We start from the raw sequence: 57,671 nt of genomic DNA on the forward strand, positions 1-57,671 counted from the left end.
GTTTGAATTCGGCGGTGTAGGTGTTTCTGGTCGTCATGGGGTTGCCTCCTATGGTGAGGCTTAACTCCACCGACTCAAAACTGGCTCAATCCCACAGGATTTGATGGATCTTGATGTGTCGGGATTTCACGAGTCGGACCACCAGAGAATCAAACGCGTGACCGTTCAGGGCTGGGACGCAACCGAGTGGACCATCACCCTCGTAGGTTGAGGGGTTGCGCCACATTCCTTTGAACGTGAACTTCCGATCACACGAACGCCCACCATGGGTCTGGTGCAGGCGGGGGTGAGCTTGCCGGACGTACGATAAGGACTTGACCATGCACCATGCTTCCAGCCCCTTGCCGCCCCACGAACATCTCCGCCAGCTCCATCAGGTCTATGGCCCTCTGAGCCCCGCATTTGTCGCCGAAGAATTGCACTGCACGCTGGAAGAGGCCGAACATCACCTCTACGGACGGCATGCCGCCGGATACTGCTGGGTCAGCCTGGCGGATCTGGCCCACCTGGCGGCGGTCAGCCCCATTGGGTTGAAGCGCTGGGTGCGGCGACATCACCTCCAGAGCGCACCGCAGCGGGGCCAGGGACGCAGTACGCCGCTCTGCATCCACCTGGATGATGCCCGTCACTTGCTGTACCTGAAGCCAGGCACCCAGCAGGCGACGGCAGACGCGCTGCCCCGTGTGAAAGCAGAAGACTTGAGGGCTTCTCCCATCCCGAGACCGGTCACTCAAGCCGCTGTGGTGGATGTGGACTGGCAGCTGGCGCGGCAGGCCGCGTGGCCCATGACCGTGGACCGCCTGGCGGAAGCGGTCTACGGGTCCCGAGCCGCACAGGCTCGGCAACAGACCCAGAGAATGCTTCGGCGCTGGGAGGCTCAGGGACGCGTCGTCTGCTTCGCCCGGGGCCTGTATGACCTGGTGCGCCCAGTCGTCGTCCTGGACCCAGCACGCTACGGGCGCAGTGTGTTGGCAAGAGAGGAACTCCGGAAGCTGCGCGCCCATCACCCTGAGATCGCGCACTGGCCCAGCAGGTCCCTGGCGGCGGCCTGGCGAGCGTACAGCCGCTTCTATGCTGGGAGGCTGCTGCCCGTAGCGGACCGTGGGGAGCCGACGTTCCTGGAATACCTGCTGGTGGGTCAGTTGAATTCAGAGGGAGTGCCCGGCGAAGTGGACGCCCGGTACGAGGAACTGTGCCGGGAGGCGGCCTTTTACCGCCTGGTTCCTGCGCCGCCCCAGAACGTGGTTGAGACGGAGCAGCCTGCACTGACCGTGGAGAACATCGAGGCTGGCCTGATCGATTTTCAGGCAGCAGCCGAGGCAACGCGGTTGAAGATGCAGCGCCACTCCAACCGCAAACAAGTCCCGAGCAAGGACCGCAGAACAACGGGGTCCAGAGATTTGCAGGAGAGTGTGTAGCTCAGCCGTTCCCTGTGGCGGACACAGGCCGGGCGTGCGCAGCTGAGGGTGAAGAGGAGGAACGAGACAGATTTCAGGGAGGCCCGCCCCAGGAGCCCTGGCGGTCAGAGAAGTTCTCTGACCACGGTCTCGGCCAATCGTAGGGAGTCTGAAGCATCAACGGCATCCTCGCCCTCGCTGTCGCATCGATCGCTTTATGCTGGATCATGTCCCACAAACTCGTCTGGCTGGCTCCCTTCTTTCTGGCCTCATGTGGCCTGGTGCCTTTGCCCGAGCAAACCCAGCCCGACTTCTATTTCTGGACGACGTCCGAGGCTCAGCCGCTTGCACCGGGCACGGTTCTGTACTTGCCGGACAACCAGATCCAGGCCCTGGACCTTCCCAACCTGCCGTACCAACGGGTGAGTGTGGACGCTGAACTGACCGCCATGGGGTACAGCGCCGCCCAGGATCAGCGTTACCGCCTGGAAGTCTTCGTCGCGGACCATCGGCCTGATTGCCCAGTGATGACCAACGACACTGATCCGCCTGTGGACAGTCTGGTGTGTGACGGTCCAGCAGGTGGTCAGGCCCTGGGTGAGGTGGTCTTGCCACGGGATGTCGTGGTGCCTGTTCATCTGGAAGGGCCCATCCTGGACCGCGCGGTTCAGCAGCGCCAGCTGTATCTCGGCGTGCGCCTGCTGGGAGAACAGCTTCAGTTGGACGAGTACGTCAAGGTGTCGCGCATCCGGCTCAACGGACGGCTGTAGATGATGGCTAAGGCTGTGACCCTCGATGTCCGTGGCTCCCGAACAGATTCAATCCGCCAGGCCTGCGTCTCACTCAGAAAGCCCAGAGCAATGGCTGTCCATCCAAGGCTCGCCAGATCTGAGGTGTCTTCGGCAGCGCAGAGCTGCAATATCAGACAGTTCACGGTGGCCGGGTGAACCTGAAAAAGCCGCGCAGCCTGCGCCACGATGTCGCGCCTCTCGTGCACACTGCTTTCTGGTGAGCTTAGCGGTAGACGATCTGGCGCAATTCGAAGATACTCATGGGCTGAGCATCGGACGGGCAGGAAGTGGGATCCGCCGTCTGCGGACAACCTGACGCTGCAGTGTCTTGGCAACCAGGCTTGAATCTCTTCCGTAGTCATGGTGCCTTCAGCGTAAGCGTCTAGCATCGTCAGCATCTCCTTATCGAGGGACAGTCCTTCTGTCTCATCTCAGGGTGGTTCATGGCCCTCCCTTCATCGTTCGTAGCCGTAGGACCACTCCCATTGCCGCTGGTAGCCGCGGTCTTCGTCGTAGCTGCGCTCATGCTGTGGGACAGCTCAGCTCTTTTTGCTGATCACCACCAGTCCGTCGCTTGAGCTGTGGCCTGCTGATACAGATTCAATAGCTTAGTGACTGTTTGTTCATCCGACGAACTTTCAGTCGTGGCTCTAGCACACTGAAAGTGGCGCCTGCAGACTGAGTGCATGACCCCAACTCCAGCCGACGTTCAGCGCCTCACTGATGCGGACACTGCTCGCGCTCTGCGTCAGAATGTCCAGTTTCTCAGCCTTTTCCTAGAGCCCCATTCACCCAGCGAGATTGCAGCCTCGGCAGGCATGGCAGCCAATCTCGCCCACCATCACACCCGCAAATTGGCTGGGCTTGGCTTATTGCTGGAAGTGGGACGCGATGGAGGCAAGGTCTTTTATCAACTGGCGGCGCGAGAATTCCGAGTCCCCCTTGACCTCCTGCCGGAGGGCAAGGGCACGGTCGACATTCAAGGACTCAGCGAGGGCTTCTCACGCGCCTACGAGCGGTCCTGGACGCTCATGCATCAAGGCGAAGAAGATGTTTACGGGTTCGGCTCAGGCGGACACCCTGTGCCCCTGCCATCCCCACCCGAGAGCCCATGTCTGGAAGCCTACCCGGCCCATCTGGACTCGCTGACATTGCGCCTTTCGTCTGAGCGCTATCAGCGGTTGGTCCGTGCTCTGAGCGCTTTGCTGACTGAGGCCTATACCGAGGGCCAGACGCCAGAGGGAAAATACTGCACGCTGGCGGTCCTAGGCTTTCAGTCTGAGCAGGAAACGGGGCGCAATCATCTTTCCCGCAACCTCAACAGCTTTCTCGGCGCAGATTAACCTCTTCTCTTTCCAATGCCATTCATATTCAGTGGAAGGCCAGATCCTATAGACGTGACGCAGAATCTGGCTTTTGGCCGTGCCAGATAGGGTCTGAAATGCAGGGCGTCAAGAAGTGAATCAACAGGGGAGCTGCTGATTCTGGGGAGCAATCTTTCGCTTGCTTTCAAAGGCTTCGTCGTACCGCACTCCTGAAGTGACGACCGCAAACCCAAGGCTGAGCAACTTCCGTCCCAAGGCCACCGATGCGACTTTTGCTGGCTTTCCCCGAGCACGGCGCTGCCGATCGTACTGTCCTACAGGGCCTTTGCATGTTATGGCCCCGACGGCGGCAAGAGCGGCGGTCTGGGCCAGTGCAGCAGAGAGAGTCAGTAAGGTCAGGAGTGAAGTGGGACGGTTCATGGCACCTCCAGCGACAAGGAGAAGTGAGGGATCAAAGCGCAGTGGATTCGGGTGCATCATTTCAGATGACTGCTGAACCATTCGACACCACCACGCTGACCGGCACCTGGCCGTCTTGTGTGCTTGGCCGTGGCCTGGTCATGGGATGGCATTCCCGCTCTCAACGCTGATCTGTGCGCCGCCGAGGGCAGTGACGAGGCATGGTTCAGGCGATCTAGGTTGGCCTGGATCTCGTCTCTGCAGTGAATCAGTTGCCTCAATTGTTGCGCCTACACGGGTCCTGCATAGACTGAAGCCATGGCCCCTGTTCCTGCCCTGACGTGCTTGGAAGCCCTGGCGCAGCTGACCGCGCTCGTTCAGCATTTCTCGCCGCGCGCCGTCGCCACAACTCCAGACTGGGCCGGCTTCCTAGTGGGCCACCTCCCCACCTTCGAGCAGGACATGACCGCCTCAGTCCTCGCCGCCCAGCTTCAGGCCGCCTTTCAACAGTTTGATCCTCGCTTGCAGGTACTTGCAGAAATGGCTCCCGAGTCTCTTCCCCTGGTGCCCGCCCGAGAGGTGACGTTCGTCCTGCACATTCCTTACGGGGACGTGGAACGCGAGATGGTCCTGCGTCCCCCCCAGCTCGTCACCCTGCACCTGGAGGATCTGGCGGTTCAGGAGGTCACCGTCACGGACCTGCCCGTGGTGGGAACGGTGAGGGTTCCCTTCCCAGGGTTTCAGCCCCGCGTCTTTCCACTCCCTGGTGGCCTGAGCGCGGTCTTCCCCCTGACCGAACCGGGCCACCTGGAACGGGATCCAGAGCCGTTTTCCAGCATGACGTTGGATCCGCAGGACAAACGGACCCAGATGGCCTCGGTGATGCTCCTGTGGGGAAAGCTCAGGTTCCTGTACCCCTACTGGACGGAGCTGAGTGTCGACTGGGACGCGGCGCTGCGCAGGGCCCTGCAGGAGGTCACCGACACGTGTGACGACGAGGACTTCACCATCGTCCTTGAAGAGATGCTCGCCCTTCTGGAAGACGCCCACGTTTACGTGCGTCCGGCGCATCTGGGGTATGCGGTGCATGCCCTGCCGTTCTGTGTGGAGTGGATCGACGGGCAGCTGCTGGTAAGCAACACCGAACTGAACGCTGGTCCCGAGAGAGGGGCCGAAGTGCTGGAGTTGGACGGCGAAGACGCCCTGACCCTCTACCAGGGTTACGAGGCGCGGGCGAGCGGCATCCCGGAAGTGCGGCGCTACCGGGCCTGCACCCGGCTGGTGGGCCGCGATGAGGCGCAGTCCGTCCGGGTCACCTGGCAAACGCCGGCGGGGAAACGACAGTCCAGCGTGATTCAGACACGTCCAGGGCGTGAGCCGCGGCCCGAACAGCGGCCAGAACCGCTGACGACGTTGGAGATGGGAATCGGCTATCTGGACTGGACCCGGGCGGAACAGGACCGCGAAGCGGACCTGCTGGCACTGATCGGGGAAGTGAACGTGCTGATCGTGGACGGGCGTGGCTATCCCACGGAGTTGGCCATGACCTTGTTCAGGGCACTGGCACGGCAGGAGATGGGGCTGCCCGCCTTGCTGGTCCCCGTGGTCACGTCGCCTGATGCGCACGATCTGAGGTTCAAGGACATCGCCAAGCCCTGGTTTCAGCCGAATCCGGCGCGTCCGGACGTAACGCTGCTCTTCCTGACGAACGCGCACGGCACGCAGAGTTATGCCGAGAGTCTGTTGAGCATGGTGGAGGCGTACGGCCTGGGCCAGCGTTTCGGCAGTCGATCGGCGGGGTGCAATGGCATGATTGCGGTCCTCGAGCTGCCCAGTGGACACCGCGTGCGCTGGACGGGCGTCAGGACCCTGCGCAGTGGCGGGCGGCCCTTGTTCCGGGTGGGGATTCCAGCAGACCAAGACGTCAGGAGATCCAGAGCGGGAGTCGTGGCGGGAAGGGATGAGGTGCTGGAGGCCGCACTCGGCGAGGCCAGGAGGGTGACCTCTGCGGGGGTGTCTTCAGATCCACACGCCGAACCACGTTCAGGCTCAAAAGAGCGCTAGGCCGTACCCTCACGGCGCGCTGGGTCCAGCAGGTTAGGGACAATGGCTTCCATCGAGGCGGCGTCCACTCCCGCTCTGGTGGAGCCGGGCCGCAGCCTGTAGAAGATCGACACGATCCTGGGCCACGAGACCCCAGCACCACCTTACGGCGGGCCTGCGAGACAAGCCTAGGCGCTTGGAAAAGAGAGGCTTTCAGGAAAGGCCGGCAGCCCAGGGAAGTGTCCCTGAGAGATCATCTAAAACATATAAGGAGGTGGATGGGCGGGGAGGGCAGTACCGTAGAAGTGATGCCGCCTCTCCCCCATTCCAAAGCATGGTACGCCCACCTCGCTACTGAGCTCGGCGGGTACCACCATCCGTGGCGTCGTGTCCTGGATGGTCCTGATCCAGAACAGACCTTTGACCTTCTGCTGGAACAAGTGCTCCGTCCGGATGCGCGGGTTCTGGAAGCCGGCTGCGGTCACGGCCCGGATGCCGTCCGATTCGGTCAAACGGTTCAGCAGTGGATCGCCTACGATCAGGTCCCGGAACTGCTGGAGATGGCCAGGCGCAACGCCCCGCACGCCGTGTTTGAGGAGTGGAATGGGAAGGATGCATTGCCAGCCGCGTTGCAGGACCCATTTGACGTCATCGTCTCCCGCCGTGGGCCGACGAGCATCATCTTGCGTCTGCCTGAACTGGCTGCCCCGGATGCTCAGTTTGTTTACGTCGGACCCCGGCTGACCGTGCCTCAGGTGGCCGAACGGCTGACGGCTGTTCAGTGGCGCATCGTGGCAGAGTGGCGCATTTCTGTGCAGGCCTATGCACCGACCTGGGAGGACTGGCGGGTGCGCGGTGCGTGGATGGACGAGCCCGTCTCCAGAGCGGACTGGGAGGCAGGCGTCACCCCACAAGGCATGCCCTACCGGGAAGAACGGTACGTGGTCCTGGCGAGAGCGACATCGTCTGCCACAACCCTGCCAGAACTGTCATAGGTCAATTCATTTCTCGGAGCCAACAGTGACAAGAGTCAAATTTCGGATCACCAAGGTTAAACCTTAGAATTTCCGGAATTGAATATGTTCATTCAGCCTACCTGACAACGAAATCTACATCACTTAGAACTGCGGTAACTTTTCCGTTGGATAGAGAAGCACCACACCGAGCACCGATGAAATTTCGCGCATTGTTATAGTAGGCCGATAGCTGAGCTGTACTCACCCGCCCTGGGGGTTTTCCTCCAGAGCCTCGTGTTCCCACGTAGCTGAACTGAAATTGATTGATAGTGATCGATTGCGGGTCAGCATATAGCTCGTTTAATTTTGATTTGCAGGCCGCTTCAAAATCTTCACGTAGGGGCAAATTTCTGTCCTCCTGTACAAAAAATATTGTAAGGAGCACAGATGGTACAATAGATACCGAAACTAAAACATTGGCTTTTACAGCAGATTTATGTCTGTGCATATTTTTATGATGTCATCCTCTATTGTTTATAAGTATGTCTTAGCTGTACTTCGGGGAGTATTCATCAGGATTATCCCAAACAGATCTACGATGCTGACCGTATTTAGAAGCCCTGAAGAACCAGTAGACAACAGGCAAATCAGCCCCGAAAGAGTCGTTACCAGTTCGGCCCGGATCGTTCTGGCCAGATGACTGGAGAGGTACGCACCCGCCAGAACCAGACGCCCAGTCCCAGGGCACACCCCAGCGTAGACAGGGAGAGCAGCGTCCAGAGGGTGGAACTGACACCTTGGAATCCGGTTGGTACCTGCGGCATGCAGGGGGAGCCTTCAAATCCAGCGCGATCAGTCCAGGGCAGGCGCTGCCCAGTGGGCAGCGCTAATGAGGATCTCAACTGAGCCTCGGACGGGAAGACCAGCAATTGTCGCTTCGTGACCTGCACCTGGACGTAAGGTAAGTGGTCGTGCAGCCTCAGGAAGGGCTGGCGATTCCAGCAGCCGAAGGCCACGATCTTCGGTTGGGTGGCCGTATCATGGGCCGGGTCCAGGAAGGACGGAGCGTCTGATGAATCGAAGCTGGTAGCAAAGTATCCGCCGCCAAGCGGGGTCTTGAACGTGTCCATGCTGCCCCTATCCCAGTCCTGACCTCCAGTAAACATCCAGGGGGAGACGAAGAGAAAGCCAGTGACGAGAATGAGGACGGTGGGTAAAAGTGCGGCTGTGAAAGTCAGAGCAAGGCTGCCACGACGCCCACGTGTAGAACGCCAGCAAATCAGCCCGAGTAACGATCCAGCACAGAGGGCCACGACGAAAAGCAACAGCAAGTGCAGCAGCAGAAACACGAAGGTGAAGCCCATGCCGAAGTGTAGGAGCACCGCTTCAGGCGGACTGCCGTAAATGTGTCAGCAAGAAGGCCAGTAGGTGCCGGTTCAGAAACAACGTCCCCATCCCTTGCTGTCAATTCCACTTGAGTCTGTCATCAGCCCCTGCATCCAGCTCGACCACCATCAATACGGAGGCCGAGGAGATCTGCAAGGACGGAAAACTGGTGCCCAAAACCTGAAGCGCCGGTGCTGACCGACCTTCAAAACGAGGCGTGAGCTTTGTCAATGTCTGCCAGGATGCGCTGGGTTCAGTCCTCAGGCGCCTACTCCTCAATCAAATTGTTCAGTACCCGGTGCAGAGGCTGCACGACAGAGCGTATTCCGGCGCTGCCGTCCTCGGTCAGTCGCAGGAGCACCGCTGCGGTCATGCCCTGTTCTTCCTGTCCCGTCCGGTGCTGGAACGCCACCATGCTGGGGACGAGTTGCAAGTGATCCAACCCATACGGCAGATCGAAGCTCAGCTTCCCTTGAGCGTCTACTGGGGCGAGATCGAAATCGAAGACCAGGTGGCCCTGTTCTTTGTGGGTGGTGACCAGTGCATACACTTCTCCTGCCCGGCCCACACCATTTAGCCGGTAGTGGCTGCGGATGGCTGAAGGATACCAGCGCAGATTACCGGGATAGACGCGGTCCGGCTGATGTCCGAGCACCTCCGCGACGAAGGGACCGAAGAACCTGGCGTAGATGTTGTAGGCGTCCGTTGGCGCGGCTGCGGTGCCCAGCTGGAGGGCCACTGAACCGAGGTGGAGCACCGGATTGGTCCAGCCCTCCAACTGCACGGAGAGACCGGCATCGTGGGCCGCCTGGATCAGCAGGTTGGCGTCCAGGTAGGTCTTGTGGTTGGTGGTGTTCGGATACAGCGTGGGGAGGAGACCGGAGATTGGGAGGTTCGGGTAGATCGTGACCGGGCGTTTGCCTTTCGGAAAGGTCAAGGTCCAGTGATCGACCGGCCCTTGCACGCTGACCCCTTCCTTCTGGAGCTGGGCCTTGAGGCTGTTGACCTCGACGTACTGCAAGCTGAGCTCGGGGATGGACGGGACCGGACCCTCGACCTGTGCCTGACTGTGCGGGAGCGTGAGGATCAGGGTGACACCGAGCAGGCCGAGCATGCCCAGCGAGGTGAGCCAGGAGACGGCGTGCACCTGGAGCAGTCCCCGGTTGACCGCGGTAGGTGCGCCGAGTTCGGCAAGCACCCGGGCCTCTGCGGCCTCTTCGCTCAGCCCGAACGCCTGGTGCTGGCGCATGCGTTCGTGGAGGTGACTGGACAATTCGGCCTGGACGGCGTGGCGGGTGGAACCGGTCAGGCCGCGGGTGGCCTGCCGGAGATAGCGTTCAGTCGCGCGGCTCATGCCTGACCCCCAAACGGCTGCATCGCGGCGGAAAAGGCCTGCCAGGCCTGCTGGCGGCGGGCAAGGTCGGTGCGGCCGGCTGGCGTGAGGTGGTAGTACTTGCGGGGGGGACCACCGGTGGGGCTGGGCTGGAGGTCAGCCATCAGGAGGCCCTGTTTTTCGAGGCGATGCAGGGCAGGATAGAGGGTGCCTTCCTTGAAGTGGAAGTGACCGGCGGTGAGGGCATGGACATGTTGAATGAGTTGAACGCCGTAGAGGGGGGCGTCCTTGAGGCTGGCGAGGAGAATGAGGTCGAGGTGGCCGCGAAGGGTGTTCTGATCCATAGCACTCCTCTTGATACTTTGTATGTCTATACATAGCCACACAAGGTATGAAAAGTCAACCTCACCATGTCGTGGTGCCGGCTCAGGTCTCTCGGTCCGCCGGGCGTCAGTGACTCCCAAATCCTGTCCCGAGGCTGAAGCCCGTCGCCCAATGAACAGGTCAAGCTCTAGGGAAGGGCGTCTGGAAAACCCCTGTTCAGCCTCCCGCGAATGACCTGGACGCAGCGGAGGGCAGCAGGTGGTTGCGGATCAGCAGGATCTGCCCCCGATGACTGAGCTCGTCCTCAAAAATATGGAACCAGGCCCAACGGAAATTCACCAGCGTGCCGTCAATCAAGGTGAACTCACGGTCAAGCCACGCATCATCACAATGCGCAAGTCGCTGCAAGCTGTCCTGGCGGACCTGCGCGAGCAAGGCCTCGTACTGGTTCAGTGTCCAGCCGGTGTACTGTTCACGCGCGGCGGCCCCCAACTGAAGGGCAGGGCGCCACTGTGTCTTCTCCTGAGCGGTGGGCTCGCGCCGCTCGAACGTGGCCACACTGTAGGCCCACTCCACAGCCGCGATATGCGCCAGGAGCGCACCGATGCTGTTGCCCTGTGCACCAGGTGCCCAGTCCAGCTGCGCCGGCTCAAGTCCGCGTACAGCGGCCAGTGTGGTTCGGCGGGTGTCCTGCAGCATCCCCACCAGGGTACCTATTTCAGGTGGAAATCCCTTCACGGGAGTGAGGCGGTGATCGGACGGCATTGCTCAAGATATCGCCCTCATGCATGAATACACGCCGATTCTGCGTGATTTTTCCGGGGAACAAGTGCCCTTTTGGGTAACTCCATTTACCGGAAGTCAGGCTGGCCTGAAGTAAGACATGGAACCGAAACCTGCGCTAGCAACCGTGTTAAGCAGGTTTCGGGCGAAATCTCAGTTCACACTGGCTTCAAACATGTTCTTGCTCTGGCGTGATTGCTCTCGTAGCGCCACAAGCTCAGCCCCGCCGCGTCAGCGTCAACCGCGCGCCCACCAGCCTAAAGCCGGCCCGCTCCACATTGCGCTCGCTGCCGGTTCCAGGCGTGACGAAAACGCTGGCGAGGCTTGCACCGGCCGCTGCGGCGCCCTGCAAACGGTGGGCCAGCAGCGCGGTTTGCAGTCCGCGTCCCCGGAACTTAGGCAGCGTGGCGGTGCCGTGAAAGGCGGCGATGCCTTCGGTGACGCTCAGGGCAGCAGTGGCCGCAGGCGTACCGTTCACGTCTGCCACAAACAACTGAGTGCCTGGCGCGTGTCCCACCACCATCATGATCTTCTCCGTCCCTAGCCCGAAACCCTGTGCGGCTAGGGTTGCCCAAGCGTCGGCCTGTTCTTCTCGAATATCGGCAGGCTGCCAGGCAAAGTTGCCTGACAGATCATGAATGTAAACGTGCAGCACGTAATCTAGGGCGTAACTGCGTTCCCTCAGCATAGGCAGGACTGGCGACGCGAAGGCCGAAAGCAGATGCAGCGTGGTGGGCTGAGCGTGTCGGAGACTGAACGCCTCGAACTCCTCAAGTTCCGTTGGTGTGAACGGGCGGGTGCCGTTGTGCCAGCCGGTATCCACCGGCAAGTCTGGGCCAGCGTGAACAGCGGTTAGGGGGCCAAATCGCGCTGTCTCTCCTGTCTTCCCATAACGTGCATGGGCCGTTGTCTCGGCGTGGGCCAGCCGTTTCAGCAGCTCCGTATTCATCCCGTCAACCATATCTCTTGAGGTCGTAACCTGCTCTATCCCTCCTATCGAAAGGGCAGCGCCCGTAATCATGGCCTTGACTTTCACTTCTCGGCGTCTAGTTAGGGTATACCGCCCGAGGGAAGACGGTAAGGCAGGCAGGTCAAAAATCTGCTGACAGCTCAGTGTGATGCCTTTTCGGTAAGGCCGTTTACCAGAAGCCAGACCCCAGAGCTAACTTCGGTTGTCCCTGGGGCAGGCCATTCGGCAACCTCACTGACCAGCAGCCTTCAGCCGTTCAGGCAGATCGGCTCTGAAATTCAAATGAGGTTGCAGAGCGTCTCTGGTCAAAAGACAGGCACTGCCGGGTTCCGGACCAGCGCTCCGCACCAGGGAACCAGAAGAGGGTTGCAGTGTGCGTTCCTCCAAGATGGGCCTCGTTTCCCAAGATAAACTGCGCTCATCTTGCCGTCCTCCCAGAACTCCGCCTGCCGTGACCTCGCTCCGCCCGGCACTGATCTTCACGTGAGGCCCCTGGGCCGCCCGCGCACATGACGCAGACCCACGGGGAAGCCCTGGACCTCTTCGTGGCCTTCACCGAGGCCGCAGGCCAGATCACCGATCTCGACGACCTGGCCCATCTCGCGCTCGAGACCCTGCGGACGCTGATCCCCGGCGCGAACGTGGCCTTCACCGAGCGCACCCCCACCCACTGGCAGTTGCGGCAATGGACCGACAACCTCGCCCCGGATCTGCTGGCGATGGCCCAGCAGCGCGGCTTTCCCCTGGAGACCCCGGTCTTCGCGGAGCTGGTGGGCACGGGGCAACCGAGCTTCGTGGATGGCTGGCGGGCCGCTGAACAGGCGGTGGCCCACACGGAGCAGTTTCAGGCCGTGGCGCACTACCCCATCGTTCAGGGCAGTGAAGTGGTGGCCGCCATCGGTCTGGCGGTGACCGATCAGCACGTCTGGACCGACCGTCAGAAGGCCATCGTCCGCTCGGTGGGCCGCAGTTTCTCGCTGCTCTACGAGCGCGTCCGGGTGACGGACGAGCTGCGCGTCCAGCAAAAAGAGGCTGAGGCCCGCACCCAGGTGCTGGAGCTGCTGGCGAACCTGACGGCGAAGCTGACCACCGAGGCCGACGATGAGGTGCTGATCCAACGCGCCCAGACCCAGGTGCTGGCCCTGTTGCCGCCCAGTCACGCCGCCTACTGGGAACCAAAGGGGAAACTGTGGCGGCTGGGCGCACACGTCAACGACGTGGGCAACGCCGAACTGATGGCGATGATGCGCGCGGGCGTTCCAGTGGGGCAGATTCCGACGCTCGATACCCCCTGGGAGACAGGAGAGGCACTGTGGCAGGACGATTACGCGCGTGACACCGACGTGGACGCTGAGCTGACCCAGCACGTCTATGCCGTGGCGTCCCTGCCGATTGGTGTGGGGCCGGGGCAGCGGGGCGTGATCAACTTCTCGACGTTCGAGCCGCACCGCTGGAGCGCGCCCGAACGGGCGCTGCTGACCACCCTGGCGCGCGGCTTGTGGCTGGCCCTGGACCGCACGGCGGCCCTGCGGCGGCAGCGCGACGAGGCCCAGAAGCGCAGCCAGGCGCTGGAAGCCTTCGCGCTGCTCTCGCGCGACCTGGCGGCCGAGACGGACCGCTACGCCCTGATCCGGCGCGCACAGAAGATCATCCTCTCGCTGCTGCCCCCGGGTTCCAGCGTGTACTGGGAACTCGAGCACCACAGCTGGCGGCCCAAGACCCAGGTGGGCGAGTACGACCCGGTGATGCAGGCGTACCTGGAGGAGCATGGCCTGCCGGAAGACGCGCCCGGCTGCGCCGTGCCCTGGCGCAGCGGGGAGCCGCACTACCAGGACCAGTACGCGCTGGGCACGGACGTGTCCAGCGACATGCACGTTCCGGTGGACACCACAGCCATGCTGCCTGTGAGGGTGCAGGGCCAGCCCGTGGGCCTGCTGGGCATCGGCCTGTTCGGTGTGCAGCCGTGGACCTGGTTGGATCGGACGGTACTGGAAACAGCCGTTTCCAGCCTGAATCTGATGCTGGACCGCGCGCAGGGGGTGGCGGCGCTGGCCGAGCGTACCGCCGAACTGGAGCGGACGAATGCGGAACTCCAGACCTCCAACGAGGAACTCGAGGCATTCACCTACAGCGCGTCGCATGACCTGCGTACGCCCATCCGGCACATCAAGGGCTTCGGCGAACTGGCCCTCAAAGCGCTGCGGGACACGCCGAACCCCAGAGTCGAGCGGCACCTGGGGATCGTGCTGTCGGCGGCGGACCGCATGACGGCGCTGATTGACGCCATGCTGGTGCTGTCCCGGGCGGGGCAGGCCGAGCTGCATGTGCGTCCCCTGGCCCTGGACCTGCTGGTGGCCCAGGCACTGCGGGACGCGGAGATCGAGTTTCCGCACATGACGGTCGACTGGCAGATCGGCCCGCTGCCCACCGCACCCGCCGACCCAGTGACCATCCAGCAGGTGCTGACCAACCTGCTGAGCAACGCGGTGAAGTACGCCGCCTCCGAACGCCCCTTGCAGGTACATCTGTGGGCTGAGGAACGGCCCGGCGCGTGGGCCATCCAGGTGCGGGACAACGGCGTGGGCTTCGATCCGCTGTACGCGGGCAAGTTGTTCGGGGTCTTCCAGCGCCTGCATCTACAAGAACAGTTCGCGGGGACCGGAATCGGGCTGGCCACCGTGCGGCGCATCGTGACCCGGCACGGTGGGCAAGTCTGGGCCGAGGGCCGCCCCGGCGAGGGGGCCACCTTCGGCTTCACACGGCCCACCGGGCCAAGTCAGGTGAGATAAAGTTGACCCAAGCCGGGTCTGAGTGGATGCAAGGCGGAGATCAAGCTCTGTCAGACTAGGGTGCACCCCACCCAGCCTGACCGCTAGAAGTCGGAGGGCCATATATATGGCATGAAAAATGCCCCCTCCAGACAGAGGGAGCAAGTGGCAGGCGTCTTTAGTCCTGCGGCTTAGGATCGGTAGCGGGCGCCGTGTTAGCGGGGTTGTGTTGTGTCAGGTCCGGTTGGCTGTCCAGCGCGCCCTTGCCGTGCTCGTCGGGCCGGCTGTCCAGCGGGTTGATCTCCGGCGTTTCCTTGCTCACACTGTCCAGCAGAATGTCCAGCACGTCACCCTGGGTGGCCAGTTCCACGGCCTTGTGGGTCACGATCTCGCCCAGGTTGAGGATGATGGTGTCGTCCGGGGCCAGGATCACGCGGTTGACTGGACGGCCCAGGGCGTCCTTGATCTTCTGCTCGTGGGCCTTTTGCTGGCGCTCGTCCAGTGCGGTCTCGGCGTCCTCGCGACGCTCGCCCAGCCAGCCCTTGGCGCGGTCCAGCAGAGTGCTGGCCCCGCTGGACACATTGTCCAGACCATCCGCCAGGGCGGTGCGGGTGTCGGTGCCGCCAGACTGGGACTGGCGTACACCCGTGGCCGCCAGCAACCGGTCCTCGACACCCAGATGCTGGGCACGTTCCAGGATGGCTGCCGTGACGATCTGCCCCTGTGCGGCCACCAGGCTGCCGCCCGAACTGCGCACTTCCGTCCTGGCTCGACGGCCAATCGCTGCTTCGGGACTGCTGGGGTCCACGCCGCCCCCGCGTCCAGCCTGCACCCTGCCCGAGATTGCCGCAGCCGTCAGCGCGCCCAGCTTGCCGGTCTGCTCGGCATGATCCGCCTGATACGCGGTGATCACCCCACCCCCATAGACGATGGTCTCGCCGGCGTCCGTGGTGACGTCTTGGCTGGCGGTCTTGCCCACCACGTAGGCCTTCTGGCGCTCGGCGGTGGCGCCGCGCATCTCCTCGAAGCTGCCCTGCACCCGGTCACGGGCCTGACCCGCAGACGCAATGATCACGCCGCCGGTGGCGTTGGCGGCCAGCGCGCCCAATTTTCCAGCCTGCTCGGCGCGTTCGGCCTGCTCGGCAGTGATGATCTGGCCCTTGATGACGATGGTGGAGCCGTCGTCGGCCTGCAAGTCATTGCCCGCCGCCTTGCCAATCACGTAGTCCTTCTGGCGCGTCCTGGACGCGTCGGCGATGTTGCCGTAGGCGTCGGAGATCACTCCGCCCGTCGCGGCCGTGGCCAGAGCCGTCAACTTGCCGTGCTCCTCGGCTTTCTGTGCCTGTTCGGCAGTAATCGTCTCGCCCTTGGTGACGATCACCGTGCCGTCGTCCAGGGTGATGTCGCCGCCCGCCGTTTTGCCGATGGCGTATTCCTTCTGGCGTTCCTTGGTGGCGTCGGCGATGTTCTCGTACGCCCCCTTGATCGAGTCACCGGCGCTGCCCAAGGCACCCTTGAGGCCGCCCGGCTCCTGTTCCTGCATGGCATTCGCCACTGCGACCGGTACGATGGCGGTGTCTGCACCGATCTGCACATCATCGGGCGCAGGCACAAAGGTTCGTCCGTTACTCAGGTCCGAAAACAGGCCGCCAGTCGCCTCATAGCCTTCCACCTTGCCAGTCTGCTCGTCGAAGTACACGTCGGCGATCTTGCCCAGGTCCTGCCCGTCGGTGGTCAGCAGCGTCAGACCGATCAGGCTGATTTTGCTGTCCAGCACGTCGGCCAGACGGTCATCTTGTCGGGTGGTGGTGACGTGGTCCGCCGAGTCGATCATGATGGCGTCCTCTCCGATGGCGCGGATCATTTCGAAGGGCACCACCTTGGCCGCGCGGAACCAGCCGCCCTCATCGACCAGCAGGCCGAGAACCTCGTTAGCCTGGTGATCGAAGATCAGGTCATGCACGCTGTCGATGTGCTGGCCCGAGTCGAGGGCAACGATCTGCCGCCCCAGAATGTCTTTGGCTTTAATCATGGGTCACCCTCCAGAAGGTGAGGAGCGGAGGTGCCAGGAAAACGCAGGGGTTCAAATGAACCCCAGATTGAGGATGCCTTGCGGTTTCAGGTACAGGAAATACGCCAGCAGGAAGAGGACGATGAGGATCAGCAGGATCAGCAGCCAGGTGCCGCCACCGCCACCAGTGCCTTTGAGTCGGGTCATGTTGCCTCCGGCCCAGAGTGTAAAGAGGCAAGACAGGCCATGGAAAACCAGGGGCACCAACGGCGCTTTGCTGAATCTTGAGGCTGCCTTTATGCAAGTGACCGCGGAGAGGGGTTGACGGCGGGGCGATCAGCCGCTGACATCAAGAAATTTCAGATTGTGCGCGAGGACGTTCAGGGCCACCCTCATTCGCAGGCTCAGATACGTCCTGACTTGCCCTCAGCGCATTCTGGTCCCTGCCGGGACAGAGAATGCCGATTCTATGCCCTTCCTGGTCTCTAACAGGGTTGATCCCGCCGTCTCAGCACCGCAAAGGGGCAACGGCGAACCACCCAAAAGCCTGATCCTGACGTTCTGAGCTGAAGTTTTGTTTAAGACTGCGTGGCACTGGGCTCAATGCCAGCAGCACTGCATGGCCCTCCGCTCACCCATAGTGGGCTGGTACACCGCCGCCTCCCAGACGGGAGGCGGTCTTCAGGAGACCTATGACCCAGATGAATCTCGTCCGTATGTCCGAGCTGGACCGTGACCACCAGCTCGATCTCAACAGCACCGGCGTCTACAACCCCCGCGATAACGACGCCTACGGCGCGAATGGCGAGAAAATTGGCACTGTGCGTGACGCTCTGGTGCGGCCCACCACTGGTGAGATCCAGTACCTGATCGTCGATGTGGGCGGCTGGTTCTCCAGCAAGCAGGTCCTGATCCCGGTGGGCCAGGCCCGCTTCAGCGAGGACGGCGCGTATTTCGATGGGCTGACCAAGGAGCAGGCGAGTGACCTCAGCGAATATCAGGACGGCCAGGTGTATGAGGCCGAGTCCCAGCTGGCCGACGAGCGGGTATTGCGTGCCCCAGACAGTGACGAGGCCACCTACCGCCGCGAAGCTTTTACCACTCCGGACACCCTGAAGCTGCTCGAGGAGCGGCTGATGATCCATAAAGAACGCTTCGTTGCAGGCAGCGTAGACGTGGGCAAGCGGGTGGAGACCCGTCAGCAGCAGGTCAACGTGGAACTCGAACGTGAGGAAGTGGTCATCGAACGTCACGCGGTGACCGATGCCCGTCCTGTGGAAGGTGCGGTCCTCGGGGCCGACAGCCAGACCTTGCGCGTGGACCTGGAAGCCGAGCGGGCCAACGTCAGCAAGCAGACGTTCGTCACCGAGGAAGTCACGGTGGGCAAGCGAGAAGTGACTGACACCCAGACCGTCAGCGAAACCGTGGGCAAAGAAGTGCTGGAAGTGACCAAGAGCGGCGACGTACAACTGGATGGCGAGGGGCAACCCAGGACTGAAGAACGCAAGGCCTGAACTGGTGTTCGCTCAGGGGCCGGACCGTGATGTGCTCGGCCCCTCTGGTGCGCCGTCGTTTTCGTCTCTCACATGCCTGCCATGGATCTGAACAAGGAATGCTATGATCCTGAATGCTGACGCTCTTTCGCACCGCCTCTCCTGGCGCGGTGTGCTCGCTGGACTCCTGGTGGGTTTGGTGTCCACCCTGACCATCATCGCCTTGGGCACCGTAATCACCGCCTTGACCGGCCTGACCCTCTCGGGCGTCGGCATCGCCGCCGCCATCTGGACCGGGATTGCCGCCCTGGTGGGGGCGTACCTGGCGGGCCTGACCGCCGTGCGCTCTGCTGCGCCGGCCACCCGCAACGAGGACGGCATCGCCGCCATGACCCACGATGACGCCACGCTGACGGGCCTGGTCCTGGGCAGCCTGCTGATCTTGCTGACCACCGTGTTCGCCTTCAACAGCGCCTCACGTCTGGTGGGCACCGCCACGAACGTGCTGGGGACCGTGGCTGGAACGACGGCCACGGCTGCCGGTGCAGCTGGTACCGGCAGCGCGCAGGTCCCCGGCATTCAGAACTTCTTCAACAACATCACGCCGGTGGATGTCGAAGGGCTGATTGCCAACAACACCGATCTGGATCAGGAGCAGGTCTCGGCCACCGCGAACGTGGTGACGGGCATTGTCCGCCGCGCCAGCAACGATCTGGGCGACGTGGACCTGGCCAACATCGGTGATTTCGCGCAGGCCCGCGTGGACTCGATCAAGCAGGCCCTGAGCGGCCCGCAGTTCGTGACCCGGCTGGAGCGCCAGGGGCTGACCAATGCGCAGGCCACTGAGGTACAGACCGAGATCACGCAGTCGGTGGACCGCATTGAGAAGCAGGCCAGCCAAGCGGTGGACAACGCCGAGGCTGCCGCCCGGACTGCCGCGAGCACGGCTGGCTGGGGCTGGCTGCTGGCCGCCGGGCTGACCCTGCTGGCGAGCATCTTCGGCGCGCGTAGCGCGGCGACCCACCGCGCGATTGCCCGCACCCCTGGACGCTAGGAAGCGGGTCTAGCAGCAGAACAGCGTTGACGTCAGGCCGTCCATGGACGTCAGAACACAAGGCAAGAGCACGCTGTCGCCTGTCCCCTCCGAGGAGGGGACTTTTTGCATCCCCAACTTCCCTTGCTGACCTCAAACGCGAGCCATGGCCTATCAGGCTGGGGTATACCCAAAACTGGTAATGGGCCAGTGCTGAAAGGTAACCCCCAGTGCTTCAATGGTTATCCAGCATCGATGACCGCGCCGTCTACACTCTGCACGTATGGCCTCCCATGAATTTCTTAGGCGGTACAACGCGCTGTGTCAGCACTTGCACACCCCGTTGGCCCAAGAGTTGCATCCCGATTCCTCAACATTCAAGACGACATTACCTGGACACTCCAAATTGTTCGGCTGTAAGTGGGCGCGGGCGGGCTTGGGCCTGAATGAAACGTCGGTGCCAGGGGGACACCTGTGAGCGGCCCGCCCATCATCCCCTTCGACTGGCAGCGCATCTGGCTGGGTGACGCGCCGCCGCTGTTCCTGCTGGAAATCGTCTTCCGCACCGCCGTGATCTTCGTCTGGTTGCTGCTCCTGCTGCAGTTGACCGGCAAACGCGGGCTGGCCCAGCTCAGCGCGCTGGAACTGGTGATTGTCATCGCGCTGGGCTCGGCGGCGGGCGATCCGCTGTTCTATCCCGAAGTCCCGCTGCTGCACGCCATGCTGGCACTGGCGCTGGTGGTGGGCTTTCAACGGGTGCTGGCCGGGCTGGTGGTCCGCTCCGAGCGGGTGGAGACCTTTATGGAGGGCCAGCCGGTGGAGCTGGTGCGCGACGGCGTATTCAGCGTGGCCGCGCTGGAGAGAGCCAACCTGAGCCGGGAGGACCTGTTTGAGAAACTGCGTTTCGAGGGGGTCATGCAACTGGGCGAGGTCCGCCGTGCCTACTTCGAGCAGGACGGTGACCTATCCGTCTTCAGACACGACACGGACCCGCCGCCCGGTCTCCCCGTGGTGCCGCCGTGGGACCTGGAGCCGCCCACCGTGCTGAACCCGGACCTGCCTCAGCAGGGGTTTGTGGCCTGCCTGGACTGCGGGCGGGTCCAGCAGGTCAGTGGTCTGCTGGTCGGCTGTGTGTGCGGGGGCAAGGCGGGCTGGACGGTGGCGACGGCTGATCCACTCGCAACTGCAGAGGCGGAAAAGGACCGCCAAGCGGCCCTGTGGTCTGCTCCCTAAAAACTGGACGACATGACAGAGAAACTCCGGATTCAGGTCATCAGCGTCCAGGGTCTGTCCGCTTGATGGATCCTCAGTTCTGACGGTTCTGGTCACTTAACCTCGGTTGTGGCAAGTTGTTGGGGTAGGGTGACGCGGTGCTGAGTGGTCAGAAGCTTCCTGGGTACCGATTCCCTCTCGCCGTGATCGGCTACGCCGCCAATGCTCGATCATCGCTTCACCCTCAGCTATCGGGACGTCGAAGAACTGCTGCTGGAACGGGGGATCACCGTCACCCGCGAGTCCATTCGGACTTGGTACATCAAATTCAGCGCCCTCTTTGCACAGGGCCTGCGTCACCGGGAACCCCGTCGGGGTTCCCGGCGGCATGTCGACGTTACGGTGCGTGGACGTCGGTGGGGTCAAACACTGGCTGTGGGGGCCGTAGACGAACACGGTGCCGTGCTGGACGTCCTCCTTCAACAACACCGGGACACCGAAGCTGCCAAGTCGTTCTTTCATCGCCTGCGGGGGGAATACGACACGCCGGAGGTCATTCACACCGACAAGCTCTGGAGCTATGGCGCGGCCCTGCGCGAGCTTCCCGTGCTCCACCCCGTGGAGCACGTCCAGGTGATTGCGACGGCACGCTGCAACAACCTGATTGAACAGTCTCACCGACCCACCCGGAAGCAGGAACGTCAGCAGCGAGGCTTCAAATCACGACGAAGGGCACAAGGTTTTCTCAACCTACACGCTCGAATCACGAACCTTCACCACCCTGCTCGCTCCACCGTCCCTGCTCCCCAGCGCCGTTTTCACCAGGAAAAAGTCTTCAAGACCTGGCGGCAGGTCGTGGAACAGGCGGCCTGAAGTTCAGGCCGCTTCCGTGCCTGACTTTCCTGTGCTTTCTGAAAGCCAACAACTTGCCACAACCCCGCCAACGTGTTCTGTTCGCAAGCTGACACACTGCACGGAATCAGCGGAAGAACCAATAGCGGGGCAGCTCTAAACCGCCTGGATCCGCTCAAGCGTGCTCAATGCAACCCCTGTCGCTCATTTCTACTTTACGACTCGACGCCATACCAAAAGTACCACCTCTTATCCTAAAATGGTGGTATGACCTCGAGCAAGCTCAGTATCAGCCTGAATGCCCAACTGGTGGATTTTCTTGAGCACTACCAAGCGGCCCACCAGATCCGCTCCAGATCCGAGGTCATCAGTGAGGCGGTGGCTTTGCTCCAGGAACGCGAGCTCGAGCAACAGTACGCCGAGGCGCTGGAAGAGTGGGCACCGGAAGCGGACGCCTGGGAAGTGGTGACTGGCGACGGACTGACCGAGGAACGCGATGCAGCGCGGTGAGGTTTATTTTGCAGACCTCAATCCTGCCCGCGGCTCCGAGGCCAACAAGCGCCGGCCGGTGCTCATCGTCAGCAACGACGGCCTGAACCGCACCGTGGCCCGGCTCGGCCGCGGCGTGATCACCATCGTGCCGCTGACCAGCAACACGGAGCGCGTCTACAATTTTCAGGTCCTTCTGCCGGCTCTCACCAGCGGCCTGCCCCAGGACAGCAAAGCCCAGTGCGAGCAGGTGCGCAGCGTGGCCGCCGAACGCCTGACTGGTCCCGCCGTCTGCCGAATTCCCAGCGACCTGATGGTCCGCGTCGACGCCGCCCTCCGCCTGCACCTGGCCCTGTGAACTGAACGCTCTTCCCTGTTCACGACCCGGAGAGCAACAAGGCATGCCCCAGGAATCCCGGCAGAAAGTGCCCCACCCGTCGAGCGGGCGGGACATACCGGAGGGCTGGGAAAGCAACGGACGGAACTCAAGTGCCGCTCGTGGTCATCTCGAGTGGCGAATCCTCTCGCCTGACACCGGGTCTGCGAGACTGGCTCCTCCCGAGGACGCTTTCAGTTTGTAACCATCGAAAAGGCCACCGGACACGCGCCCCGACGCTTTCAAACCGTGCTCACCTTCCTCCAGCGGGTCCTGGAGAACGACGGTTCGCATGGTGGGCGTTGACGACCCCTTCGAAGGTCTGGCCCTCCGCAGTGCATTGCCCTCGGCTCACGTGCCCGTGGGACGCGGCCTTCATCACACGAAAATTCGAGGGCCAGAAATGAACCGGCTGCCGTGGCGCTCCTCCGACAGGCAGGGACACCGGTGGTCCCGGTATCAGCCAACCACGGGGCCCCGCTCCCGTCGGGCTGCCAGGCCCTCGTGCATGCTGGACACGTCCAGCAACGGGTCCGGGGACCCAGCAGTCCGGCCCTGGCACCTTGGTGAATGAGATGGGCAGTCCGGCACCCCTCAGCGGTAGAGCCGGAACGCAACCCGCCAGGCGTCAGGGTACTCGCCATACGAGTTGACGCAGGAAAGCGTGAATCGCCCCACCGGAATCCTGACCTCCTGCCCGTTCGCCTGTTCGCAACCTCCCTCCAGTCGGGACAGCGCCGCCTCGGAAACCGCTGAGCCTGCCGCAAAGGTAAACGCCTTTGCCAGCACCGACGACAGGTACCCTCCGGGATACAACAGATCGTCTTGCACACCCTGCGCGTAACCCACGGAAGTCACCACATTGTTGACGCGGATCACCGAAAGGGTGGGGCCGGCCTCTGGCATGTCGCCAGGCTGTGGGAGACGCTCGGGGGCAAGCGTGTAGCGGAAGTCGACCACCCCGCCGCCCAGCGGCTCACGGGAGCTGAGGGTGCAATGGGACTGGCGACAGAAACTGCTCTCGAAAAAAGAGTTGATGGTGCCGAGCAGCGGCGCGGCGTGGGCAGTGGATCCGAGGGCGAGCAGTGGCAGGATCAGAAGTTTCATGGCGTCTCCCTTGACGAGGTTCCGGGCGGGCCGAGTGGCCCTGGGTCACTGGTGTGGACCACGAACGCACCTCAAAGCGTTTTCCCCGCTGTGGTGCGTTCGTGGCACTTAGCGTCCGCTGCCGTCGTACAGGTCGATGAAGTAGCGAGAATCCTCCCACCAGTCGAAGTGGTAGTCCTTGCCGTTGTTCGAGCAGCTCGTGGCCATGCCCGTGCGCAGGTCGAGCACGTAGTCCTCGTACCAGTCGTCGCCGCTCATGTCGCTGTCAAAACGGATCTCCGCGTGGTCCACGGTTCCGTTGGGCCACCAGGCGCCGAACCACTCGTTGACCTTGACGGTTCCACTGTGCCAGTTGCCCCCGGAGCCGCCGCGGTACTCGAAATTGATGTTGCGGTCGGTGGAGTTGTAGATGCAGAACATGTCGACGTAGGCGTTGTTGGACGCAGCGTGGGCGGACGCGCCGAGCAGCTGGGCGGCGAGCAGGGCGACGGTAGACAGGCGGCGCAGGGGGTTCAGGACAGTCATGGCAGTGCTCCTTGGGGTGCAGCGAGTGGATGCTTTGGGCTCGGGGCGGGCGTTCAGCGGTTTATGCATCTCTCCTCCGTTAACCTCGTCGTTCTTGAAATCAAGGTACGGAGGGTGCCCGATCAGCACCCGAGCAACTCCTCCAACGTCCGGGCGGGTGCAGGCACGACGGTGCGTCCGGGAAGAAGGGCCGCAAGGGCCGCGCGGCGGACGGCGCGGTGGTCGTGCCGCAGCAGCCGGAACAGCAGGCCGCGGGAGACTGCCGGGGACTGCGCCACGAGCCAGGCCGCGTACACGCCGTATGCCGCGAGGTCATCGGGTGTGCCGAGCAGGTGGACCGGCAGCCGGCCGGCCAGCACGTCGTTCAGACATCTGGCCCACCAGCCGGACAATTCAGGGTGCAGGAGGGCCGCGCGGCGCACCGTGGGGTCATCGTCGAGGGCGAGGCGCCGCAGGAGTGCTTCGGGGGCCCGGGGGTGGTGGGCGACGAGCAGGCGCGCCCAAGGCCCGAGCCGGGCGAGGGCGCACAGCGTGATGGGCTCGAGGGTCGGATCGGTCACGCCGAGTGTGGTGAGGTCAGCGCTGCTCCCCGCGCGCTGCAGGAGGGACAGAACGCCTCTGGGGGTGTTCGGATGTGTTGCGGCGAACCGTCGTTCGTGGGTCCGGGCACTGGTGGCGAGGCGTGTGAGGTGCAGCGCGCGCTCCAGTGCGGCGCCACGCTTCTCCTGGCCAACGGGTCTGGCGGCTCCGGACCCGGACCGTTCCGCCGTCACTGGCCGCCCTGAGGCCGCGGCGCCCCGATCCCGGCAGGTGCCGGTCTCCTCAGATCCGCACGCCCGCACAACTGCCAGGGGGTCTCCGGGCCTCCGACATCGCGGTTCATGCCCGGACCCTAGCCGCCCTGCCCGAGCAAGGCCCGATCAAGGTGATCGGTCCTGCTGGACCTCGCGCTGCGCGTTGCGTAAGGTGGGGCATGAAGCTGCTGGCCCTGGGAACCCTGCGACTCGAGTCGTCCGGGCTGACCGCGCCGTTGCCGTTGCTGCTGCTCACCTACCTCGCAGAGCGGGGGGCCCAGTCCAGGGCGACGCTGACGCAGCTGTTCTTTGCAGGCAACACCGATCCCAGCGATGGCCTGTCGTCGGTCCTCAGAAAGCTCCGCGACGAGGACCCTGCGCTCGTGCAGGACCGGGGGGGTCTGCTCGAGACGAACGTCGCGTTCGATGTGACCGAGCTGGAGGCGGCGCAGACCGCGCGGCGGTACGACACCGTCGTGCAGCTGTATTCCGGCGCGTTCCTGCTGAGGCTCGACGGCCTCCTCGTCACCGCGCACGACCTGGGGGCGCACGGGCGCAAGAAACGCAAGTCGGAGATCTTGGTGAGTCCGGACGTGCTCGACTGGATCGACACGACCCGCAGCGGGACGGCCGACCGGGTCCGTGAGGCCCATGTGCGCCTTGCCGAGCGGCATGCCGAACGTGGCGAGTTTGATGTGGCTGCCACCCTCGTCGAACGGGGCCTGGACCTCAGCGGAACGAACGCGCTCGAGGGCGCCCAGTACGGTCGCTACCACCGCCTGCTCCTGGCGGGCGGGAATCCCCGCGCCGGCATTCTGCAGCGCGAGGCGAGGGTGGACTTCGATCTGGTCCTGTCCGGGGACCGCGACGCCGCGCGCGCACAACTGCGCACCACCCTGCGCGGCCGCCGCCGTGAACGCGCGGCGCTGCGCGGGGTGCGGCGCGGCCAGTGGGCCTGGGTGACGGGGACGGCCGGCATGGGCAAGTCGTTGCTGCTCGCCCACCTTGACGGCTACGCCCTTGCGCCGGGCACGGCGCCGTACTCGTCCCTGAGCGCCCTGCTCGATCCGGACGGCGCCCAGGACGCCGCGCAGGTCGTCTCCCGACTCGCGCAGCTCAACCGGCCGCTGCTGATCGACGACTGGGACCACCTCGACGATCTGACACGCGCGGCGCTCGTCCATCTGCGTGACGTCCGTGCGCCCACCGCTGTGGTCATCGCCTCGCGCGGCCCGCCGGAAGTCCCCGTCGACCTGACGCTCACCCTGCGGCCGCTCGAGCCCGAAGAGCTGCGTGACCTGCCCGGAGCGTACGCGACCACGGGCGGATTGCCGTTCCTGGTCGACGCGCTGACCCGGGGCGAGCCGCTGACGCACGCGCTGCATGCCCGCTTCGCGGGCCTCTCCGACGCCTGTCTCGAGATGTATGCCGCCCTGACGTTGCTCGGACCTGGGTCCGACAGGCCGCGCCAGGTCACGGATCTCGCGGTGGTCCGCGACGCCCTGCATCTGCGTCCGGAAGATTTTGCGTCCACGCTGCAACGCCTGATCGCGACGGGCCTCGTCGAACCCGGCGGAACGGTGCGGGCCAGGGCGACCGCCCTGGCCTTCGTGGAAACGCTCGGCGCCATGTACCTCACCGTCGCTCTGCGCCTCGCGCGCCGCCTGGAGGGCCGCGGCGCCCACGAACTGTACGTGCGGGCCCGGCCGCTGTGGACCGGACACGATCACGGCGCACTCTGCGCGGCCAGCCTGGCGTGGGCCGACGAACTGATCGCACGCGGCTATGCCCGCCAGGCCGTGGAGGTCCTGCTCGAGGCGCAGCATGCCCTGCACGACGGCTGTGCGGCGCCGCTGCGCCTTGCCCAGGCCTACGAGCGCAAGGGCGAGTACGCCCACGCGTGGGACCTCACCGCCCGCCTGGCCGACACGCCCGAGGTCCAGGCGCTCCAGGCCGTCCTCGAGTGGCGCCTGGGTCAACCGGACGCTGCGCGCCGCAGGGCCGGGGCGCTGCTTGGGCAGCCCCTGCCGAAAGAAGTGCGGGCCGAGGCCCGTTACGTCCTCGGGAACCTCGACGCGGAATGCGCAGACTTCGGCAGCGCCCGCAGTCACCTGGAAGGGGCCGCGTTTCTGTTTGGCCTGGTCGGCAGGACCCTGCGCCGCGCCGAAGTGCTCAGTGACCTCGCGATCGTCGCCGTCTGTACCCCCGAACCGCCGCCGGATCCGGGGACGGCGAGGCTCGACCCGGATCGCCTGTGGACCGAGGCGGTGGCACTCGCCGGGGAGGACGCCCTGCTCCGATCGCGCCTGCACAACAACCAGGGGCGGTGGAGCATGCTCAATGGGAAGTACGGTGACGCGGAGCGCTCGTTCCTGAGCGCGCTCGACGAGGCCGACCGCTCGGGTGCGCGCGACAGCGCAGCCAAAGCCTGGCTCAACCTCGGCTTGCTCTATCACCATCTGAAACGCGTCTCCGAGGAGCGCGCGGCGTTCGAGAGCGCCCTGCTGCAGGCCAGGGCTTCCGGAGAGCGCGTCACGGAGGCCACGGCCCTGGCGAACCTCGCCGAACTCGACGGACAACCTGCCGGACTCGAGGAGGCGCTCGACATCGTTCGGGAACTGCAGCACGCCGAACTCGAGGCGGAGTTCACCGGGATGCTCGAACAACTGCGCGGATAGACGCCGGCGCGGGTCCGGGCCAGATGGATCGCCGAAGTTCTGCAGCCTGACTGACCGACTCCCCCATGCACAGCCCGCCGGACCCACCGCAGGGCGGGGTATACCGCTGGGTCTTTTGGGCCCCGCCCTGCATGCCACGCGTCCAGTCTCCGGAAGGCGGCGGTGGCGCACAGGGGGAGTGACGACCCGCGCCAGGAGTTGCTCGGGTGCTGATCGGGGACCCTCCGTACCTTGACCTCAAGAACGACGAGGTCAACGAAGGAGGAACGCATGATCACCGCCCGCCCCGCCGCTGTCCGCCCCCAACCCGGCAGACCTGCCACCCGCAACCGGAGGACCACCATGACCCTGAACCATACCCTGCGCCGCCTGCCCGCCACCGTCGCCCTCGTCGCCGCCCTGATCGGTGGGTCCGCCTTCGCCGAGCGTTCTGAGGGCTGGCTGCGCGACGGCGCCTCGGCCTACTCCGAATGGATCTACCTGGAGCGCGGCGACATGGTGACTGCCGTGGGCGAATGCGACTGGGACTGCTCCGATCTCGATCTGTATCTGCTTGACGAAGACGGTGACGTGATGGACCGCGACACGGCGGACGACGACATCCCAGTCCTCGCCTTCATGGCCCGCTATGACGGCTGGTACCGCGTGCGCACGCACATGGCCGGCTGCGACGGGGTCTGTGTGTACACCACGGACATCGACGCCTACTGAGCTCCGCGCCCCAGCCCTCAGGGCTGGGGCACCCCCGGAACCTGCCCGAGTCACGCCGCGCTTTTCAGACAGCGGCAGGTTCTTTTCGCACATGCACTGTGACGTCGTGCCGCCAACACGCCCGTGTCCTGCGGTGACCTTGCCCGCCCCCGGCCCCATCGGCGACGTCCACTCGCAAACGTGCCTACGGGCCACCACGACACTTGCGGTGTCCTGTTCTCGCCGAGTCCCCGGACGCTCACACCGCTCGATATGGAGGTGAGCGTCCATCAGGCGACGGTCTGTTCGCTTCCGGACGATGGCGCCAGCTCGACACGCGATACGACAGGGCCGTGACCCGATCAGCCTCACCAACAGGAATGCCTCTTCACGTACATTGAATGTGTCCCTTCTTGCGTTTCCCGGCAGTACGGTGGCCGTCGGAGGCGCGGATGGCTGGCGCGGCGTTCGTCCACGGCTCGTCTTTGCTGCCCTGCAGCCCAGGAGGACGGAATGTTCCACCTTCACCGCCTGACGTCGAAGGTCGTACTTGCCTGTTGCCTGACGATCGGCCTGACGGCCTGCCCCGGACCTGTCCCGCCGCCCTCCCCGTCGGCCCTGACCGTCGAGCAGTGGGCCTTGACCGAGGCCACGCCCGGTGCAGCCTTCATCGCCGAGATGAGCCGCGCGCCTCAGGGCACCTTTCAGGCAGAGCTGACCGATGTGGACGGCGAACGTACGCCGCTGACAGTCGACGTGCAGGGCACGGCGCTGCAGCTGCGGGTGCCCGTCACAGCCAGCGGTGGCTTCCAACAGCTGCGCCTGACGGGCGAGGGCCAGACGTTCGAGCAGACCGTCACCGTGCTCGGCTCGCGCGGCTTCGTGGACGACACGCGCGTCCTCGCGCTGGTCCAGGCGGAGACGGCGCGCACCACGTTCGAAGCGGCCCTCGCCGCGCAGGGGCTCGCCCTCGCGTCAGGCGGCTGGAGGGAACTCGACGGGGACGCCGGGCCCTGTGCCGATAGGCTGGCAGTCGTGGGCACCGGCGGCGCCGGCGTCGGCGAGACGCTCGCGAGATTGCGCGCCCTGCCGGGCGTGCGCGTGGCGGACGCCGAGGGACTCTTCAAGGTCGATCCCGCGTCGCTGTGGGACCGTGGACTGATCAACGTCCGGTTTTACTACAAGAGGGCGATTGGCAACGGCGACACCACGGGCAGCGGCGTGACGGTCGCGGTGCTCGACACCGGCATCCGTGCCGATGACCCCGAGTTCCCAGCGTCGGAGGACCCGGCCGATCCCCGGCGCGTGCTTCCAGGGCGGAACTTCGTCAACGTGTCCGCGGCGCCGAACGATGACTTCCGCTTTTCGTTCTTCGGTCACGGCAACAGCGTCGCGCAGATGATCGCAGGTCTGCAGCGCGGTGTGGCGAGCGGCTCGGAGGTGTTGCCCGTCAAGGTGTGTGACGAAAGCGGCGTATGCCGCACGTCGCACATTGTCCAGGGCCTGTGCTACGCGATGTCCGCCGCGGCGCCCGGCCGCACGGTGCTCAACCTCAGTTTCGGCGCAGACGTCCCGAGCGAAATTATGCGCCGCGCCCTGGTCGCCGCAACCGACGCTGACACGCTGATCGCGGCGGCGGTCGGAAACGAGGCTGCCGGGCAGTCGGAATCCCGCACAGTGTCCAAGCAGCACTTCCCGGCTTCGTATGACCTGCCAGGTGTTCTGGTCGTCGGCGCGCTCGAATCGGTGGATCCGCCATTCGACGTTTCAGACGGCAACGGAGGCAGCGAAGACCTCTTCGCGGACGTGAGCGGCTGGAAGCGCGCGACGACCAGCCGGAAGGCGGCGGCCCTCGACGTCGTCGCGCCAGGCGTCATCCGCTTTACCGACGACACGGTCCAGGTGCCGAACGGCACCTCGTTCGCGACCCCACTCGCGGCAGGCGCACTCGCACAGTGGCGCGAGGCATGTCCCACGGCGTCTCCCACAGCGCTGGTTATACAGATCAAGGCGGACGCGGTCCTGACGAACATCCGTGAAGCGGACCGCAATGCGACCAGCGTCGGTACGGGCCTGCTGCAGCTGCGGGCCAGCGCCACGCGCTGCCCTGAAATTTGAACGTTGCACACAGGGGACGCCAGGGCGCTGTCGGCATGGATCAAGAGGGTGGGTGATGCGGCGAAGCTACCCGAGCGAGGGCGATGACGACACGTCTCTCTTCCTGTTGCCCTCTCTCCTGCTCAGCCCAGAGGCAGCGATCCAACGGAGATACGCCATCCGGGAGACGCTGAACGCCTTACTCTGGGTCACTCGCACGGGGGCACAGTGGGCTTCCCTACCTCACGACTTTCCTCCCGCTGAGACGGTGCGCCAACAGGCGCAACGCTGGCTTCAGGCGGGTTGCTTTGAGAATGCCGCTCATGACCCCAGACGGTTGTGTTGCCTGAACCAGTTCAGGGGAGGCTGACCGTCCGTGAGCGATGCCAAACCCCACCGCCATCGCTTTTCAATGCTGATCATTCAGCACGCCGCCAAAGCTGTCTCACCGCTTTTCCCCCTCAGTGACCGTGAGGTGCAGATATGGCTCTACCATCACAGCCCAGCAGGTCAGCCACGAAACGCTGCGCGAGTGGTGCATCAAATTCGGCCCTCTGTTCGCTGAGGACCTTCGTCAGCGAGAGGGAAAGCCGGGGTTCCCGCTGGCTTCTGGACGAGGTCTGCACAACGGTGGATGGCGTCCGACACTGGTGAGGGCGAGCCGTGGACGAGCACGGCTTCGTGCTCGATAGCCTCCTCCAGAGCCCTCGTGATACCGAGGCGGCGAGAACCTTCCTGACTGGGTTGCTCGGCAAATACGATGTCCCAGAAACGATCTCCACTGATCAGCTGCGGAGTGATGGGGCCGCGATCCGGAAGATCCTGAGCCTCATTAGCGTCGATCACCAACAGGTGATTTCCACTGCACGCTGCAATCACGTCACCTTGCGAGAACACCAGTCTACGCGACGACAAGAACGATCTCAACATGGGTTGAAACGGCGCAAACGTGCTCAAGAATTCCTGAGCCTGCACGCCCGAGTCACCAACTTTCATCACCATTTCCGAACCAGTGTGTCTGCACCACTCAGACGAAACGATCAGAAACAAGTGTTTCAGACGTGGTCAACGATGACTGTAGAGGTGGCCTGAACCGGTTCTGGCAAGTTAAGCGCGATAGGCTGACTGTCCGTGACGGATCGTAAGCCTTACCGCCACCGCCCTCCCGCTTAGCATCATTCAGTACGCCCTTTGGCCCTGATGCGGGAGGATGGACCACACGAGCGGGATCACCGCGCCCCCGAGGAGGGCGCCCAGGACCAGGATGTTCGGTGGCGTCTGACCGTAATGCCAAGTCGTGCGGTCCATGATCAAGGTTAGCTTGCTGTCGGGGAGTAGGGAAGCAGGACTTCTGTGACGTGCTGCGGGGTCAGTTGAGCGTCGTGGAAGACCCGCACCGTGGCCCGGGTCTTCGATTCGTGGGTGCCGTCTCGAGGGAGATGGAGCGCGATCTTGCGGTGCAGGGTAGACTTGGCCTGGAGCAGCGCCAGCCGCACTTTGGCCAGCCGCCTGAGGGAATCCTGGCGGCGGTGAGGCGGGTGGGCTTTGAGGAGGGCGGCCAGCGTGTCAGCATGCAGTCGGACAGGATTGGGGATCGTCATAGACCCAGGTACTGTCCTTCGTCACGCTGAACCGCGTTCAGAACGCCATTTGCCGCAAAGTGTCAGGTGCTGAGGATTGGGTCAACTTCTACTCGCGGTCACCTCATTAAGCCTTTCCAGTGACGTCCAGAGAAGGCCACACCCGTAACAATAGTTCCGTGGCGTTCTGGCAAACACTCAATAACCTCTTGCTCAACTTTGCTCTCCTCGTGACGGGCGTGTTCCTCCTGAGTCTCACGTCCACGCTGCGCGCCAACCGCAACGCCCTGTTCCGACTGCTTGTGCGCTATCTGGGGGCCGTGAGCGTGGCCTTTTTGCTGCTGCTCAACACCGTCCAAGTGGCCCCCGGCCTGCTGCTTGACCTCCGGGCCGTCATCGTCGCTCTTGCGGCGCAGCGTCACGGCTTCCTCGCCGGCCTATTGGTGGCCATCCCGGTGGCCCTCTACCGCCTCTTGTTGGCCGGCGCCGGCGCCGGCCCTTCTGTTCTGGGCCTGCTGCTGATCACCGCACTGTTCAGCTGGAGAACGGGACTCTTCCGAACCAAACCCAACGTCGAACTGCTGCCGTGGTGGCGCCCCCTCGTACTCTTTGGGTTGACCAGCCTGACAACATTCCTTGGGTTCACCCTCGCGGGAAAGTCATTGTTGGAAGCTCTTCCGGTCTATCTGGCCATGACCTGCCTCAGCGTCCTTGGCCTGCTGACTGCACAGGCCGTTGATCAAACCCGGCTCCGAGCGCTGGCCCGTACCGAACACTTAGAGCAACTCGTCTACCTGGACCCCCTAACGGGTGCCTTTAACCGGCGCCGCTTCGACGATGACCTGGGTCATCCCGAGCCGCCCGCTTTTCTCCTGCTGCTGGACCTAGATCATTTCAAACGGGTTAACGACACTTACGGGCATGAGGCGGGCGACCAGGTTTTGGCGGCGACGGTCCAAGTCCTGCAGGAGACGGTGCGTCTGACGGACAGCGTCTACCGACTGGGCGGGGAGGAATTTGCCGTGCTGCTGTCGCCCTGCGCGCCGGACGCCGCCTTCCGGATGAGCGAGCGCGTCCGGCATGCTGTGGCGCGGGACGTCGCGCCACGCGCTGGTCTGAGCGGCGAGCAGGTGACAGTTTCTGGTGGACTGATTCCTGTCGCTGGGCTCAAGCGCGATATTCTCCGGGCCGCTGACGATTTGCTCTATTCTGCCAAGAGGGCGGGGCGCAACTGTATCCTGGTGCCGCAGCCCTAAGGGATCCCAGTTTCTCTGGCCTTTACTGGACGGGCGAGGCAAAGCGCCCGGTCCTGTTGAACGAAAGGTTCTGTTCTCCTCGTGCTCGACGTGTCCCTGCCCGCGTCCCCACGCCCCGGCTGTTCGGTCTGCAGACCACGTTCCAGGCCTGGGCCTTGACCGAGCTCCACCAGGGCTTGATCGGCACACGCTTGGAGCCGGAGGTTTAGCGTGCACACCGAACAGACCCGCAGGATGGCCAACAAGAGCGGCAACACTGAATCTGGACGCCTCCTGATGTCAAACGTTTCACAGAAGCGTGTGAGGCTGCCTTCTGCCCCTCTTGCTTCAGTGCGCCGGGTGTTGCTCATTCCTCCAGCAATGGAAGCTCCGTCTCTTATGGCGTCCATGAGCCACGTACGCTATGGTTCATGCTGTTTGATCCGGCCCACATCTCAGAGTCATCTGTAGGTCTAGAAGACCTCCTCAACACGCTGCCCTCGATGACCTGGTGCGCCGACGCCCATGGCTTGACCACCTTCGTAAACCGTGACCTGCTCGCGTTCACGGGCCGCTCCCCCGAGGCCTTCCTCCAGCAACGCTTCGCCGTGGCCGTGCACCCTGAGGACCGGGACGGGTTCCAAAAGTGCTGGGAGCAATCCTGGATGGACGTCATGCCGTTTCACTGCGAGTTCCGTCTGGAGCACCACGACGGGACGTACCGCTGGATCCGTTCCGAGGCCAGGTCACTGCACGCCAAGACGGGCGAGGTGATGGGCTGGATCGGCAGCTGCACCCAGATCGACGACCTGAAGATCGCCCAGCAGCAAGCGAACCACCACCTGCAGCGCTTGGAGCGGAACGAGGAGCGGTTCCGCGCCCTCGTCCAGGCCACCCATCAGACGGTCTGGTCCGCCGTGCCGTACGGAGCGCCGCAAGTCGACAGCCAGGGGTGGCCTGGGCTGTTGGGCCAGCACCCCGGACTCGGGCCGGACGCCTGGTTGGACCTGGTTCACCCGGAGGACGTCCTGGCAACGGCGCAGGCGGTTGAACAGGCCAACACCCAGCGCACCCCTTATGTGGTCGAACACCGCCTGCGTCAGCCTGACGGCAGCTACCGCCTGATGCTGGGCCGGGCCTTCCCTCTGCAGGATGCCGACGGACGCATCACCGAGTGGATCGGCATGCATACCGACATCACCGAGGACAGGCGAAGGGAGCAGGTGCTGCGCGACAGTGAGCAGCGCTACCGCGCCCTGTTCGAGGCCATGCCCAACATCGTCTGGATGTCCTCGCGCGAAGGTCAGGTTCAGCGCTTCAACGAACACTGGCACCGGTTCACCGGCCTGCCCACCGAACCGCATGGCCTCTCATGGTTGGACGCGGTTCACCCGGAGGACCGGCCCGCTGCTGTTCAGGCCCGCACCGAAGGGCTCCGCACCGGGCAGGCGTATGAACTTGAGGTGCGGTTGCGCCGTCATGATGGGGTTTACCGCTGGCACGCCTGTCAGATTGCCCCCTTCTCTTCCGGAGTGGCGAGCGACGAGAGCGGCTGGCTGGGGTATGCCGTGCACATCCACGAGCGGAAGCTGGCCGAACTGTCCATTCAGCGCAGCGAAGCCCGGTTCCGGTCGCTGGTCACTGCCAGTTCCCAGGTCGTCTGGATCACGACGCCAGAGGGGCTGGCCAGCTCCTCCCAGCCCGCCTGGGAGGAGCTGACGGGACAGGATTGCGAGGCGTCGCGCGGCCAGGGCTGGACGGAGGCCATTCATCCGGATGACCGCGCAGAGGTCATCCAGGCCTGGAATGAAGCGCTTCGAACCCGAACCACCTATCAGTTGAAGCATCGCCTGCGCACCCCTGAGGGCACGTACCGTTGGTATCTGGCCCGCGCCGTCCCTGTCTGGGAGCCGGAGGGCCTGGTGCGCGAGTGGGTCGGCATTCACGCGGACATTCACGAGCAAAAACTTGGTGAATTCAGCCGTCTGCGTCTGGAACGGCTGGTGAACGAGAGCGATGACCTGATCGGCCTGATGGATCTGGGCGGCCAGTTCGAGTACCTCAATCCAGTGGGGCTCCGGCTGCTCGAGCGTGAGGAGGGCTCCAGCTGGACTTGGGAAGACATCACTGTTCCAGCAGCGCAACATCAGTTGCGCACACAGATCTACCCCGCCCTGCTGTCCACGGGCCATTGGCTCGGGGATCTGGATCTTCAGCATGAGGGCACTGGGCAACGGCTTCCGGTGAATGCCAGTCTGATGCTGATCAACGACCCCACCACCGGTCAGCCAGTCAATATTGCGATCACCGCGCGGGACATCCGCGAGCGGCAACGGGACCGGGCCCGGCTCGCCCGCCTCGTGGAAGCGAGCAGCGATTATATCGGGATCGCCAACCGCGAGCACCGCATCATGTATGTGAACCGGGCCGGGCGCGCACTGGTGGGTCTGGGTGAGCACGATCCACTGGGTGAGATCTTCACCGTCGTGCACGAGAGCGACCGCGAGCGGTTTGAAACGCAGATCCTGCCCGAAGTCGACCGGAACGGCTGTTGGCAGGGTGACCTCAAACTGCGCCATACCGTTACGGGGGAAGCCATTCCCGTGTGGCGCACCATCTTTACCCTCACCGACCCGAGTACCGGCCTGATGGATGGCTACGGAACGATCACGCGGGACATGCGCGACCGCCTGGCGGTGGAGCGGGACTTGCAACGGTCCAACACCGAATTGCAGCGCAGTCTGGCTGAGCTGGAGCAGTTCGCCTACGTGGCCAGTCATGACCTGCAGGAGCCCCTGCGGACAGTCACCAGCTTCTCGGAACTCCTGGTCAACCGTTACGCCGACCAATTCGACGAGCGTGGCCACCTGTATGCCCGCCTGATCACTGAGGCGACCACCCGCCTGGGGACTTTGTTGCAAGACCTGCAGACGTATGCCCGGGTTGCCAGTGCAAGGAATGAAGCTGAACCGGTAGACACTCAGCTGGTCCTTGCCCAAGTGTTTCAGACTCTAGAGATGGAAGTGCAGGGGACACGGGCGCAGCTTCACGCTGGAGCGCTGCCGACGGTCACCGGTCACGCCGCGCAACTCCGGCAGGTCTTTGTGAACTTGATTGGCAACGCACTCAAGTTCAGAGCGCCGGACCGCGCCCCCTTCATTCAGGTGGATGCGGTTCGGGAAGAAGAGGCCTGGCGCTTCTCGGTGTCGGACAACGGTCTGGGCATTGCCCCGGAGTTTCACGAACGGATTTTTACGATCTTCCAGCGCCTGCACACCCGGGAAAAGTACGAGGGCAACGGAATCGGTCTCTCGGTGGCGCGCAAAATCGTGGAGCGTCAGGGGGGGCGCCTGTGGCTGGAGAGTACACCCGGGAGCGGCACGACCTTCTTCTTCACCTGGCCTGTGAAGGGACGTCCAGTATGAGTGGAACGCCGCCGATGACCCTCCACAACGTGCTGCTGGTGGATGACAGCTTCCCGGACGTCATCCTGATGGAAGAAGCGTTTGGGGCAACCGTCAAACAGCTGCACCTGAGTCACGTTGAGGATGGCGTGGAGGCCCTGGCTTTCCTGCGGCGCGAAGGGCCGTATACCGGCGCACCCAGGCCAAAACTGGTGTTGCTGGATTTGAATATGCCGCGCATGAACGGCTTTGAGGTGCTCAGCCATATCCGGGCCGATCCGGTGCTCCGGGGCCTTCCGGTGCTCGTGTTCTCGACCTCGAAAGAGGAGCGCGATATCCAGCAGGCCTACGACTTGGGCGCCAACGCGTTTCTGACCAAACCCCGGGATCTGTCCGGGGCCATCGCGCTGGTTCAGGTGATCGAACAATTCTGGCTGGTCAAGGCACAGTTGCCTGGAGGAGCGTAGACATGAGGCAGGTGCTGCTGATTGAAGATTACCTTCCGGACGCCATCTTGTTGCAGGAATGGCTGAGCCAGGAGAACGTGTCCTGGACGGTGCACCACGTCGTGAGCTGTGCCAGCGCCGAACAGGCCTGGGGAAGTCAGCCCTTCGATCTGGTGTTGCTGGATCTGGATGTTCCGGATGGCTTTGGAATGCCGCTGGTGCGGCGGGTGCTGGCCCTGGTCAAGCAAACGCCGGTCGTGATTCTGAGCGGCCAGCGCAATGAAGCCCAGGAGGCGGAGGCGCTTGCCTTGGGTGTGCAGGCCTACCTGGTCAAGGGCCAGGAGGCAGTGAGGGCCCTGGTAGCATCCTTCCCCTCTTCGGCGTTTGCTCCACCCTGAACAGGGGCTCGCTCTTTCAGACAGCGTCATGGCCCGCGTTCGCCGCATCCACTGGCAAGTGCAGATGCTGGAAGCCCTCTACGGCTACAAAAATGACTGGATCGTGTAGGGACCCCTGCTTGGACGCTGGCGGGCGCGGGGCACCTTACAGGGGATACCAGGAACGTCCTGGGCCGTTCCCGGGCGTGCGGTGAACTTCACGGGCTCCGACAAGCTGCATATGATGGACGGAAGGATCGTCGAGTACTGGGCCAATGCGGACAGTCTGCTGTTTATGCAGCAGATCGGCGCCATCCCCGGGAGCAGCCCTGAGCTCTCTGGCCTCTATGCCCGCCGCCTCTCCCACAGCCTGGGCGTGGGCCGAAAGAAGAGGGCCGCTCAACGGAGCCGCCCCTCTGGTCTTGAGAAATGCCCCTGCCCTGTCCAGGCCGTGAGACAACCGCTTAACGGCTGTTTTCGGGTGGTTGAGGTTACAACGCGCGACCGCGCTCCACCAATAGCATTCACGTAAAGGCTGAGGAACCAGCGCGGGCCATATATTCGAGTCATGACGGCTTCCCCCGCCAGCGACAGGACAGTCTGTGTCTGAGTCGCACGCCTTCTCCCCGGACCTTCAGCTCCTGAGTCAGGCCCTGGCGGCCAGCGTTCACAGCGTGGTGATTGCCGACGCCCGGCTGCTAGACCTGCCCATCATCTACGTCAATCCAGCCTTTGAACGCATGAGTGGCTCCCCCGCCTCCGAGGCCCTCGGACGCAACTGCCGTTTCTTGCAGGGTCAGGACCGGGACCAGGCGGCCAGGAAAGACCTTCGGCAGGCGATTGCAGCGGGGCGCAGCACCACCGTCATCCTGCGCAACTACCGTCTCGACGGCACGCTGTTCTTCAATGAACTCACCATCAGTCCCATCCATGACGCGGCAGGCACCGTCACGCACTTCCTGGGCTTCCAGACCGATGTGACCAAACGGGAGACAGCCTCCGCCCTGATGACGTCCCTCCAGGGCCTGACAGAGGTGTTGGCCGCGGTCCGGACCCAGCAGGAGGTCACAGACCTCCTGCTGCGCGACGCACGGGGTGCTTTGAATGCTGTCTCCGGCGCGGTCCTGCTGGTCCAGGATGGGCGGTTGCATGTCGTGGCGCGCAGGGGTGATGACGACGCGAGCATCTGGCAGGACGGGGACCTCGACGGTCACCGGCCCAGCCCGGATGCGCTGCGCACGAACACCCCACTGTTCTTTCGGGAGGGCGGCGAGCTGACGGCCGCGTATCCGGAACTTGAGGCCCGAACGGGAGGGGTGGCCGCCGTCGCCACCGCGGTGCTGCCCATGGTGGAAGGCGGTCAACCGCTGGGCGTGATCGTCCTGGATTTCCAAGAGCCGCACGACTTCACTCCGGACGAGGAACGTTTTATGAGGACACTGGCTGCACAGTGCGCCCTGGCCCTGGACCGTGCCCGGCTCTCCGGTGATCTAGAGCGTCAGGTGAGGGACCGCACCGCTGAACTCGAAGCCTTCGTACGCTTCACTGAGGCGGCGGACAGCGAGATCGACGTGCTGAATTTGGCCGGGCGGGCGGTGGAGGTGCTGAGCCTCCTGTTTCCTGGCTGCACCAACGACTATTACGCCCTGGAGGATGGCCTGTGGAAGCTTAAGGTCCATACCCCTGATCTGGAGGACGATCCGGACCTGCTGGACTCCCTGAGAGCGGGGCTGCCGCTCGATACCCCCGTGTTCGCCGGGCCGATGCAAACGGGTCAACCCATCTTCGTTGACGGCTGGGACCCCCAGAAGGAACGAGTCGCCGGAACCGAAGCCTTCAAGAGCGTTGCCATTTATCCGCTCGCCATCGGCGGCCGCCCCCAGGCGATGTTCGTGTTGGGTTTCAGAGACACGGCACGTTGGTCCGTACACCACCAGGCGGTGTTCCGAGCGGTGGGGCGCAGCCTGGGGTTGGCCCTGGACCGCACGGAGACCGCCCGGCAACTCAAGGCCCAGCGTGATCTCTTGCAGGCGTCCAACGAGGAGCTCGAGGCGTTCACGTACAGCGTGTCGCATGACCTGCGGACCCCGGTGCGGCACATCCTCAGCTTCGGCGATCTACTGCGCCGTGAGCTGCCGACGCCGCTGGATGCGAAGGCGGAGCGCTACTTCGGGATCGTCCGAACCGCCGCCGACACCCTCAGCATGCTGATCGACGGCATGCTGGACGTTTCCCGCACCTCACGTCAGGCGCTCAAGGTTGAGCAGGTCAACCTTGAGCGCCTGTTCACTGAGGCCCGGCAGAAAATGGCGGTGGACCGGCCGCAGCGCCAGATCGACTGGCACATCAGTTCTCTGCCCACCGTCGTCGGAGACGCCGAGCTGCTGCGCCGGGTGATCACGGCGCTGGTGGACAATGCCGTGAAGTTCATCCGAAGCCGGGACCGGGCGGTGATCAGGGTCTGGGCTGAGGAACGGGGTCAGAGCTGGGCCGTGCTGGTACGTGACAACGGGGTGGGCTTCAATCCACAGTACAGCAACAAGCTGTTCAGCATGTTTCAGCGCCTGCACCGTGCGGAAGACTTTGAGGGGGCAGCGGTCAGCCTGGCGAATGCACGCCGGATCATGACCCGGCATGGCGGAACGATGATGGCAGAGGGGCAGCCAGATCAGGGGGCCACCTTCAGCTTCATCCTCCCCAAGGTTCTCAGCTCGTGACCGCGCCTCAAATCAGGCGTGCCGCTGGCCCGCTGGGGTAACGGCAAGATCCAAGAATTTTACACCGCTAAGGAAAGTTACCCGCCAGCACAGCATTCTCGGCTTCCCACCGTTACGTCCCCAGCTCCAGCCGCTTGGCCGCCTGCTGATAGGCACCATTCACAGCCTCCAGCGACAGATGCTGATACACCTTCAGATTTTTCTTGCTGGCCTGGCCGCTGAGAAGCTGGATCTGCGCGTCCGACAGCTTCTCTCCAGTCAGGAACGTCAGCATCTGATGCCGGAACAAAGGCGGATGCACCGCGTCCCCCAACTCCGCCTGGACGCGGTAACCCTGTACGATCTGCTGAACGCGCCCAACGGTATACGGGGTGACCTGAGACTAGGACCCAAAACCAGCGCTAAGGAACTTAGCGCTGCCTGCGCCGCCAGGTTCGGAGTTCGGCATCGGCCAAAGTGTCGCTGATCTCGGCATAGCGCAGGGTGGTCTGAATGTGGCGGTGGCCCAGCCGCTTGCGGATGGTTCCCAGACTCACGCCCCCGTTGACCAATTCCGTCGCGTGGCTGTGGCGCAACTGATGCATCGTGCTGGTCACGCCTGCGAGAGCCGCGTAGCGCTGCCAGCGCTCCTGCACGCTCTGATACCGCAGCGGCCCACCACGCCCGTTCTTTTGCGCCTGAAACAGCGGCCCGTGTGTGTAGTCCAGAGACCGCAGATACTTCCGCAGCGCGTTGACCAGGCGGGGATCATCGAGCAGCGCCGGACGGTGCTGCTCTCCCTTGCCCAGCACGATCAAATGTTCATCTCACCTGGCAAGATCAAGATCGTCCAGATGGATGTTCAGCGCCTCGCTGATCCGCAGCCCCGTTTCAAAGACCAGCCGGAACAGCAGGGTGTCCCGTGTCTGCCGCGCAGGACTGACGGCAAAGATGCGCTCAATGTGGTCCCGGCGCAGACCGCGCGGGTGGGGCAGTGGAATTTTGGGACGTTCAATATGCTGGGTGGGATCAAGGTCTGGCCCGCCATGCTGCCGATTCCAGCGACAGAAGCGCTCAAAAGCGGTCTACTTGCGGTTCTGGGTAGAGGCAGCCCATCCGTGGGCTGCGAAGTACGCTTCCAGAGCTGCCGCATCCAGCTTTTTGCCGTTGTCCTGCAACCAGCGTTGGAGGTGGGTCAGGGCTGCCCGGTAGGCCCGGATGGTGGCCGGGCTGCGATTCAGCCCCGCAAGGAAATGCGCGGCGGCGATTTGAACATCACTGGGATTCATACCTGTGATAAGAGCCTGATACTGGTGGCGAAGTTGGTCAGGTGCAAACTGGAGCATGTTGCGCCCTGAACCCATCGGTGCCATCCCTGAAGAAACAGTTCGTGTGGCTCGGGCTGCCTTTCGAAAAGGCAGCCTCGCCATGCGGTTACGAGACGAGCTGGGAACGCTGTACACCAACGCGGATTTTGCTGACCTGTATCCCAACCTCGGCCAGCCTGCCCTATCTCCCTGGCGATTGGCCCTGGTCACCGTGCTGCAATTTTTGGAGAACCTGACGGACCGTCAGGTGGCGGATCAGGTCCGAGGTCGGGTGGACTGGAAGTACGCCCTGGGACTCGATCTCACTGACCCCGGTTTCGACCGGAGTGTGCTGAGCGAGTTTCGGACCCGTCTGACCCAGAACCAAGCCGAAGCGCGGCTGCTGGACCGCATGCTGGAGCACTTCCAAACTAAGGGATTGATTCGTGCCCGTGGGCATCAGCGTACCGATTCCACACACGTCCTGGCTGCGGTACGACGACTCCAACGGTTGGAATCGGCAGCGGAAATGGTGCGGGCGGCATTGAATGCGTTGAGTGGGGCGGACCCTGAATGGGTCCGCCGTGTCGCACAGCCCGAGTGGTTTGAGCGCTACGGGCACCGGGTCGAGGACTACCGCCTCCCGAAAGGCAAAGCTACCCGTGAAGCGTATGGCTTAGCGGTGGCTACTGACGGCTTTACCCTGCTGGACGCGCTCAACGGCGAAGGGACCCCCGAGGGTCTTCGTCGCCTGCCGATGATCAAAGTGTTCGAACAGTGGTGGGCGCAGAATTTCATTCGTGAAGAAGGGCGGATTCGCTGGCGACGAGGCGACGAACTGGCCCCCTCAGGTGAACGCTTCAACTCCCCTTACGACGCCGAAGCGGCTTACTCCACCCGTCGTGAGCACGAGTGGATCGGGTACAAGGTCCATATCAGCGAGACTTGTGATGCAGAGTTGCCGCACCTGATCACCCACGTCCACACCACCAATTCCACCATCCAGGATGTCACCAGTACAGCCCCGATCCATGCGGCCTTGGCTCAGCGCAACCTCCTCCCTGAGAAACACATCGTGGATGCTGGATACATTGACGCGGAGCTGTTGGCCTCCAGCGTGCCGGAACACGGCGTCAATCTCATCGGTCCGACCCGCGAGAACCGAAGTTGGCAAGCCCGTGCGGGCACGGGCTACGCCGCCAGCCACTTTCAGATCGACTGGGACCACTGCCAAGTCACCTGTCCGCAGGGTGCGACGACGCGAGGCTGGTATCCAACGGTGAACCGCTTTGGCACGCTGGAGATCCTCATTCAGTTTGATCGGGAGGTCTGCGCCGCGTGTGCCGTTCGATCCCTGTGCACCAAGGCCAAAGGTGGACGCCGCGTGGTGATCCAACCCCGTGAGAAACACGAAGCGCTACGGCTGGCACGCGAATACGCCACTTCACAGGAGTGGCAAGCCCTGTACCACCGGCGTGCCGGAATCGAGGGCACCTTGTCCCAAGGCACCCGTGCCTTGGGCCTCCGTCGTACACGCTATCGGGGTCTGAGGAAAACGGCCTTGCAACATGCCGCTACTTGCGCTGCCATCAATGTTCTTCGCGCGGTGAGCTGGCTGAACGGGGACAAGCCAGGCCGAACCCGCGTCTCCCGCTTCAGCCAGCTAGCCGTCTCCGCCTGATCCGCCGACTTCGCCACCAGAGTCAGGAGAATGACCGCAGGAAGGACGTCTGGTACATCAGGCTTGCTGAGCTAGATTCTCTCCTCACCGAGATCTGATGCGTCGAAATCGCTCCACTGGAACTGCGCTTTTCCCGCTCTGTGACATGATGACGCCATGTCCGGGCATCGGTTGACCACGCACGCGCGCATGCCTGTGCAGAGTTGGCGCGCGCTTGAACTCGGTGGCCTCGACTTGCTCCACGGTAGCTTCACCACCCACGCCTTTGCCCGGCACACCCACGACACCTACAGCATCGGACTCCTCGGCCACGGCGCGATGACCTTCGATTGCCAGGGGGCCACTCACACCCTGCGCCCTGGCCTGATCGGCCTCATCCACCCAGACGAAGTTCACACTGGACACGCCGAGACCACCGACGGCTGGACGTACCGCAACTTCTACCCGGACGTTCCGCTCCTCCAGGGGGCCTTCACCGACTTTGATGATGCTTCAGACGCGCTTCCCCGCCTCCCCGTCGTGATCGACGATCCAGCGCTGTTTCAGTCGCTGGTCACCGCACACCGGGCTTTTGAGGAGCACGCTTCCAGTCTGACACGCGAATCCCTGATGCGCGCCGCGCTAACCCATCTGGTGAGGCGGCACGCCTTCCAGCCCCCAGCTCTGAGAACGGCCCTGCACGAGCCAGGTGCGCTGCGCCTGGTGCGCTCCCAGTTGGAAGACGAGTTCGCGCGCAACGTGACCCTGGACGAGCTGGCAGCCACCACCGGACTCAACCCCTTCACGCTGCTGCGGGCGTTTCGCCGCACCTACGGTCTACCGCCGCACGCGTATCAACTCCAGGTTCGGCTCAGACACGCCAAGCGTTTTCTGCGAGGCGGCGAAACCGTTGTGGACGCCGCGTTGCTCGCAGGCTTTGCCGATCAGAGTCACCTCGGCAGGCACTTTCGCCGCACCTTTGGTGTCACGCCGCAGCAGTACCGCCGGGGCGTCAAGAACGTTCTATCTTCCTGAGCGCCTGACCCACTAGCGTCCCCCCATGCTCTTTGCCGCCACGCCGGACGCGCGCCGTTCGGTCCATGCCCGCCTCCACCTCGCGCTCGCCATGTTGCTGGCGGGCAGTTCCGTGGTGATGACCAAGATCGTCGGGGCGAGTCTGCCTCTCTTTCTCGCCAACGCCCTGATCCTGCTGCCCGCCTCGGTGGTCCTGATCGGACTGACCTGGTGGCGGGAAGGGCCGGTCCGCGTCCCACCGGACGCGTGGCGTCCGCTGATCCTGCAAGCCTTGTGCGGCATCGTGCTGTTCCGGATCTTTCTTTTTTACGGTATTCCCCTCACGTCAGCAGCCTCAGCAGGCATCCTGACCAGCGCCGTCCCCGCCGTGACGGCCTTGCTTGCCTGGCTCCTTTTGCGCGAACGCCTGGGGGCCAGGGACATCATCGGCGTCGCGCTGACCGCCCTCGGCATTCTGGTGTTGACGGTCCCCGGCGCGTCACCGGACGCAGGCGCACGTCCCCTGCTGGGCGGCCTCTTCGTCCTGGGGGCGGTGTTCGGTGAAGCGTCGTGGAACGTGCTGAGTCGCCTGTCCGGCGCACGTCTCAGTCCACTGGCCGCCACCACCGTGGTCACGACGCTCGCCCTGCTCCTGTTCCTGCCTCTGGCTGTCCCCGAGGCCCTGCACTTCGACTTCTCCAGTCTGACCCTCGGTGACGGCGTGGCCCTCCTCTATTACGCCCTGGGAGCCACTGTACTGGCCTATGTCCTGTGGTTTGCCGGGGTGCGCTATCTGAGCGCGAGTACAGCCGCCGTGTACACCGGATGGCTCCCCGTCAGCGCCGTGGCGCTCTCCGCCCTGGCGCTGCATGAACGGCTGACGCTGTGGCACGCCCTGGGGCTGGCCTGCGTCCTGTGCGCCACCGTTGTTTTCGCCCGCTCAGAAGAATGAAAAAGGAGATCAACATGGAGATTCAAACGACACCTGCGTGGCAGGAGGCATTCCCCGGCGGGCATGTTGGGGCGCTGCTCTTGAACAACATCGACAACACGAGGCGGGGACCTGAACTCGAAGAGCGCAAGCGGAGCCTGGAAACACGGCTGCGGGCCGAGTTCGGCCACCTCTCCCGCGCTGAGCTGCTCGAGCTTGAGGTGCTGAATGCCTACCGGGCGTATTACAGGGGGTTTGACCAGACCTACCATGTCCAGCTTCAACAGGAGTCCATCGTCCACAAGAACAAGGCCATGCCGAACGTGAGTCCGCTCGTGGACGCCAGCTTTCTCGCTGAGCTTGAAACGCTGGTGCTGACGGCCAGCCACGATGCGGACCGACTGGCGTGGCCACTGACCATCGACGTGACGCAGGGTGGGGAGGCGTTCGAGCAGATGAACGGCAAGGTCCGCAGTCTCAAGGCCAGCGACATGATGATGGCGGACACCCAGGGCACCGTCTGCACCATCCTGTACGGGCAGGATCGGCGGACGCCGGTTTCAACAGCGACGCGGCGCGTTCTGTACGTGTGTTATGCGCCCCCTGGCGTAACAGAGCAGCGGGTTCGGCAGCAACTGGACATCATGCTCAGTCACGTGCGGCTCTTCGCGTCTGGAGTGCAGGTAGAAGGTCTGGAGATTTTTACGGGTGGAGTCACTTCGTGAGCAGGAGGGGTCAATAAATTGGAACAGACACGCCAAGTGCAGAGCTGATCCATTCATGCCCGTCGAATTCATCCTCGATGATCAGGCTGCCCGTTACGGGCGGTTTGCGGCTGACCCTACGCCCGAGCAACTGGCCCCCTACTTCTTTCTGGATGAGGCCGATCTCACCTTGATCGCCGAGCGCCGCCGCAATCACAATAAACTCGGTTTCGCCGTCCAGCTCTGCACCCTGCGGTATCTGGGAACCTTTCTGCCCAACCCCATTCAGGTGCCACAGGTGGCTGTCCGGCATGTCGCTGGTCAACTGGGCCTACCAGCAGACGTGTTCATGCCCTACGCCCTGCGCGAGGAAACCCGCTACACCCACCGCCACAGCATCATTCGGTCTCTGGAGTATCAGGAATTTGACGGGGTTCAGGCCTTCCGGCTGATCCGCCGGATCTACGCCCACCTCGCAGTGAGTGCCATCGGCCCCATCGTCCTGTTCGATTTCGCCACGGCCCATCTGATTGCCCAGAAGGTGGTGCTGCCCGGTGTCAGTGCGCTGGCACGGCTGAGTGCGGAGCAGCGGCAGAGCCTGGAACGGTTGCTGGTGCTGCCGGAGGGCAAGTGGCAGACCCCACTCGAAGTCCTGCGCACGCCCTCTTCACGGGTGGGGGCGCTTTCTCTGACCTAGGCGCTGCACCGGGTAGTGCAGATTCGCGCCCCGGGCATTGGAGACCTTGACCTCTCCGACGTTCCCGAAGCCAGACAGGCCGTGCTGGTGCGCCACGCCCAGAAGGTGCGGGCGCAACTGATCGAGCGCTTGGGCGAGGAACGTCGTCTGGCCACCCTGCTGGTCTTCTTGCAACATCTGGAACGCACCGCCACCGACGACGCACTGGACATCTTTCACGGTTTGATGGCGAGTTTTGCCCTGCGGGGCGAGGCAAAACGCAAACGGGAAAGCCTGCGTTCCCTGAAGGATCTGGACCAGGCGGCCTTGCTGCTGAGGGACGCCGTGCAGGTGCTGAACTCAGAAGGGCAGGACGCTCGCCAGCAGGTCATTGCGCAGGTGGGTAAGGCGGCCATGCGCGAGGCCGTGCGCGTGGTGGATGAACTTGCCAGACCTGCTGGGGAGGCCCTGCCTAAGGCGCTGAGCGACTCCTATACTACCATCCGGCGCTTTCAATGGCTGCTGTTACAGACCATCACCTTTACCGGAACACCTTCCGCGAAACCGCTGCTGGATGCGCTGGCATTTCTAACAAGGATGGAGCAGCCGGGGCGTGGCACGCCCGGCTGGGGCGACGCTCCCCGGAGCGTCGTGCCTAAAAGCTGGGAGCGGCAGGTGTTTCCGCCCAAAGGCGAGTTCAACCATGAGGCGTACACCCTGTGCGTGCTGAAAAGCCTGATGCAGCCTTTTCAGCGCCGGGAAGTCTTCGTGGTTCGCAGCGCGCAGTACGGCGATCCACGGGCCGAACTGCTGCAAGGCGAAGCGTGGCTGGACGCCCGCGTGGACGTGTGCCGCGTCCTGGAACGCGAGCTTGATCCGGCCTCAGAGCTGTCCCGGCTCAGCCTTGAACTGGACCACGCTTACCACGAGGTGGGCCGCCATCTGGACACCAACGACGCCCTGTGGCTGACCCAGGAAGCGGGACAGACCCGTGTGCATCTGGCTGCCCCGGACGCCCTAGCTGAGCCGCCCAGCCTGAAAGTGCGGCGGGCCAAGACTTCGGCCCGCCTGCCGGTGGTTGATCTGGCGGAGCTGCTGATGGAAGTCCACGCGTTCACGGGTCTGGCGGATGCCTTCATCCAGAGGAATAACGAATCCGTGCTGGTACGACTTCAAAATCGGTCTGTGCACAGCGCATGGCCCAGCGGCGCAGGCTAACGTTGTTCAGCGTGCCTTCACGCTTCGAGCTCCCGTCAGGGGTCACCTGGTGTCTCTAGCGCAAATGAGCTCCCACCAGCAGATCATTCGGGTCGTACGGATTGTCCATTCATGCGCGCCCAGAGCCTGGGTTGTGAGGTCTTGGAAAGCCAATGGCCTTTAATCTCTACTAACACCTTGCACCGGGTGCACTTGCTGGAATGGACGCTCCCTTCCAATCGAGGTCCCTCTGCCATGAACCCGCCACCCGCCCGGACCACCGCCCAGCCCGGGCAGACCCCGCCGTTGTCGTTCGATCCCGCCCGCCTGCTGCTCTGGATTCCACCGCTCGCCGCTGCCATTGGATTGGCCATTCTAACGGCCCTACGCCTGGCCGCCCCGCCGTACGTGGGCCTTCTGAGCTTCATCATCGCCTACAGCAGCCTGGCCCTGTTCGGCCCACGCTTCTCCAGAGCTATCCTGCTGAACAGCGCCGCGCCGATCTACGCGGTCCTCCTGCTGCTGGCCTGGGTCACGGCGCTGTACCTGCTGCCGGGCCATCCGGCCACCCCAATGGTCCGCTTGGCCGTCCTGCTGCACCTCACCACCGTGTACGTCTTTCTGTTCGTACAGTTATCCCCTTCAAGCGCGGCACGCTGGGCGTGGGGCACCCTGGCGCTCCTGATCCTCACGGCACTGCCCCACGCCTGGCGAACGCTGGGGCAGACCGGCGTCTTCGACAGCCTGACGCTGCCGGTGACCCTGCTGTTCTCCCATGGCGCGCTGATCACGGTCCTCCATTTGTTCAGTACCTTCCGAGACCAGGTGACCCACGCCGATGGACGGGCGCAGGCCCTGCATGACCTGGCCCACCGTGACCCGCTGACCGGGCTGCTCAACCGCCGCGCCCTGGCGCGTGATCTGGAAGCGGCCACGGCCGCTTCAGGAGCCGAGGGCCAGCTGGCGGTGATCGACGTGGACGGCCTCAAAGAGGTCAATGACCGCCTGGGGCACGCGGCGGGCGATGACCTGCTGCGCCGATTCGCTGAGGGCTTTACGGAGCAGGCAGGGGCTTTCGGGCAGGTGTACCGCATCAGCGGGGATGAATTCGCGCTGCTGTTGCCGGACGACGGGCCGGCAGGGGCGGTTATCGTCGACCGGGTGACCCAGGCCGTGCGGGCGTACTACCCGGGAGCGGCGGCCAGCGTGGGCGCGACCCGCAGGCGAGCCGGGGAGACGGCGGACGCGTGGCTGTCGCGCGCCGATGACGCGATGTACCGGCACAAGCGCCGGGGTGGGCCGGGACGGTAAGGACAACATTCCACCGGTCCTGCACCGCTTCAGGACGGGCAGGAGCCTGAAACTGCAGATGACGGCAGACCCACACGGCTGAGGAGAAGGGATGAAGCATCCCGACGGGACACCGATAACGCCTGAAGAGTGGACGGGAGAGCGGCTCTGGCGTTGGGAGCGGTTGCACAAGCAACAACGCTCCTGCCACCCCGTGTCTCAGCAGTTCCTACCGCTGTTCAATCGGTACGTCGAGGGGAACTGGGCAATCTGACCGGATTAGTCGAGCCGATGGAACGGTACAGCGAACGCTGTGTGTCTCAAAGGTTGAACAATCCTGAAGTGCTCGAGGTGCCTGCCACGCCATCAGTCACTGGGGCAGAGTCTGAGTGAGCACACGGCAGTCAGACCTCGGGATTGAAGGGCGGGTAAGCTGAATGCCGGGTCCAGCTCGTGGTGCCCAAGAGGACCCCTCCGTTCGGTGTGCGGCCCTGGATCGGCGGCAGGAGTGCCGTGATCCGCTTTAGTGCCTCCTTCCAGGTCCCATCCCCCGTTGGATGAAGTTTCTCTACATCCATCAATCATGGGGAGGTGCGGCCAGTCCCCGTAGACTCCGCCGATGACGCACCTGTCCCCGATGGCGTTGGGGCCGGCACCCGAATACCGGCGGCTCGTCGAAGAGATGCCTATCCTGCTCTGGACGGCCGACGCCACCGGCCGCTGGACCCATGTCAACGGGCGCTGGACCGAGTACACCGGCCTGATCGGCGAGGCCCAGGGTTTCGGCTTTGAAGCCGCCCTGCATCCTGAAGACGTGGCCCCCACCGTGAAGGTCTGGACCGCGGCCATTCACAGCGGACAGCCGTATGACATCGAATACCGGCTGCGCAACACGCACGGGCAGCACCGCTGGTTTGTCGTACGCGGTCGCAAGGTGGCCACTCCAGGCGCTGACGACGTCACCTGGGTGGGCAGTTGCACCGACATCGACGCACAAAAACAGGCCGAGACGGCGGCCCTCCTGGCGCAGCGCTCTGCGGTGCGCGCGCTGGGGCTGGCACTGGAAGTGCGGGATGGGGAGACCGGGGGACACACGGACCGGGTGGTGGCCCAGGCCCTGGCCTTGGGGCGAGCCTTGGGACTGAATGCCACGGACCTGACCGCGCTCGAACTGGGGGCGACGCTGCATGATGTAGGCAAGATCGGGGTCCCGGACCGCGTACTGCGCAAACCAGGCGTACTGGACGTGGACGAGCGGGCCTTGATTCACGCTCACCCCACAGAGGGGGTGCGCTTTGCGGCGGCCCTGGGCTTTCTGCCACCGGCGGCGCTGGGAGTGATCCGCCACCACCACGAGCGTTGGGACGGACACGGCTATCCGGACGAGCTGGCCTGGGACCAGATTCCCTTGCTGGCGCGCATCTTCGCGGTGGTGGACGTGTATGACGCGCTGATCAGCGACCGGCCGTACAAGGCGGCTTGGACGCCTGGGCAGGCCCAGGCGGAGATCGCACGGCAGGCAGGCCTTCAGTTCGATCCACAAGTGGTGCACGCTTTTCTAGAGTTGACCGCGTCCTGAGGTGACCTTTGCCGCTCTCTTCAGGGCGCCGTTCTCCAGCGTGCTTGCGAAGGCAGGCAAAGGCCGGCCGTACGGTCATCATCTGCCTTGAACAACAGGCTGGTGCGTCCAAAATGACCGTTCGACGAAGCGCTGTTGCCGCGTGACTTCTGGAAGCGTGTCGTGACACCGAAGTTCACAAAAAACTGACTGAGGTTGTTGGTCTATCGGCATTATTTTTCCCTCATTTTCCATCGTTCCAGACACCCGAGAGGCGATCAATCCCTCCACAGCAGTTCCGGGACAACCGACCCACTGTACGTCCCATTTCCTGCAACGGTCGCTGGCAACGGTGTTCTGAACGGCATCCAGGACGCAATTTTCCTCGTCGTCGTTCTTGGACTGTAGTTCTTGATACCTCATTCAGGGAGACGCCCTAACCAGTGATGAATTTGTCACATTGCACCCGATACAACTAAACCCGGCCTCAAGCCGCCCGGCAGTTGCCTGCTCAGCTTCTCGTCTGAGACCCCACTTTTCGCCTCTCGCAAGGAGTTGCTATGGCCCTGTTCGGCGACCTCAAACATCAAACGCTCGCCGATCTGGCAAAAGTCATCCACATTCACACCGGCACGTTGTTATTTCATTCCGCCTACCAGGGCAAGACCGTCGAACTGGTGTTGAACCGGGGGCACCTGCACGCGATGTACCTGGACGGCTTTCCCATTCAAGACCTGACCCAGGCGCGGGCTATCCTGCACCAGCTTCATGTTCAGGGCCACGGGGCGTTCGAATTGCACCGTCAAACCCTGCTCGTGGGCGATGTCCGTCTCTACGATCAGCCCTTTGCCGACCTGGTGTACGACATCGTCGAATCCACGCTCCCCGGCATGCCTGGGCCCGTGGTTCCCGCCGATCAGCTGCCGCATCCCGACACACGGTTCACCCTCACGCCGCAGTCCCCACCCGTGCCCGCCTCGCTTGTGCAGCTCTGGGCCAGGGTTCAACCCCACCTGGCTCAGGGCAGCAGCGCCGCTGAACTCGCGCCGCGCTTGGACCTGTCCCCGCACGACATGCAGACGGCGCTGTACCGACTCCGGGCCCTGGACCTGATCACGCCGCAACGGGCGGCGGTTTCACGCCCAGCATCCGTTGCCCACCATGCGCCCATGCCGCAGGGCCCGGGAGGCTCCACCGTGGACGACATCACGCCCGTCACCCTCCCTCCCACCTCCCCAGCACCCCGGCTGCTGGTGCAGCGCCTGCTGGGGGCGCTGCGCCGCTTCACCCAAGGCGGCGCCGCATGACCGCCTTTGGGCCGCCCCTCAAGCTGGTGATCTCCGGGCCAGTCGGGGCCGGCAAGACCACCTTCGTCCAAACTATTTCCGAAACTCCTGTTGTCGCCACCGAGGCGGAGGCCAGCGAAGACATCGGCAAGCAATACACCACCGTCGCCTTCGACTTCGGCACCTTGCGCCTGGACGGCCAGGACGTACACCTGTACGGCACACCGGGCCAGGACCGCTTCAACTTCATGTGGGAAGTGCTGTGTGAGGGCGCCCTGGGCCTGGTGCTCCTGGTGGCCGGAAACCGCCCACAGGATTTCACCCACGCCCGCAACATGCTCGACTTCATTACCAGCCGCATCCCCGTGCCGTTCCTGGTCGGCGTGACCCGGCAGGACCAGGCCGCAGTGTGGCAGCCAGAAGATGTGGCCCTGTATTTCGGCCTGCCCGAACGGCAGGTGGTGGGTCTGAACGCCACCCACCCGGACGAGGTGCGTCAGACGCTCGCCACCCTGCTGGAACTGCAATTGGTGCCGCTTCACTGAAAATCCCATAGCTCACCCTTCGCCCCTTCTGAATTCGCCTCTTCTCTTGTGCCCGGAATCACTCAAATCTTCCGGAAAGGAACCACCATGACGGCTACCATGAGCAAGCAAGACCAGCTGACCTCCACCCTCACCACCCTGCGCGGCGCGCTACCCGAACTGCGTGGCGCGCTGGTGGCCACCGTCGACGGCCTGCCCATCGCACAGGACATGGGCGGCGGCGCGGACGCCAACCGCGTGGCGGCGATGGCCGCCACCGCCCTGGGACTGGGCAAGCGCATCAATGAAACCCTGGGATCGGGCCAGCTCACCGACATGAGCGTGGGCGGCACCGATGGCCAGGTGTACATCTACGCCGCCGGGAAGAAAGGCGTGCTGGCCGTTGTCGCGCCGGCCGGCGTCAACCTGGGCCTCCTGCACATGGAAGCCCGGGATGCGGCCCAGAGCGTCTCTATCATCCTGTAAGGCCAACACTCATCAGTTTGTTCGCAGACCCAACGTCATTCGCGTGGCAGCGAACACCAGCAACACCCATCGTCCGGAGGCCCCATGGCCACACTGTCCACTTCACTCGCGGGGCTGCTCAGCACCCTGTACCCAAGGAGAATTCCCATGACTGCCACCCTCACCCCGTCTCTGCGCCCGCACCTGGGCGACTACAGCTCCATCGTCTGCTTCAAGGCCGTGATCGTCGGCGTCGAGGATACCCTCGGCCCGGACGGCGCCGCCGTGGTTTTCATCCGCGCCGGCAAGGTCCGGGGCCGTGACCTCGCCACTGAACTGGGCGTGGCTGGCAGCAACGTGCCCATCGAACAACTCGCTGGGCTGCTGAACGCGGCCATCGGCAGGGACGGCACCTGTCTCGCCGGTGTGACCAGATCCTACCGTGAAGGCCAGAACGTCGTCATCGAGACCCAGGACACCGTGTGCTCGGCGGGCGAAGCCATGGGCAGTGACCGCAAGTGCACCTTCACGCTGGGCGCGGTGTGGGGCGCACTGGAGGCCATCACGGGCGAGCTGTACCTGGGGGAGCATACCGACAGCGTGCTGCGCGGCGGGACGTGCGACAAGTTCGTCTTTAGCCCGCTCTAAGCGGCTTTCGGGGCACCTTCACCAGGAGTGGTGAAGGTGCCCTTTTCAGTCTTGTTAAGACATTTGACTCCGAGCGCTTACGGATGCTGCTGCACGCTCACAACAAGGACCTGTCTCCGCGCCAGGCTGACCTGACGGAGGGGCTCGCTGTCCTGTTCAAACGGGGGTGATGCGTTCACCCTCTGTTGCAGATCTATCCTGTGGCGGAGAACGTAGATGCTGCGTCCACACCTCAGGTTTTGCATGGTGGAGAATCCCCATCTCTTCCGCTTCCTGAGCATCGATGCCTACGCCAACGCCTCCAAGCCCTGGGCCTTCAGACGAAATGCCGCCTGTTTTCAGCCATCATTTCGATGAACACTTGCGCCAGGTCCGGATCGAAGTGCTGTCCCGCCTGAGTCCTGATCTCAGCTAAAGCGGTCTCTGTGCTCCAGGCCGTCTTGTAGGGCCGCTCGCTCGTGAGCGCGTCATACACGTCACACAGCGCGAAAATCCGTCCCTCCAGACTGATGGCGTCCCCCATCTTTCCCGCCGGGTAGCCCTGACCATTCCAGCGCTCATGGTGATCAGCCACCACATTTAGTGCCGCTGTCGGAAGAAAACCTAACGCTGTGGCAAAGCGAACGCCTGCCTCCACATGCGAGCGCATCACCGCCCACTCGGCCTCGCTCAGCTTGTCAGGCTTGAGCAACACCGCGTCCGGGATGGCGATCTTGCCAATGTCGTGCAAGTACGCGCCCCAACGCAGCGCCTGGAGTCGTGCCGGATCCCACGACAACGCCGCCCCCATCCGCAGGGCCAGCGTGGTCACCCGGTCCGTGTGGCCCTGCGTTTCGCCGTCGCGTGCTTCCAAGGCCAGACCCAACGCCCGCAGGGCCGCTTCACGCGCCTGGATCGTCTGCTCATCGGCCGCCAGGCGGCCCGCCAGACCCGCAATGGTGCCGGACACCATGCTAAACAGCGCGGCTTCCTCGGCCTGCCAGCGGTGCGGTGCCAGGGTATGCATCAGAAACGCGCCCAGCAGGCGGCCCTCGGCGTCGCAGACCGGGCAGGCGGCCAGACTGGCCACCCCCAGTTCAGGAAACCCCGCCGTCTGAGGGGACGCGCTGGTGTCATCGAAGAACAGGGGTTGGGTACTGACTTCCAGCGCACGCATGAGAGGCGTGTCGCTGGGCAGGCCATGAATGGCAATGTGCTGCATGCCCGGGGTCTGCGGCATCTCGCCCCATGCAGCGCGCACCTGATAGGTCAGGGCCTGCGCACCGCCCACCTGGAAGTAGGCCGAGCCCACAGCGGCAGTATGGGTCACCAGGTGTTCCAGGGTGGGGGTCACGCCGCTGGCCAGGTCTGGGGCTGAGACGGCCAGCCGGGTCAAGGTCAGGACCGACTGGGCTGCCGTGGTGCGCGCATCGTCACCCGCAATCAGGTCTGAGACACGTGGCTTGAGGACTGAAGACGACTCCATAACAGCACAATAGTTGGCCCCACTGACAAGACCGTCACAGGGCAGCCGAAGCGAGGGAGCAGCCAGCCGAACCAGCACAAGGAAAGTACACGCTGCGGTTTGGGACAGCCAGAAGTCGTCCCAAACCGTTCACACCAGGTCAAAGTGCTGGGCGGTGTATCACTGGCCGCTCTGGAAAACCGGAGCCCAAACAACACCAGAGGGATGGGAGTTAGCGCCTGAGGACAGAACAGAGGCGTGGCATGACTTAAAGTATGCCACACAAAAAATCAGCTTTCCGGCTCACTTTCGTGCCCGACGCAGGCTGTGGAGGCTGCCAGATGCCCCTGTTCTGCGGTCAACGACACTGGGACCGGCAAAAGAACCAGGTCCTCTCTGAAGTGCGAGCCGAAAGTGGGCTTGACATCCTGTGCACGCGGTTCTGTCAAGTTAATCGGACAGCATGTGAATAATGAGTTTAAACGCCTTGGAACTCAGACAGGACCCTCCAAGAATTAGGCCAAAACAGGCTTAGTATTATGTTCTTATACAAATAAAGTCCAACCTCTTAATTTATAAACTACCAATATAAAGTGACATGAGTCACTAAACACTTAACTTGACAGAACCGGCACATCAAAGGCGAGGTTCCCAGTGCCTGGCCCCTCACCCTCCAGCAGCGTCAGCAAAGCCTGGCTGGCCGTCACGGCGCGCAAGTGCTGGTCCAGCAGCAGCAGGGGATCCGGCTTGGCGTCCAGCGCCGCCCGGTTCAGGTTCAGCGACTCGACCAGTTGCCATTCCAGCGCCTTGACCACGGCGATGCTGGTCAGGGCCACCACCACGCCGTCGATGCGGTTGTCCGACGTGCGGTAGGGATTGATCTGCAGCAGGAACCACGCCCCATCCTGGGTCTGCACCTGAGCCTCGTGGGGTTCCAGGGTGTTCAGCACCCTCTGGATGTCTGTCACAAGCCGGTTCTGGCGCAGCAGGACGTGGAAATCACCCAGGGGCCGGCCCACGTCGGCCGGCGTCAGACGCACCAGGCGGCCGATCGGCGCGGTGAACCGCCGGATGGTCAGGTCATTTCCCAGAAAGAGGATGGCGGTTCCCGCGGTGTCCAGCAGGTTGTTCAGGTCGTCGTTGGCGCGGGCCTGGTCCTGGATGATGACCTGATGCTCGGCGTTCACGGTGCTCAGCTCCTCGTTGAGCGACTGCAGTTCCTCTTTCGAGGTCATCAGCTCCTCATTGGCACTCTGCAGCTCCTCGTGACTGGTCTGGAGTTCCTCATGGCTGATCCGCAGGTCCTCCACCGAGCAGGCCATCTCCTCGACCGTGGCGCGTAGCGCCTCACGGCCGTGGCGGAGTTCCAGTTCCAGGGCCAGGCGGTGCCCGGCGTCGCTGACACCTTCCGCCTCTGCGGCGTTCCCAGCCTCTACCATCTCTGCGACAGCCTCACCAGTCTGCTGGAACGTGACCAGCAGCGGCCCATCGCTGGCGGGCTGAAGTGGCCGGACGGTCAGGTCGAGCGTCTGGGCTTTCCCGGTCTGTGCCCCGTCGGTCTGGAATTCCCCCGGCGTCATGGCCACCAGCCCCCGGTAGGTGACCCGCCGCCGCTTATGGTGAGCCTCGCGCACGGCGGAGCGCAGCGCCAGCCGCAGGCTGACCGGCACCATCTCGAACACGCTGTTCTGCACCTGCCCTGGCGGGAGTTCCAGATATCGGCCGGTGCGTCCATGCACGAACAGCACCTCACCCTGACCACTGACCACCACGGCCGGTGGGGCATACTCGGCCAGCAAGGCGTCCTGCACCATAGGGGCCAGATCAGGGCGGACAGCGGAATCAATGCGGGTCGGCACCGTCTTCAGAGCCGCCCCGCCACCGGGCGGTGTCTCGCCGGCGCGTGGTGGATACGAGGGATTCAGTGGCGGCCGGCCCGCCTCGCCCCCGTCACGCCGGTAAATCTTCCAGCGCCGGTCGAGCGCGGTAAAGCCCTGCTGATCGGGACCGATCGACTCGCTGGCCCCGAGAAACAGCAGGCCGGCAGGCCTGAGGGCGTAGCGGAACAGCTCCAGGATCTGGCGTTGCAGTTCGGTGCCGATGTAGATCAGCAGGTTGCGGCAGCTCACCAGATCCAGACGCGTGAACGGCGGATCGGCGAAGGTGCTGTGGGTGGCGAAGACCACGCTGTCCCGGATGCTGCCCCGCACCTGGTACTGATTGCCGACGAGCTGAAAGAACCGCTGCAGGCGCTCTTCCGACACGACGTAGGCGATGTCCTTTGGGTACAGGCCCTGCCGGGCGGTGTTCACGACCACCGGGTCGATGTCGGTGGCGAAGATCTGGACCCTGAGGGGGGGGCCACCTGTCCGTTCCCCAGCCAGCTCCGTGATCAGTTCGTGCAGCACGATGGCCAGGGAGTACGCCTCCTCACCGGTCGAGCAGGCCGTGACCCAGACCCTAAAAGTGTCCTGCTCCTGTTTGTACCCTTGCAGGACGCTTCTTAACTGGATTTTCAGCGCCTCGAAGGCCTCGGTGTCCCGGAAGAAGCTGGTGACGTTGATGGTGAAATCCTGAAACAGCGCCTCGATCTCGTCCGGGGAGGTTTCCAGCACCTGGACATAATCGGCGACGTTCCCGATCCCTCGCCCCTTCATGCGGCGGTCAATGCGGCGGATCAGCGTGGCGCGCTTGTAAAGCGTGAAATCATGGCCGCTGTGAGCGCGCACCAGCCGCAGGATCGTCTGCAGCGGCGTGCCGGATTCACCCCCACCCTGGACCAGGGCCTCCTCCAGCAGCGGGGGCACCTCCGCTAGGCCCATCAGGCGGACGGCGAGTTCCGGGGCGGGCAGTACATTGTCCGCCAGCCCCGTGGCTGCCGCGCTGCGGGGCATGTCGGGATACTCGGCCGTCTGGGGGTCCTCAATCAGCACCCGACCGCCGAGCCGCTTGATGGCCCCGATGCCCCGCGTGCCGTCACTCCCCAGACCCGACAGGACGATGCCCACCGCCCGCGCCTGCTGATCGGCGGCCAGCGACTCGAAGAAGTGGTCGATCACCTGGCCGCCCGCCAGGGCCAGGTCTCCAGGACGCAGCGTTCCGCCCCGGAGACTCAGGCTGTGGCCCGGCGGAATGACGTACACATGGTTGGCCCGCAAGGGCTGGCTGCCGGTGATCTGGACCACGGGCATGGGGGTGCAGCGGGCCAGAAGGTCCGGCATCAGGCCCGGCGCGTTTGGAGCCAGGTGAGGCACCACGACGAAGGCCATGCCGGTGCTGGGCGGCAGGCCCAGGAAAAAGCGCTCGTAGCTGTCCAGCGCGCCCGCCGAACCGCTGATGCCCACCACCCGCGTGGGAGATTCCAGTGGGGCCTGGGGGTGGGGGGTGGACTCTTCGG

At 63.8% G+C, this 57,671-nt stretch carries 48 protein-coding genes and 5 pseudogenes (1 of these 53 running past the window's edge); 35 read left to right on the forward strand and 18 right to left on the reverse strand.

Annotated elements, in window-relative coordinates; genetic code table 11:
* The first annotated feature begins 314 nt into the window (after positions 1-314).
* From HNQ08_RS23650 to HNQ08_RS23670, 5 genes are all read left to right on the forward strand, one after another.
* Positions 315-1,418, forward strand: coding sequence for a hypothetical protein (locus HNQ08_RS23650; RefSeq protein ID WP_184137544.1), 1,104 nt, complete (start codon positions 315-317; stop codon positions 1,416-1,418).
* 206 nt (positions 1,419-1,624) lie between these two features.
* A complete protein-coding gene (locus tag HNQ08_RS23655; protein ID WP_184137546.1) occupies positions 1,625-2,167 on the forward strand; it encodes a hypothetical protein in 543 nt (180 codons plus the stop codon).
* Between the two features lie 707 nt (positions 2,168-2,874).
* The gene (locus HNQ08_RS23660; protein WP_184137548.1) at positions 2,875-3,531 is read left to right on the forward strand and encodes a winged helix-turn-helix domain-containing protein; all 657 of its coding nucleotides are present in this window, start codon (positions 2,875-2,877) and stop codon (positions 3,529-3,531) included.
* A 699-nt stretch (positions 3,532-4,230) separates the two neighbouring features.
* A complete protein-coding gene (locus tag HNQ08_RS23665) occupies positions 4,231-5,976 on the forward strand; it encodes a S41 family peptidase (RefSeq protein WP_184137551.1) in 1,746 nt (581 codons plus the stop codon).
* 287 nt (positions 5,977-6,263) lie between these two features.
* Positions 6,264-6,950 (forward strand): class I SAM-dependent methyltransferase, encoded by a 687-nt coding sequence (locus HNQ08_RS23670; protein WP_184137553.1) that lies wholly within the window; start codon positions 6,264-6,266, stop codon positions 6,948-6,950.
* A 97-nt stretch (positions 6,951-7,047) separates the two neighbouring features.
* Here the strand turns inward: HNQ08_RS23670 and HNQ08_RS23675 are convergent, their stop codons facing one another.
* From HNQ08_RS23675 to HNQ08_RS23700, 6 genes are all read right to left on the reverse strand, one after another.
* Entirely contained in the window at positions 7,048-7,419 is a 372-nt protein-coding gene (locus HNQ08_RS23675; RefSeq protein WP_184137555.1) for a hypothetical protein, read from the reverse strand.
* A gap of 157 nt (positions 7,420-7,576) precedes the next feature.
* Complete coding sequence (locus tag HNQ08_RS23680; protein ID WP_184137557.1) at positions 7,577-8,275, reverse strand: hypothetical protein; 699 nt, start codon at positions 8,273-8,275, stop codon at positions 7,577-7,579.
* Positions 8,276-8,565: 290 nt separating this feature from the next.
* Complete coding sequence (locus HNQ08_RS23685) at positions 8,566-9,651, reverse strand: permease prefix domain 1-containing protein (RefSeq protein WP_184137559.1); 1,086 nt, start codon at positions 9,649-9,651, stop codon at positions 8,566-8,568.
* Positions 9,648-9,974: a PadR family transcriptional regulator gene (locus HNQ08_RS23690; RefSeq protein WP_184137561.1), complete on the reverse strand. Its 327-nt coding sequence runs from the start codon at positions 9,972-9,974 to the stop codon at positions 9,648-9,650. Before HNQ08_RS23690 ends, HNQ08_RS23685 begins: the two co-directional genes overlap by 4 nt.
* 196 nt (positions 9,975-10,170) lie before the next feature.
* Entirely contained in the window at positions 10,171-10,653 is a 483-nt protein-coding gene (locus HNQ08_RS23695; RefSeq protein ID WP_184137563.1) for a DinB family protein, read from the reverse strand.
* Between the two features lie 301 nt (positions 10,654-10,954).
* Positions 10,955-11,686, reverse strand: a complete 732-nt coding sequence (locus HNQ08_RS23700) for a GNAT family N-acetyltransferase (protein ID WP_184137565.1) — start codon at positions 11,684-11,686, stop codon at positions 10,955-10,957.
* Between the two features lie 530 nt (positions 11,687-12,216).
* On the opposite strand from HNQ08_RS23700, the gene HNQ08_RS23705 reads away from it, so the two are divergent.
* On the forward strand, positions 12,217-14,496 hold the full coding sequence (locus tag HNQ08_RS23705; RefSeq protein ID WP_229790293.1) for a GAF domain-containing sensor histidine kinase: 2,280 nt from the start codon (positions 12,217-12,219) through the stop codon (positions 14,494-14,496).
* 157 nt (positions 14,497-14,653) lie between these two features.
* Here HNQ08_RS23705 and HNQ08_RS23710 read toward each other — a convergent pair whose 3' ends face one another.
* The 3 genes and pseudogenes from HNQ08_RS23710 to HNQ08_RS27650 all read right to left on the reverse strand — a co-directional run.
* Entirely contained in the window at positions 14,654-16,507 is a 1,854-nt protein-coding gene (locus HNQ08_RS23710) for a PRC-barrel domain-containing protein (protein WP_184137567.1), read from the reverse strand.
* A gap of 51 nt (positions 16,508-16,558) precedes the next feature.
* Positions 16,559-16,693 carry a hypothetical protein gene (locus HNQ08_RS28025; protein ID WP_268240040.1) on the reverse strand — a complete coding sequence of 45 codons (135 nt, stop codon included), beginning with the start codon at positions 16,691-16,693 and terminating at the stop codon, positions 16,559-16,561.
* A gap of 129 nt (positions 16,694-16,822) precedes the next feature.
* Positions 16,823-16,966: pseudogene (locus tag HNQ08_RS27650) on the reverse strand (IS982 family transposase); the annotation flags it as partial.
* 212 nt (positions 16,967-17,178) lie between these two features.
* Here HNQ08_RS27650 and HNQ08_RS23715 point away from each other — a divergent pair.
* From HNQ08_RS23715 to HNQ08_RS23740, 6 genes are all read left to right on the forward strand, one after another.
* Positions 17,179-18,000 (forward strand): PRC and DUF2382 domain-containing protein, encoded by an 822-nt coding sequence (locus HNQ08_RS23715; protein ID WP_184137569.1) that lies wholly within the window; start codon positions 17,179-17,181, stop codon positions 17,998-18,000.
* Between the two features lie 103 nt (positions 18,001-18,103).
* Positions 18,104-19,033, forward strand: a complete 930-nt coding sequence (locus HNQ08_RS23720; protein WP_184137571.1) for a hypothetical protein — start codon at positions 18,104-18,106, stop codon at positions 19,031-19,033.
* Positions 19,034-19,486: 453 nt separating this feature from the next.
* A complete protein-coding gene (locus HNQ08_RS23725) occupies positions 19,487-20,245 on the forward strand; it encodes a YetF domain-containing protein (RefSeq protein WP_184137573.1) in 759 nt (252 codons plus the stop codon).
* 201 nt (positions 20,246-20,446) lie between these two features.
* A complete protein-coding gene (locus tag HNQ08_RS23730) occupies positions 20,447-21,097 on the forward strand; it encodes an IS6 family transposase (RefSeq protein ID WP_244977308.1) in 651 nt (216 codons plus the stop codon).
* A 246-nt stretch (positions 21,098-21,343) separates the two neighbouring features.
* Entirely contained in the window at positions 21,344-21,586 is a 243-nt protein-coding gene (locus HNQ08_RS23735) for a ribbon-helix-helix domain-containing protein (RefSeq protein ID WP_184137575.1), read from the forward strand.
* A complete protein-coding gene (locus tag HNQ08_RS23740) occupies positions 21,573-21,923 on the forward strand; it encodes a type II toxin-antitoxin system PemK/MazF family toxin (protein ID WP_184137577.1) in 351 nt (116 codons plus the stop codon). The genes HNQ08_RS23735 and HNQ08_RS23740 overlap by 14 nt, the downstream gene beginning before the upstream one ends.
* 612 nt (positions 21,924-22,535) lie before the next feature.
* Here HNQ08_RS23740 and HNQ08_RS23745 read toward each other — a convergent pair.
* From HNQ08_RS23745 to HNQ08_RS23755, 3 genes are all read right to left on the reverse strand, one after another.
* A complete protein-coding gene (locus tag HNQ08_RS23745) occupies positions 22,536-23,048 on the reverse strand; it encodes a hypothetical protein (RefSeq protein WP_184137579.1) in 513 nt (170 codons plus the stop codon).
* Between the two features lie 108 nt (positions 23,049-23,156).
* Complete coding sequence (locus HNQ08_RS23750) at positions 23,157-23,573, reverse strand: hypothetical protein (protein WP_184137581.1); 417 nt, start codon at positions 23,571-23,573, stop codon at positions 23,157-23,159.
* Positions 23,574-23,695: 122 nt separating this feature from the next.
* Positions 23,696-24,133: a hypothetical protein gene (locus tag HNQ08_RS23755; RefSeq protein WP_184137583.1), complete on the reverse strand. Its 438-nt coding sequence runs from the start codon at positions 24,131-24,133 to the stop codon at positions 23,696-23,698.
* Positions 24,134-24,546: 413 nt separating this feature from the next.
* Here HNQ08_RS23755 and HNQ08_RS23760 point away from each other — a divergent pair, with 413 nt between their 5' ends.
* The 5 genes and pseudogenes from HNQ08_RS23760 (at position 24,547) to HNQ08_RS23780 (ending at position 30,924) form a co-directional block, all read left to right on the forward strand.
* The gene (locus tag HNQ08_RS23760; protein ID WP_184137585.1) at positions 24,547-27,045 is read left to right on the forward strand and encodes a hypothetical protein; all 2,499 of its coding nucleotides are present in this window, start codon (positions 24,547-24,549) and stop codon (positions 27,043-27,045) included.
* A gap of 270 nt (positions 27,046-27,315) precedes the next feature.
* Positions 27,316-27,756 carry a hypothetical protein gene (locus HNQ08_RS23765; protein WP_184137588.1) on the forward strand — a complete coding sequence of 147 codons (441 nt, stop codon included), beginning with the start codon at positions 27,316-27,318 and terminating at the stop codon, positions 27,754-27,756.
* A 492-nt stretch (positions 27,757-28,248) separates the two neighbouring features.
* Positions 28,249-29,853, forward strand: coding sequence for a S8 family peptidase (locus HNQ08_RS23770; protein ID WP_184137590.1), 1,605 nt, complete (start codon positions 28,249-28,251; stop codon positions 29,851-29,853).
* Between the two features lie 52 nt (positions 29,854-29,905).
* A pseudogene (locus HNQ08_RS23775) lies at positions 29,906-30,196 on the forward strand (transposase); the annotation flags it as partial.
* A gap of 12 nt (positions 30,197-30,208) precedes the next feature.
* Positions 30,209-30,924, forward strand: a pseudogene (locus HNQ08_RS23780) (IS6 family transposase).
* A gap of 102 nt (positions 30,925-31,026) precedes the next feature.
* Here HNQ08_RS23780 and HNQ08_RS23785 read toward each other — a convergent pair.
* A pseudogene (locus tag HNQ08_RS23785) lies at positions 31,027-31,433 on the reverse strand (IS4 family transposase); the annotation flags it as partial.
* Between the two features lie 209 nt (positions 31,434-31,642).
* On the opposite strand from HNQ08_RS23785, the gene HNQ08_RS23790 reads away from it, so the two are divergent.
* The 6 genes from HNQ08_RS23790 to HNQ08_RS23815 all read left to right on the forward strand — a co-directional run bounded on the left by HNQ08_RS23790 (position 31,643) and on the right by HNQ08_RS23815 (position 39,591).
* Positions 31,643-32,668, forward strand: coding sequence for a diguanylate cyclase (locus HNQ08_RS23790; RefSeq protein WP_229790246.1), 1,026 nt, complete (start codon positions 31,643-31,645; stop codon positions 32,666-32,668).
* Positions 32,669-33,078: 410 nt separating this feature from the next.
* Positions 33,079-36,072, forward strand: coding sequence for a PAS domain-containing sensor histidine kinase (locus tag HNQ08_RS23795; protein WP_184137597.1), 2,994 nt, complete (start codon positions 33,079-33,081; stop codon positions 36,070-36,072).
* Positions 36,073-36,086: 14 nt separating this feature from the next.
* Positions 36,087-36,518 carry a response regulator gene (locus HNQ08_RS23800; RefSeq protein WP_184137599.1) on the forward strand — a complete coding sequence of 144 codons (432 nt, stop codon included), beginning with the start codon at positions 36,087-36,089 and terminating at the stop codon, positions 36,516-36,518.
* Positions 36,519-36,520: 2 nt separating this feature from the next.
* A complete protein-coding gene (locus HNQ08_RS23805; RefSeq protein WP_184137601.1) occupies positions 36,521-36,895 on the forward strand; it encodes a response regulator in 375 nt (124 codons plus the stop codon).
* 115 nt (positions 36,896-37,010) lie between these two features.
* Positions 37,011-37,406 carry an ester cyclase gene (locus HNQ08_RS28370; RefSeq protein WP_184137666.1) on the forward strand — a complete coding sequence of 132 codons (396 nt, stop codon included), beginning with the start codon at positions 37,011-37,013 and terminating at the stop codon, positions 37,404-37,406.
* A gap of 70 nt (positions 37,407-37,476) precedes the next feature.
* Positions 37,477-39,591 (forward strand): GAF domain-containing protein, encoded by a 2,115-nt coding sequence (locus HNQ08_RS23815; RefSeq protein WP_184137603.1) that lies wholly within the window; start codon positions 37,477-37,479, stop codon positions 39,589-39,591.
* 112 nt (positions 39,592-39,703) lie between these two features.
* Here the strand turns inward: HNQ08_RS23815 and HNQ08_RS23820 are convergent, their stop codons facing one another.
* From HNQ08_RS23820 to HNQ08_RS27660, 3 genes and pseudogenes are all read right to left on the reverse strand, one after another.
* Positions 39,704-39,892, reverse strand: coding sequence for a hypothetical protein (locus HNQ08_RS23820; protein WP_184137605.1), 189 nt, complete (start codon positions 39,890-39,892; stop codon positions 39,704-39,706).
* Positions 39,893-40,001: 109 nt separating this feature from the next.
* A pseudogene (locus HNQ08_RS27655) lies at positions 40,002-40,586 on the reverse strand (tyrosine-type recombinase/integrase).
* Positions 40,587-40,655: 69 nt separating this feature from the next.
* A complete protein-coding gene (locus HNQ08_RS27660; protein ID WP_229790247.1) occupies positions 40,656-40,859 on the reverse strand; it encodes a site-specific integrase in 204 nt (67 codons plus the stop codon).
* A gap of 55 nt (positions 40,860-40,914) precedes the next feature.
* Between HNQ08_RS27660 and HNQ08_RS23830 the strand changes: the two genes are divergently transcribed.
* The 12 genes from HNQ08_RS23830 (at position 40,915) to HNQ08_RS23885 (ending at position 52,830) form a co-directional block, all read left to right on the forward strand.
* The gene (locus tag HNQ08_RS23830; protein ID WP_184137607.1) at positions 40,915-42,558 is read left to right on the forward strand and encodes an IS1182 family transposase; all 1,644 of its coding nucleotides are present in this window, start codon (positions 40,915-40,917) and stop codon (positions 42,556-42,558) included.
* 156 nt (positions 42,559-42,714) lie between these two features.
* The gene (locus tag HNQ08_RS23835; protein WP_184137609.1) at positions 42,715-43,572 is read left to right on the forward strand and encodes a helix-turn-helix transcriptional regulator; all 858 of its coding nucleotides are present in this window, start codon (positions 42,715-42,717) and stop codon (positions 43,570-43,572) included.
* Positions 43,573-43,597: 25 nt separating this feature from the next.
* Positions 43,598-44,503 carry a DMT family transporter gene (locus tag HNQ08_RS23840; RefSeq protein ID WP_184137611.1) on the forward strand — a complete coding sequence of 302 codons (906 nt, stop codon included), beginning with the start codon at positions 43,598-43,600 and terminating at the stop codon, positions 44,501-44,503.
* Positions 44,504-44,517: 14 nt separating this feature from the next.
* Positions 44,518-45,207: a phenylalanine--tRNA ligase beta subunit-related protein gene (locus HNQ08_RS23845; RefSeq protein WP_184137613.1), complete on the forward strand. Its 690-nt coding sequence runs from the start codon at positions 44,518-44,520 to the stop codon at positions 45,205-45,207.
* A 55-nt stretch (positions 45,208-45,262) separates the two neighbouring features.
* Positions 45,263-45,883 carry a DUF4158 domain-containing protein gene (locus HNQ08_RS23850; protein WP_184137615.1) on the forward strand — a complete coding sequence of 207 codons (621 nt, stop codon included), beginning with the start codon at positions 45,263-45,265 and terminating at the stop codon, positions 45,881-45,883.
* A 15-nt stretch (positions 45,884-45,898) separates the two neighbouring features.
* Positions 45,899-47,080 (forward strand): hypothetical protein, encoded by a 1,182-nt coding sequence (locus HNQ08_RS23855; protein ID WP_184137617.1) that lies wholly within the window; start codon positions 45,899-45,901, stop codon positions 47,078-47,080.
* A 234-nt stretch (positions 47,081-47,314) separates the two neighbouring features.
* Positions 47,315-48,370 carry a GGDEF domain-containing protein gene (locus tag HNQ08_RS23860; RefSeq protein WP_229790249.1) on the forward strand — a complete coding sequence of 352 codons (1,056 nt, stop codon included), beginning with the start codon at positions 47,315-47,317 and terminating at the stop codon, positions 48,368-48,370.
* A gap of 598 nt (positions 48,371-48,968) precedes the next feature.
* Positions 48,969-49,928: an HD domain-containing phosphohydrolase gene (locus tag HNQ08_RS23865; RefSeq protein ID WP_184137619.1), complete on the forward strand. Its 960-nt coding sequence runs from the start codon at positions 48,969-48,971 to the stop codon at positions 49,926-49,928.
* 539 nt (positions 49,929-50,467) lie between these two features.
* Positions 50,468-51,214 carry a hypothetical protein gene (locus HNQ08_RS23870; protein ID WP_184137621.1) on the forward strand — a complete coding sequence of 249 codons (747 nt, stop codon included), beginning with the start codon at positions 50,468-50,470 and terminating at the stop codon, positions 51,212-51,214.
* Positions 51,211-51,738, forward strand: coding sequence for a GTP-binding protein (locus tag HNQ08_RS23875; protein WP_184137623.1), 528 nt, complete (start codon positions 51,211-51,213; stop codon positions 51,736-51,738). The genes HNQ08_RS23870 and HNQ08_RS23875 overlap by 4 nt, the downstream gene beginning before the upstream one ends.
* An 87-nt stretch (positions 51,739-51,825) precedes the next feature.
* Positions 51,826-52,203, forward strand: coding sequence for a roadblock/LC7 domain-containing protein (locus tag HNQ08_RS23880; RefSeq protein ID WP_184137625.1), 378 nt, complete (start codon positions 51,826-51,828; stop codon positions 52,201-52,203).
* Positions 52,204-52,350: 147 nt separating this feature from the next.
* Entirely contained in the window at positions 52,351-52,830 is a 480-nt protein-coding gene (locus HNQ08_RS23885; RefSeq protein WP_184137627.1) for a hypothetical protein, read from the forward strand.
* A 316-nt stretch (positions 52,831-53,146) separates the two neighbouring features.
* On the opposite strand, the gene HNQ08_RS23890 is transcribed toward HNQ08_RS23885, so the two are convergent.
* Positions 53,147-54,295, reverse strand: a complete 1,149-nt coding sequence (locus HNQ08_RS23890; RefSeq protein ID WP_184137629.1) for an HD domain-containing phosphohydrolase — start codon at positions 54,293-54,295, stop codon at positions 53,147-53,149.
* 593 nt (positions 54,296-54,888) lie between these two features.
* Positions 54,889-57,671, reverse strand: the 3' portion of a protein-coding gene (locus HNQ08_RS23895; protein ID WP_184137631.1) for a CheR family methyltransferase. Its footprint extends 58 nt past the window's final position; the window shows 2,783 of its 2,841 coding nt (coding positions 59-2,841); its start codon lies beyond the right edge, outside the window — the gene reads right to left on this strand; its stop codon occupies positions 54,889-54,891.

This window comes from Deinococcus humi (genome assembly GCF_014201875.1).
Classification (GTDB): Bacteria; Deinococcota; Deinococci; order Deinococcales; family Deinococcaceae; genus Deinococcus; species Deinococcus humi.

Excerpts from the sequence above, each read along its gene's own strand:
- HNQ08_RS23655 (WP_184137546.1), top strand. The coding sequence starts at position 1,625 with ATGTCCCACAAACTCGTCTGGCTGGCTCCCTTCTTTCTGGCCTCATGT.
- HNQ08_RS23660 (WP_184137548.1), top strand. The coding sequence starts at position 2,875 with ATGACCCCAACTCCAGCCGACGTTCAGCGCCTCACTGATGCGGACACT.
- HNQ08_RS23665 (WP_184137551.1), top strand. The coding sequence starts at position 4,231 with ATGGCCCCTGTTCCTGCCCTGACGTGCTTGGAAGCCCTGGCGCAGCTG.
- HNQ08_RS23670 (WP_184137553.1), top strand. The coding sequence starts at position 6,264 with ATGCCGCCTCTCCCCCATTCCAAAGCATGGTACGCCCACCTCGCTACT.
- HNQ08_RS23675 (WP_184137555.1), bottom strand. The coding sequence starts at position 7,419 with ATGCACAGACATAAATCTGCTGTAAAAGCCAATGTTTTAGTTTCGGTA.
- HNQ08_RS23680 (WP_184137557.1), bottom strand. The coding sequence starts at position 8,275 with ATGGGCTTCACCTTCGTGTTTCTGCTGCTGCACTTGCTGTTGCTTTTC.
- HNQ08_RS23685 (WP_184137559.1), bottom strand. The coding sequence starts at position 9,651 with ATGAGCCGCGCGACTGAACGCTATCTCCGGCAGGCCACCCGCGGCCTG.
- HNQ08_RS23690 (WP_184137561.1), bottom strand. The coding sequence starts at position 9,974 with ATGGATCAGAACACCCTTCGCGGCCACCTCGACCTCATTCTCCTCGCC.
- HNQ08_RS23695 (WP_184137563.1), bottom strand. The coding sequence starts at position 10,653 with ATGCTGCAGGACACCCGCCGAACCACACTGGCCGCTGTACGCGGACTT.
- HNQ08_RS23700 (WP_184137565.1), bottom strand. The coding sequence starts at position 11,686 with ATGAATACGGAGCTGCTGAAACGGCTGGCCCACGCCGAGACAACGGCC.
- HNQ08_RS23705 (WP_229790293.1), top strand. The coding sequence starts at position 12,217 with ATGACGCAGACCCACGGGGAAGCCCTGGACCTCTTCGTGGCCTTCACC.
- HNQ08_RS23710 (WP_184137567.1), bottom strand. The coding sequence starts at position 16,507 with ATGATTAAAGCCAAAGACATTCTGGGGCGGCAGATCGTTGCCCTCGAC.
- HNQ08_RS28025 (WP_268240040.1), bottom strand. The coding sequence starts at position 16,693 with ATGACCCGACTCAAAGGCACTGGTGGCGGTGGCGGCACCTGGCTGCTG.
- HNQ08_RS23715 (WP_184137569.1), top strand. The coding sequence starts at position 17,179 with ATGACCCAGATGAATCTCGTCCGTATGTCCGAGCTGGACCGTGACCAC.
- HNQ08_RS23720 (WP_184137571.1), top strand. The coding sequence starts at position 18,104 with ATGATCCTGAATGCTGACGCTCTTTCGCACCGCCTCTCCTGGCGCGGT.
- HNQ08_RS23730 (WP_244977308.1), top strand. The coding sequence starts at position 20,447 with ATGCTCGATCATCGCTTCACCCTCAGCTATCGGGACGTCGAAGAACTG.
- HNQ08_RS23735 (WP_184137575.1), top strand. The coding sequence starts at position 21,344 with ATGACCTCGAGCAAGCTCAGTATCAGCCTGAATGCCCAACTGGTGGAT.
- HNQ08_RS23740 (WP_184137577.1), top strand. The coding sequence starts at position 21,573 with ATGCAGCGCGGTGAGGTTTATTTTGCAGACCTCAATCCTGCCCGCGGC.
- HNQ08_RS23745 (WP_184137579.1), bottom strand. The coding sequence starts at position 23,048 with ATGAAACTTCTGATCCTGCCACTGCTCGCCCTCGGATCCACTGCCCAC.
- HNQ08_RS23750 (WP_184137581.1), bottom strand. The coding sequence starts at position 23,573 with ATGACTGTCCTGAACCCCCTGCGCCGCCTGTCTACCGTCGCCCTGCTC.
- HNQ08_RS23760 (WP_184137585.1), top strand. The coding sequence starts at position 24,547 with ATGAAGCTGCTGGCCCTGGGAACCCTGCGACTCGAGTCGTCCGGGCTG.
- HNQ08_RS23765 (WP_184137588.1), top strand. The coding sequence starts at position 27,316 with ATGATCACCGCCCGCCCCGCCGCTGTCCGCCCCCAACCCGGCAGACCT.
- HNQ08_RS23770 (WP_184137590.1), top strand. The coding sequence starts at position 28,249 with ATGTTCCACCTTCACCGCCTGACGTCGAAGGTCGTACTTGCCTGTTGC.
- HNQ08_RS23795 (WP_184137597.1), top strand. The coding sequence starts at position 33,079 with ATGCTGTTTGATCCGGCCCACATCTCAGAGTCATCTGTAGGTCTAGAA.
- HNQ08_RS23800 (WP_184137599.1), top strand. The coding sequence starts at position 36,087 with ATGACCCTCCACAACGTGCTGCTGGTGGATGACAGCTTCCCGGACGTC.
- HNQ08_RS23805 (WP_184137601.1), top strand. The coding sequence starts at position 36,521 with ATGAGGCAGGTGCTGCTGATTGAAGATTACCTTCCGGACGCCATCTTG.
- HNQ08_RS27660 (WP_229790247.1), bottom strand. The coding sequence starts at position 40,859 with ATGAATCCCAGTGATGTTCAAATCGCCGCCGCGCATTTCCTTGCGGGG.
- HNQ08_RS23830 (WP_184137607.1), top strand. The coding sequence starts at position 40,915 with ATGTTGCGCCCTGAACCCATCGGTGCCATCCCTGAAGAAACAGTTCGT.
- HNQ08_RS23835 (WP_184137609.1), top strand. The coding sequence starts at position 42,715 with ATGTCCGGGCATCGGTTGACCACGCACGCGCGCATGCCTGTGCAGAGT.
- HNQ08_RS23840 (WP_184137611.1), top strand. The coding sequence starts at position 43,598 with ATGCTCTTTGCCGCCACGCCGGACGCGCGCCGTTCGGTCCATGCCCGC.
- HNQ08_RS23845 (WP_184137613.1), top strand. The coding sequence starts at position 44,518 with ATGGAGATTCAAACGACACCTGCGTGGCAGGAGGCATTCCCCGGCGGG.
- HNQ08_RS23850 (WP_184137615.1), top strand. The coding sequence starts at position 45,263 with ATGCCCGTCGAATTCATCCTCGATGATCAGGCTGCCCGTTACGGGCGG.
- HNQ08_RS23860 (WP_229790249.1), top strand. The coding sequence starts at position 47,315 with ATGAACCCGCCACCCGCCCGGACCACCGCCCAGCCCGGGCAGACCCCG.
- HNQ08_RS23865 (WP_184137619.1), top strand. The coding sequence starts at position 48,969 with ATGACGCACCTGTCCCCGATGGCGTTGGGGCCGGCACCCGAATACCGG.
- HNQ08_RS23870 (WP_184137621.1), top strand. The coding sequence starts at position 50,468 with ATGGCCCTGTTCGGCGACCTCAAACATCAAACGCTCGCCGATCTGGCA.
- HNQ08_RS23875 (WP_184137623.1), top strand. The coding sequence starts at position 51,211 with ATGACCGCCTTTGGGCCGCCCCTCAAGCTGGTGATCTCCGGGCCAGTC.
- HNQ08_RS23880 (WP_184137625.1), top strand. The coding sequence starts at position 51,826 with ATGACGGCTACCATGAGCAAGCAAGACCAGCTGACCTCCACCCTCACC.
- HNQ08_RS23885 (WP_184137627.1), top strand. The coding sequence starts at position 52,351 with ATGACTGCCACCCTCACCCCGTCTCTGCGCCCGCACCTGGGCGACTAC.
- HNQ08_RS23890 (WP_184137629.1), bottom strand. The coding sequence starts at position 54,295 with ATGGAGTCGTCTTCAGTCCTCAAGCCACGTGTCTCAGACCTGATTGCG.